At 68.2% G+C, this 55,649-nt stretch carries 46 protein-coding genes and 2 pseudogenes; 25 read left to right on the top strand and 23 right to left on the bottom strand.

From position 1 onward, the window contains the following. The 3 genes and pseudogenes from APY03_RS44610 to APY03_RS40660 all read right to left on the bottom strand — a co-directional run. Nucleotides 1-236 (bottom strand): annotated as a pseudogene (locus APY03_RS44610) (diphosphate--fructose-6-phosphate 1-phosphotransferase); the annotation flags it as partial. Between the two features lie 129 nt (nt 237-365). After that, a complete protein-coding gene (locus tag APY03_RS27285; protein ID WP_083944586.1) occupies nt 366-1,385 on the bottom strand; it encodes a Bug family tripartite tricarboxylate transporter substrate binding protein in 1,020 nt (339 codons plus the stop codon). Nucleotides 1,386-1,423: 38 nt separating this feature from the next. Next, nucleotides 1,424-2,431 (bottom strand): isopenicillin N synthase family dioxygenase, encoded by a 1,008-nt coding sequence (locus APY03_RS40660; RefSeq protein ID WP_162487134.1) that lies wholly within the window; start codon nt 2,429-2,431, stop codon nt 1,424-1,426. 126 nt (nt 2,432-2,557) lie between these two features. Here APY03_RS40660 and APY03_RS27275 point away from each other — a divergent pair, with 126 nt between their 5' ends. Then, entirely contained in the window at nt 2,558-3,517 is a 960-nt protein-coding gene (locus APY03_RS27275; protein WP_162487133.1) for a LysR family transcriptional regulator, read from the top strand. Here APY03_RS27275 and APY03_RS27270 read toward each other — a convergent pair. The 3 genes from APY03_RS27270 to APY03_RS27260 all read right to left on the bottom strand — a co-directional run bounded on the left by APY03_RS27270 (nt 3,503) and on the right by APY03_RS27260 (nt 6,296). Next, nucleotides 3,503-4,666 carry an acyl-CoA dehydrogenase family protein gene (locus tag APY03_RS27270; RefSeq protein ID WP_068681795.1) on the bottom strand — a complete coding sequence of 388 codons (1,164 nt, stop codon included), beginning with the start codon at nt 4,664-4,666 and terminating at the stop codon, nt 3,503-3,505. The two genes, APY03_RS27275 and APY03_RS27270, sit on opposite strands and share 15 nt — an antisense overlap. A gap of 13 nt (nt 4,667-4,679) precedes the next feature. Then, complete coding sequence (locus APY03_RS27265; protein WP_068681793.1) at nt 4,680-5,858, bottom strand: acetyl-CoA C-acetyltransferase; 1,179 nt, start codon at nt 5,856-5,858, stop codon at nt 4,680-4,682. A 126-nt stretch (nt 5,859-5,984) separates the two neighbouring features. Next, entirely contained in the window at nt 5,985-6,296 is a 312-nt protein-coding gene (locus APY03_RS27260; RefSeq protein ID WP_068681791.1) for a DUF2917 domain-containing protein, read from the bottom strand. Between the two features lie 83 nt (nt 6,297-6,379). Here APY03_RS27260 and APY03_RS27255 point away from each other — a divergent pair, with 83 nt between their 5' ends. Next, complete coding sequence (locus tag APY03_RS27255; RefSeq protein ID WP_068681789.1) at nt 6,380-7,312, top strand: LysR substrate-binding domain-containing protein; 933 nt, start codon at nt 6,380-6,382, stop codon at nt 7,310-7,312. A 6-nt stretch (nt 7,313-7,318) separates the two neighbouring features. Here the strand turns inward: APY03_RS27255 and APY03_RS27250 are convergent, their stop codons facing one another. Together APY03_RS27250 and APY03_RS27245 are read right to left on the bottom strand one after the other, a co-directional pair. After that, nucleotides 7,319-7,975, bottom strand: a complete 657-nt coding sequence (locus APY03_RS27250; RefSeq protein ID WP_068681846.1) for a hypothetical protein — start codon at nt 7,973-7,975, stop codon at nt 7,319-7,321. A gap of 11 nt (nt 7,976-7,986) precedes the next feature. Further along, complete coding sequence (locus APY03_RS27245; RefSeq protein ID WP_068681787.1) at nt 7,987-8,322, bottom strand: hypothetical protein; 336 nt, start codon at nt 8,320-8,322, stop codon at nt 7,987-7,989. Between the two features lie 230 nt (nt 8,323-8,552). Here APY03_RS27245 and APY03_RS27240 point away from each other — a divergent pair, with 230 nt between their 5' ends. Further along, nucleotides 8,553-9,323, top strand: coding sequence for a ProQ/FINO family protein (locus APY03_RS27240; RefSeq protein WP_068681785.1), 771 nt, complete (start codon nt 8,553-8,555; stop codon nt 9,321-9,323). Between the two features lie 52 nt (nt 9,324-9,375). On the opposite strand, the gene APY03_RS27235 is transcribed toward APY03_RS27240, so the two are convergent. Together APY03_RS27235 and APY03_RS27230 are read right to left on the bottom strand one after the other, a co-directional pair. Next, complete coding sequence (locus APY03_RS27235) at nt 9,376-9,789, bottom strand: PaaI family thioesterase (RefSeq protein ID WP_068681783.1); 414 nt, start codon at nt 9,787-9,789, stop codon at nt 9,376-9,378. Between the two features lie 5 nt (nt 9,790-9,794). Continuing rightward, the gene (locus APY03_RS27230; RefSeq protein ID WP_068681781.1) at nt 9,795-11,972 is read right to left on the bottom strand and encodes a malate synthase G; all 2,178 of its coding nucleotides are present in this window, start codon (nt 11,970-11,972) and stop codon (nt 9,795-9,797) included. 215 nt (nt 11,973-12,187) lie between these two features. Here APY03_RS27230 and hisC point away from each other — a divergent pair, with 215 nt between their 5' ends. The 3 genes from hisC to APY03_RS27215 all read left to right on the top strand — a co-directional run bounded on the left by hisC (nt 12,188) and on the right by APY03_RS27215 (nt 15,502). Further along, nucleotides 12,188-13,183: a histidinol-phosphate transaminase gene (gene hisC, locus APY03_RS27225; protein WP_068681779.1), complete on the top strand. Its 996-nt coding sequence runs from the start codon at nt 12,188-12,190 to the stop codon at nt 13,181-13,183. A 197-nt stretch (nt 13,184-13,380) separates the two neighbouring features. After that, nucleotides 13,381-14,313 carry a hydroxymethylglutaryl-CoA lyase gene (locus APY03_RS27220; RefSeq protein WP_068681777.1) on the top strand — a complete coding sequence of 311 codons (933 nt, stop codon included), beginning with the start codon at nt 13,381-13,383 and terminating at the stop codon, nt 14,311-14,313. Further along, nucleotides 14,306-15,502 carry a CaiB/BaiF CoA transferase family protein gene (locus APY03_RS27215; protein ID WP_068681774.1) on the top strand — a complete coding sequence of 399 codons (1,197 nt, stop codon included), beginning with the start codon at nt 14,306-14,308 and terminating at the stop codon, nt 15,500-15,502. Before APY03_RS27220 ends, APY03_RS27215 begins: the two co-directional genes overlap by 8 nt. Nucleotides 15,503-15,526: 24 nt before the next feature. Here the strand turns inward: APY03_RS27215 and chrA are convergent. Then, nucleotides 15,527-16,865: pseudogene (gene chrA, locus APY03_RS27210) on the bottom strand (chromate efflux transporter). Nucleotides 16,866-17,113: 248 nt separating this feature from the next. On the opposite strand from chrA, the gene APY03_RS27205 reads away from it, so the two are divergent. Both APY03_RS27205 and APY03_RS27200 read left to right on the top strand, forming a co-directional pair. Further along, entirely contained in the window at nt 17,114-17,620 is a 507-nt protein-coding gene (locus APY03_RS27205; RefSeq protein ID WP_102905647.1) for a hypothetical protein, read from the top strand. 271 nt (nt 17,621-17,891) lie between these two features. Continuing rightward, the gene (locus tag APY03_RS27200) at nt 17,892-20,198 is read left to right on the top strand and encodes a hypothetical protein (protein WP_146039430.1); all 2,307 of its coding nucleotides are present in this window, start codon (nt 17,892-17,894) and stop codon (nt 20,196-20,198) included. A gap of 195 nt (nt 20,199-20,393) precedes the next feature. Here APY03_RS27200 and APY03_RS27195 read toward each other — a convergent pair whose 3' ends face one another. The 3 genes from APY03_RS27195 to APY03_RS27185 are packed head-to-tail and all read right to left on the bottom strand — an operon-like array spanning nt 20,394 to nt 28,067. Next, on the bottom strand, nt 20,394-24,212 hold the full coding sequence (locus APY03_RS27195) for a two-partner secretion domain-containing protein (protein ID WP_083944584.1): 3,819 nt from the start codon (nt 24,210-24,212) through the stop codon (nt 20,394-20,396). A 1-nt stretch (nt 24,213) separates the two neighbouring features. After that, the gene (locus APY03_RS27190; RefSeq protein WP_068681766.1) at nt 24,214-25,938 is read right to left on the bottom strand and encodes a ShlB/FhaC/HecB family hemolysin secretion/activation protein; all 1,725 of its coding nucleotides are present in this window, start codon (nt 25,936-25,938) and stop codon (nt 24,214-24,216) included. Beyond that, nucleotides 25,935-28,067 (bottom strand): CHAT domain-containing protein, encoded by a 2,133-nt coding sequence (locus tag APY03_RS27185; protein WP_068681764.1) that lies wholly within the window; start codon nt 28,065-28,067, stop codon nt 25,935-25,937. Before APY03_RS27185 ends, APY03_RS27190 begins: the two co-directional genes overlap by 4 nt. Nucleotides 28,068-28,394: 327 nt before the next feature. On the opposite strand from APY03_RS27185, the gene APY03_RS27180 reads away from it, so the two are divergent. Together APY03_RS27180 and APY03_RS27175 are read left to right on the top strand one after the other, a co-directional pair. Further along, a complete protein-coding gene (locus tag APY03_RS27180; protein WP_068681762.1) occupies nt 28,395-28,868 on the top strand; it encodes a ferritin-like domain-containing protein in 474 nt (157 codons plus the stop codon). Between the two features lie 134 nt (nt 28,869-29,002). Beyond that, a complete protein-coding gene (locus tag APY03_RS27175) occupies nt 29,003-29,290 on the top strand; it encodes a hypothetical protein (RefSeq protein WP_068681760.1) in 288 nt (95 codons plus the stop codon). Between the two features lie 300 nt (nt 29,291-29,590). On the opposite strand, the gene APY03_RS27170 is transcribed toward APY03_RS27175, so the two are convergent. Further along, nucleotides 29,591-30,799 carry an OmpA family protein gene (locus tag APY03_RS27170; protein WP_102905644.1) on the bottom strand — a complete coding sequence of 403 codons (1,209 nt, stop codon included), beginning with the start codon at nt 30,797-30,799 and terminating at the stop codon, nt 29,591-29,593. Further along, a complete protein-coding gene (locus tag APY03_RS27165; RefSeq protein ID WP_068681756.1) occupies nt 30,799-32,655 on the bottom strand; it encodes a serine/threonine protein kinase in 1,857 nt (618 codons plus the stop codon). The genes APY03_RS27170 and APY03_RS27165 overlap by 1 nt, the downstream gene beginning before the upstream one ends. A 162-nt stretch (nt 32,656-32,817) precedes the next feature. Between APY03_RS27165 and APY03_RS27160 the strand changes: the two genes are divergently transcribed. The 5 genes from APY03_RS27160 to APY03_RS27140 all read left to right on the top strand — a co-directional run bounded on the left by APY03_RS27160 (nt 32,818) and on the right by APY03_RS27140 (nt 38,006). Further along, nucleotides 32,818-33,849 (top strand): LacI family DNA-binding transcriptional regulator, encoded by a 1,032-nt coding sequence (locus tag APY03_RS27160; protein ID WP_068681754.1) that lies wholly within the window; start codon nt 32,818-32,820, stop codon nt 33,847-33,849. Between the two features lie 140 nt (nt 33,850-33,989). Then, complete coding sequence (locus APY03_RS27155; protein WP_068681751.1) at nt 33,990-34,949, top strand: Bug family tripartite tricarboxylate transporter substrate binding protein; 960 nt, start codon at nt 33,990-33,992, stop codon at nt 34,947-34,949. 8 nt (nt 34,950-34,957) lie between these two features. Continuing rightward, nucleotides 34,958-36,292 (top strand): glucarate dehydratase, encoded by a 1,335-nt coding sequence (gudD, locus tag APY03_RS27150; RefSeq protein WP_068681749.1) that lies wholly within the window; start codon nt 34,958-34,960, stop codon nt 36,290-36,292. 19 nt (nt 36,293-36,311) lie between these two features. Beyond that, the gene (locus APY03_RS27145; RefSeq protein ID WP_068681747.1) at nt 36,312-37,109 is read left to right on the top strand and encodes an HpcH/HpaI aldolase family protein; all 798 of its coding nucleotides are present in this window, start codon (nt 36,312-36,314) and stop codon (nt 37,107-37,109) included. 12 nt (nt 37,110-37,121) lie between these two features. After that, on the top strand, nt 37,122-38,006 hold the full coding sequence (locus APY03_RS27140) for a 2-hydroxy-3-oxopropionate reductase (RefSeq protein ID WP_068681745.1): 885 nt from the start codon (nt 37,122-37,124) through the stop codon (nt 38,004-38,006). A gap of 15 nt (nt 38,007-38,021) precedes the next feature. Here APY03_RS27140 and APY03_RS45410 read toward each other — a convergent pair whose 3' ends face one another. Next, nucleotides 38,022-38,147, bottom strand: a complete 126-nt coding sequence (locus APY03_RS45410) for a hypothetical protein (RefSeq protein WP_269475632.1) — start codon at nt 38,145-38,147, stop codon at nt 38,022-38,024. A 228-nt stretch (nt 38,148-38,375) separates the two neighbouring features. On the opposite strand from APY03_RS45410, the gene APY03_RS27135 reads away from it, so the two are divergent. Both APY03_RS27135 and APY03_RS27130 read left to right on the top strand, forming a co-directional pair. Then, nucleotides 38,376-38,882, top strand: coding sequence for a hypothetical protein (locus APY03_RS27135; protein ID WP_068681743.1), 507 nt, complete (start codon nt 38,376-38,378; stop codon nt 38,880-38,882). 64 nt (nt 38,883-38,946) lie between these two features. After that, entirely contained in the window at nt 38,947-41,118 is a 2,172-nt protein-coding gene (locus APY03_RS27130; protein ID WP_146039431.1) for a hypothetical protein, read from the top strand. Here the strand turns inward: APY03_RS27130 and katE are convergent. Together katE and APY03_RS42750 are read right to left on the bottom strand one after the other, a co-directional pair. After that, nucleotides 41,115-43,295, bottom strand: coding sequence for a catalase HPII (katE, locus tag APY03_RS27125; protein WP_068681740.1), 2,181 nt, complete (start codon nt 43,293-43,295; stop codon nt 41,115-41,117). The genes APY03_RS27130 and katE overlap by 4 nt on opposite strands. Nucleotides 43,296-43,331: 36 nt before the next feature. Then, complete coding sequence (locus APY03_RS42750; RefSeq protein WP_174262771.1) at nt 43,332-43,472, bottom strand: hypothetical protein; 141 nt, start codon at nt 43,470-43,472, stop codon at nt 43,332-43,334. A gap of 309 nt (nt 43,473-43,781) precedes the next feature. Between APY03_RS42750 and APY03_RS27120 the strand changes: the two genes are divergently transcribed. Continuing rightward, on the top strand, nt 43,782-44,600 hold the full coding sequence (locus APY03_RS27120) for a transglutaminase-like domain-containing protein (protein WP_068681738.1): 819 nt from the start codon (nt 43,782-43,784) through the stop codon (nt 44,598-44,600). A gap of 3 nt (nt 44,601-44,603) precedes the next feature. Here the strand turns inward: APY03_RS27120 and ligD are convergent, their stop codons facing one another. The 3 genes from ligD to APY03_RS27105 form a co-directional block, all read right to left on the bottom strand. Next, nucleotides 44,604-47,156, bottom strand: coding sequence for a DNA ligase D (gene ligD / locus APY03_RS27115; protein WP_068681736.1), 2,553 nt, complete (start codon nt 47,154-47,156; stop codon nt 44,604-44,606). 9 nt (nt 47,157-47,165) lie between these two features. Continuing rightward, nucleotides 47,166-48,131, bottom strand: a complete 966-nt coding sequence (gene ku, locus APY03_RS27110; RefSeq protein ID WP_068681734.1) for a non-homologous end joining protein Ku — start codon at nt 48,129-48,131, stop codon at nt 47,166-47,168. Between the two features lie 71 nt (nt 48,132-48,202). Next, nucleotides 48,203-49,222, bottom strand: a complete 1,020-nt coding sequence (locus APY03_RS27105) for a succinylglutamate desuccinylase/aspartoacylase family protein (RefSeq protein ID WP_068681732.1) — start codon at nt 49,220-49,222, stop codon at nt 48,203-48,205. 94 nt (nt 49,223-49,316) lie between these two features. Between APY03_RS27105 and APY03_RS27100 the strand changes: the two genes are divergently transcribed. Continuing rightward, nucleotides 49,317-49,568, top strand: coding sequence for a hypothetical protein (locus APY03_RS27100; protein ID WP_068681730.1), 252 nt, complete (start codon nt 49,317-49,319; stop codon nt 49,566-49,568). Here APY03_RS27100 and rpe read toward each other — a convergent pair. Continuing rightward, nucleotides 49,565-50,260, bottom strand: a complete 696-nt coding sequence (rpe, locus tag APY03_RS27095) for a ribulose-phosphate 3-epimerase (RefSeq protein WP_068681728.1) — start codon at nt 50,258-50,260, stop codon at nt 49,565-49,567. The genes APY03_RS27100 and rpe overlap by 4 nt on opposite strands. 50 nt (nt 50,261-50,310) lie before the next feature. On the opposite strand from rpe, the gene apaG reads away from it, so the two are divergent. The 6 genes from apaG to APY03_RS45735 all read left to right on the top strand — a co-directional run. Further along, on the top strand, nt 50,311-50,706 hold the full coding sequence (apaG, locus tag APY03_RS27090; protein ID WP_068681727.1) for a Co2+/Mg2+ efflux protein ApaG: 396 nt from the start codon (nt 50,311-50,313) through the stop codon (nt 50,704-50,706). Nucleotides 50,707-50,803: 97 nt separating this feature from the next. Next, the gene (locus APY03_RS27085) at nt 50,804-52,072 is read left to right on the top strand and encodes a cation:proton antiporter (protein WP_068681844.1); all 1,269 of its coding nucleotides are present in this window, start codon (nt 50,804-50,806) and stop codon (nt 52,070-52,072) included. 145 nt (nt 52,073-52,217) lie between these two features. Continuing rightward, complete coding sequence (locus tag APY03_RS27080; protein WP_068681842.1) at nt 52,218-53,336, top strand: YbdK family carboxylate-amine ligase; 1,119 nt, start codon at nt 52,218-52,220, stop codon at nt 53,334-53,336. An 11-nt stretch (nt 53,337-53,347) separates the two neighbouring features. Then, a complete protein-coding gene (thiL, locus tag APY03_RS27075) occupies nt 53,348-54,310 on the top strand; it encodes a thiamine-phosphate kinase (RefSeq protein WP_068681840.1) in 963 nt (320 codons plus the stop codon). A 295-nt stretch (nt 54,311-54,605) separates the two neighbouring features. After that, the gene (locus APY03_RS41830) at nt 54,606-55,097 is read left to right on the top strand and encodes a hypothetical protein (RefSeq protein WP_146039432.1); all 492 of its coding nucleotides are present in this window, start codon (nt 54,606-54,608) and stop codon (nt 55,095-55,097) included. A 435-nt stretch (nt 55,098-55,532) separates the two neighbouring features. Next, a partial coding sequence (locus APY03_RS45735; RefSeq protein WP_157103468.1) for a prepilin-type N-terminal cleavage/methylation domain-containing protein occupies nt 55,533-55,649 on the top strand: 117 nt, incomplete at its 3' end.

The following is a 55,649-nucleotide window of genomic DNA, read 5'->3' as shown; positions in this document are numbered from 1 at the left end:
CGGCAGGAGCCGAAGGCGCCCGCCGGCGTGGTGCGCAGCGCTGCGATGGCCTCGGCCGATTCGAGGCTGGTGTCGATCAGCTCCTCGGCGAGCGCGCCGAGGATGCCGTTGCGCCCGGCATAGACGGTGCCGATGCGATTCGGGTGCTGGCGCGCAGTCTCGATCACGCCGGCCGCCGATGCGTTGATCACCGAGGTGACGCCGCCGGATTGGGCATAGAAGGCATTGAGGGGCATGGTGCGACTCCTGGAATCCAGCCATTTGCAAGGCGAGCGCCGCAGCAGGCCTGCGTGCGACGGCAATGGCATTCTCGCGCAGGCCCCGGGCTTGCGCGAGGCCGGCCGAGTCACCGGCTGCCCGGCGCCTCACTCCAGCCGGATTTGCAGTGCATCGATCGTGCGCTTCCAGTTCGCGCGATCCTCGCGGATCAGCGTGCCGAAGGCCTCCGGCGTCATGGCCATCGGCTCGGTGCCGTCGGCGGCCATGAAGGCGATGACCTCGGGCTGCGCGAGCACCTGGTTGAAGGCGCCATTGAGCCGGCGGATGACCGCGTCGGGCGTGCCGGCCGGTGCGACCAGTCCATACCAGATGGACAGGCCGAGCTCCGGAAAGCCGGCCTCCTCCACCGTGGGAATGCCCGGCACCGCGGGCACACGCTTGCGGCTGGTCACGGCGAGCCCGCGCAACTCGCCGGCGTTGACGCGCGCCACCGAGGTCGAGATGCCGTCGAAGTAGAGGTGGATGTCGCCGCGAGCCAGTGCCAGCATCGCCTGGCCGGAGCTCTGGTAGTGGATGGGCACCAGGCCCGGCGCGCGTTTCTCGAGCAGCCCGCCCAGCATGTGGTTGGAGCTGCCCACGCCCAGCGTGCCGTAGTTCACCATGCCGGGATGCGCCTGCGCATAGGCCGGCAGCTCGCGCAGCGAGGAGATCGGCGTCTGCGGATTGACGCTGAGCATGAAGGGCACGGCCTGGAGCGCGGCGACGGGCACCAGCTTGTCGGGTGCGTAGGTCAGGCTGCGCTGCAGGTTGGGATTGACTGCCAGCGTGGTGGAGGTCGCGAGCAGCAGCGTGTGCCCATCGGGCGGCGCCTTCTGCACGGCGAGCGCGCCGATGGCGGTGGCCGCGCCGGTCTTGTTCTCCACCACGATGGGCTGTCCCAGGATGTCCTTGGCCCGTTCCGCAATGCGGCGTGTGACGATGTCTGCGCCGCCGCCGGCGGGGTAGGGCACGACGATGCGGATCGGCGTCGCCGCCGCCGTTGCGGTCGCGGTCGCGGTCGCGCTCTGGGCCCACGTCGCCGTGCCCGTGGTCATCAGCACCAGGGCGAGGAGACTTCGGCACGAGGCGCGGCGGGCCGGCATGGCCGGAGAGATCGAACGTGTCATTGCGGCAACTCCAGATAGGCAGGGGGCAGGACGTGAGGCTACTTGTCGCTCGCGTAGGTCGCCGCGTAGCGGTCGGCCAGCAGCTTGCCGGAGGCGATCGGGCTGTAGCGGGCGCCGTCGCCGATGCAGCTCGGGATGCACTCGATGAGTGCGTCGTAGTTGGGCATGCAGAAGTAGGGGATCGAGAGCCGGCGCGCACGCGTGCCCATGCCTTCGGGCGGGTTCACCACGCGGTGCATCGTCGAGACGAAGCGATCGTTCGTCCACCGCATCATGATGTCGCCGATGTTGATCACGAAGGCACCGGGGATCTTCGGCACGTCGAGCCAGCCTCCGTCGGGCAGCCTCACCTGCAGGCCGCCGGGCGCGTCGTCGATCTTCAGCACCGTGATCGCCGTCGTGTCGGAATGCGCGCCCGAGCGCTCCTCGCCCTTCTCCGGGGGGCGCTCGAGTGCCGGGTAGTGGATCGTGCGCAGGATGCTGGTGTGGCGGTCGATGCGCGATGCGAAGTAGCCGGGGTCGAGGTCCAGCACCTGCGCGAAGATGCGCAGGATCTCGGCGGACAGCCGTTCCATCTCACGGTAGTAGGCCGTCATCGCCGGGCGCAATGCCGCGGGGCGCTCGGGCCAGAGGTTGGGCATGAAGTTGTTGCCGGCCTCCGGGCGCGTGTAGTAGGGGTCGTCGCTCACGTCCAGCGGGCCGATGGCGAAGCTTTCGTGCAGCGAAGGCTTGAGCGTCGGATCGATGTGCTTGCCGATCGTCTTCACGCCCATCGCGCCATAGCCCTTGTAGGCCGTGCCGGCGGGCTTGCGGATGCGGTTCTTCTCCTCCAGCGGCAGGTCGAAGAAGGCGATCGCCTCGCCGTACAAGGCGTCGGTCACGGTCTCCGGCACGCCGTGGCCGGTCACGACCAGGAAGCCGAGGCCTTCGCAGGCCTGTTGCACCGCAGCCGCCACTTCGCGCCGGCCCTCGGGGGAGCCGCGGGAGAAGGGCTGGATGTCGATCACCGGGATGGCTTGGATGCTGCTTTCCATGACGAGGCTCATGCAGAGGTCTCCTGAGTTGGATCGAGAATGGCGGCGCCTGTGCGCCTGCGCAATCGATCCTAGTGGCGCGATCCGCGCCTGGCGCACCGTGCAGGCCCCTCGGCATGAATATGGATGAAACCCAGTATGAAACCGATGAATGGCGCGCCGGCTTCGCACCAGCGCTCGCTGCGGGGCCGGCCCTTCGGCGTCGAGATCCAGCACCTGCTCGCCTTTCTCTCCATCTACGAGGAGCGCCAGGTCACGCTGGCCGCGCAGCGCCTGGGCCGCAGCCAGTCGGCGCTGAGCCATTCGTTGTCCCGCCTGCGCGAGCTGCTGCGTGACGAGCTCTTCGTGCTGCGCGGCGGCGAGATGTGGCCCACACAGGTCGCGCAGCAGCTTCATCCCACGATCCAGTCGGCCGTCGCATTGATCGACTCCCTGCACGAGGAACGCAGGCTCTTCGACCCGCTGCACGACAGCTTCGAGCTGCGCATCGGCATGACCGATTACGCCGAGCGGGTCTTCTCCCCGCGCCTGTGGATGGCCCTGGAGCGGCGCGCGCCCAGCGTGCGCCTGACCGTGCGCGCCATCGACCGCTACGCTGCCGAGGGCATGCTGCTCGGCGACGCGGTCGACATGGCGATCGTCGGCAATCCGGTCCTGGCCGATGCCGCCCTCAAGTGCGACGAGCTGCTGGCCGATCCCTACGTGGTGGCGTTTTCGCGGCGCGCGCACGGCGCCGGCATGGGCCTGCCTGCCTATCTCGCGGCACCCCACCTGCGCGTCGCAGTGGGGCAGGGCGAATACAGCGCCGTGGATGCGGTGCTCAAGGCCGCCGGACACCGGCGCGACATCCGCTGCATCGTTCCGAGCTTCCTGCGCGTGCCCGCGATGCTGGAGGGTTCGGGCCTGGTGGCCACGCTCGCGCGAGGCGTGTTTTCCGACCTCGAAGGGAGTGCGGGCGGCGCCATCGTGCTGCAGCCGCCGCCCTTCGAGATCGATCCCGTGCGAATCGTGCTGCTGTCGCCCGGCCCCGAGCGGGTCTCGAGCGCGCAGCGCTGGTTGCGCGACCTGATCCTCGGGCTGTTTTCAGCGCCCGGGTAGACCCATCGCCCGCGTGATCACTTCCTTCATGATCTCGTTGGTCCCGCCATAGATGCGCTGCACCCGCGCATCGGCGTACGCGCGCGTCACCGGGTACTCCCACATGAAGCCATAGCCGCCGTGCAATTGCACGCATTCGTCCATCACCTTGCACTGCAGGTCGGTGGTCCAGTACTTGGCCATGCTGGCGGTGGCCGTGTCCAGCTTCTGCTGCAGCAGAAGCTCGATGCACTTGTCGACGAAGACCTGCGCCACCTGCACCTCGGTCTGCAGCTCGGCCAGGGTGTAGCGCGTGTTCTGGTAGGCGCCGACCGCCTGGCCGAAGACCTTGCGGTCCTTCACGTAGGCGACGGTGTGGTCGATCGCCGCCTGCGAAGCCGCCACCGCGCTGATCGCGATCTGCAGCCGTTCCCAGGGCAGCTGCTCCATCAGGCAGACGAAGCCGCGGTTCTCCTGCGCTTGCCCGCCGAGCAGAGCCTCTGCCGGCAGGTGCACGTCGTTGAAGAACAGCTCCGAGGTGTCCTGCGCCTTCAGGCCCAGCTTCTTCAGCCGCTGGCCCTTCTCGAAGCCCGGCATGCCGCGCTCCACCAGGAAGAGGCTGGTGCCCTTGGCGCCGCCTGCCGGGTCGGTCTTGGCGACCACGATCACCAGGTCGGCATGCCAGCCGTTGGTGATGAAGGTCTTGCTGCCCGAGAGCCGCCAGCTGCCGTCGGTCTGCTTGAGTGCCGCGGTGCGCACGGCCTGCAGGTCGCTGCCCGCGCCGGGCTCGCTCATCGCGATGGCGCCGACCATCTCGCCGCTGGCCAGCTTCGGCAAGTAGTTCTTCTTCTGCGCCTCGGTGCCGTAATGAAGGAGGTAGGGCGCCACGATCTCGCTGTGCAGCCCGAAACCGACGCCGGTGAAGCCGCGCGCCCACAGCTCCTCGAACTGGATCACCGAATAGAGCAGGTCGGCGCCCGCGCCGCCGTGCTCCTCGGGCAGCGACATGCACAGGAAGCCGTTCTCGCCCGCCTTGTTCCAGAGCTGGCGGTCGACATAGCCCTGCGCTTCCCAGTCCTCGTGGAAGGGCGCGATCTCCTTGTCCATGAAGCGGCGGAAGCTGTCGCGAAACGCCTCGTGGTCGGCGGTGAAGAGGGTGCGTTCGATCATGGTGTTCTCGCCATCAGAGCCTCTCGACGATCGTCACGTTGGCCATCCCGCCGCCTTCGCACATGGTCTGCAGCCCGAAGCGCTTGCCGCGCTGGCCCAGCGCGTGGACCAGCGTGGTCATCAGCCTGGTGCCGGAGGCGCCCAGCGGGTGGCCCAGCGCGATCGCGCCGCCGTTGACGTTGAGCCGGGCCGGGTCGGCGCCCAGCGCCTTCAGCCAGGCAATGGGCACCGGCGCGAAGGCCTCGTTGATCTCGTAGAGGTCGATGTCCTCGATCTTCATGCCGGCCTTCTGCAGCGCGTGCTGCGTGGCGGGAATGGGTGCCTCCAGCATCACCACCGGGTCATGGCCCAGCACGCTCATGTGGTGGATGCGCGCCAGCGGCTTCATGCCCAGCGCCTTGAGCCCGCGCTCGTTGACCACCAGCACGCCGCTGGCGCCGTCGCAGATCTGGCTGGCCGTGGCGGCGGTGCAGCGGCCGCCCTCGGCGATCAGCTTCACGCCGGCGATGCCTTCCAGAGTGACGTCGAAGCGGATGCCTTCGTCCACCTGGTGCATCTCGCCCGAGGCACTGCCATCGGCGAGCCGCAGCGCGACGGGAAGGATCTCCCCGGCGAAGGCGCCCTCGCGGGTGGCGGCAATCGCGCGCCGGTGGGTCTCGAAGGCGTAGCGGTCCAGCGCCTCCTTCGCGATCCCGTAGTTCTTCGCGATCATCTCGGCGCCGGTGAACTGGCTGAATTCCACCCCCGGGTAGCGGCGCTGCATGGCAGGGCTCATGTAGTTGCCGAGACCGGCCTTGGCCGGCAGCACGTTGGGCGTGAACATGGGCACGCGCGTCATGCTCTCGACGCCGCCCGCGATCACCGCGTCCATGCTGCCCGCCATCACGGCCTGCGCCGCGAAATGCAGCGCCTGCTGCGAGGAGCCGCATTGCCGGTCGACCGAGGTGCCCGGTACCGATTCGGGCAGGCCCGAGGCCAGCACGGCGTTGCGTGCGACGTTGCTGGCCTGCTCGCCGACCTGGCTGACGCACCCGAGGATCACGTCCTCCACCGCGGCCGGGTCGATGCCGCTTGTCGCGACCAGTGCGTCGATGACCTGTGCCGCCAGGTCGGCCGGATGCCAACCCGCCAGCCTGCCGCCGCGACGGCCGCCGGCGGTGCGCGTCGCGGCCACGATGTATGCCTCTGCCATCTGGTGTCCTTGTTCGGGAGGAAAAAGCCATGGCCGAGCACCAAGGAAAGACGCCGTCACCTGGGTGACGGCGTCGCTGCGTCCAGGGCCACGAGCGTCGATGGTTCAACGCCCGGGCACCGGAGGTCAAGCCGGGGACATCCCGTGGAGCCGGAGTCGCCAAGGCGACGGCGCGGGCTCCTTGCGCATCGGCAGCGCCGCAGGCTGCGAGCCCGAGACGGTGATGCACGAGGGCTCCAGCGCCGACACCAGCACGCGCCGGTGCTGGTCGCCTTCGAACCGCTCCCCCGGCGCCAGCACGATGTCGCGCGGATCGTGATCCAGCGTGACCCAAACGCTGCCGCTGCGGCATTCGATGCCCACGCCGGCGGCGTCGGGCAAGGTGAAGATGGTGCGCTTGGCCAGGCTCAGGTGGAAACGGTTGGGCGCGGTGTTCATGGCGGACTCCTTTTGCATTCGGCTGTCGAATGAATATAGTGAGCCGGAGGTCAGTGGTCACACGGTCATACGGAACTCGTTGCATGCGCGTAGAGAATGCCAAATCCCTTCCGGCAGACGCCGAGCTGCCGCCCCTCGAGCTGTTGCGCAGCTTCGAGGCCGCGGCACGAATGCTGAGCTTCACGCAGGCGGCGGCCGAACTCTTCCTGACCCAGTCCGCCGTCAGCCGGCAGATCCAGCAGCTCGAGGCCAGCCTCGGCGTGCTGTTGTTCGAGCGCCGCCATCGCGCACTGGCGCTGACCGAGGCCGGCGGCGTGCTGCAGCGCGCCGTCGTCGAAAGCCTGGAGCGGCTGCGCGACGCCACCGCGCGGCTGCGCGCGACGCCGATGTTGCGTCAGGTCGCGATCACCTGCACGCCGGGCTTCGCCTCCTTCTGGCTGATCCCGCGGCTCGCGCGCTTCACCGCGGACCGTCCGCGGGTCGACGTGCGGCTCTCGGCCACGTTGGAGGTGCTGGACCTGGAACGCAGCCGCATCGACGTGGCGGTCCGCTTCGTGCCTCTGGAGCGCGGCACTGGCCCTGCGCTCTTCGAGGAATCCGTCATACCGCTGTGCGCACCCCAGGTCGCCGAGCAACTGCGTTCGCCCGACGATCTGGTCGACCACACCCTGCTGACCATCGACGTGCCCAAGCACAACGACGCCCCCACGGTCGACTGGGAGCCTTGGCTCCAGGTGATGGGGCTGACCGACCTGCGCATGAAGAACTCCCTGCGCTTCACCCTGTACACCGACGCCGTTGCCGCGGCCGTGGCCGGCCAGGGTGTGGTGATCGGACGCTTGCCGTTGCTGCGCGAACTGGTGGAGAAAGGCAGTCTCGTGGCGCCGTTCGGCACGGATGTGGCCTCGCGCCGCGCCTACTTCATCGACAGCGCACGCCGCGCCGCACAGAACGCGGATGCCCAGGACTTCATCCGGTGGCTGCGTTCCGAGGCCGAGGCGGCGCAGCGCGCCTGATCGGTTTCAGCGCTGCGCAGCCGGCGTCGCGGCGACCCGCGTGCCCAGGCCGAACACCGCTGCGAGCGGCCTCGTCTCCGGCAGCACGTAGACGACGCCGCGATGGGCGCCGAGCGTGGGCTTCACGTGCGCATCGTAGAAGGCCGCCGGCACATTGATGCACCCGTAAGAAATTCGGTTGTCCTCGACGCCGGGTGTGGCGAGCCGCTCCAGGCGGCGCTCCGCCGGGTTGGTGGCACGCACGCGATGCATCGAGACCGCTGCGTCGTAGTCGACCCACACGATGTCCTCGCCCTTCAGGTTGCGGCCAGGCTCGCTGGCGAACCGACCGGCTGGCGTCGTGCGTTCCTCGGGCCGGATCTGGGCCATGGGGCGCTCGCCGATCCCGGGTACGGAATCGTCGCCGCGCGCCAAGCCGATAAGAATGGGCGCAGAAGCCCGCTCCTTGCCACCCGCATCGAAGAGGTGAACGCGCGCGCCCTTCTTGTCGACGACGGCGAAGGCCGCGCCCTGGTTGTCGCCGGTCGCTCGCACCCACTGGACCAGGCTCTCGATCTCGCCCTGCGCCCGCGCCGGCACGGGGAGCGCCAGCGCGGCAGCGACCAGGACCAGCCCGAGAAAGCCGGGCGCTGCGCCCGGCAGGGTCGGCAAGGTCGGCGACATGCGGCGCACGATCAGTTGCGGTCAGCGCGCGCCACGCGCATGTTGTCGGACCTCGGTGTCGTCGTATCGGTCGAAGACATCGTCCCGCTGCCCGAGGTGCTGCCGCTGGCCGCGGGGCCGGAACTCATCGTCCCGGAGCCCTGTGCGGCAGGCGTGCCGGTCGTGCCCATGGGAGTACTGCCCTGAGTACCCTGCGTGCCTTGCGCCTGCTGGCCCGCGCCAGTTGCAGGATTGGGCGAGCTGGTGGTCGGCGGGTTGCCCTGCGCGACTGCGAGACCTGCAGCCCCGGCAATGGCGAAGGCGGCGGCGGTGACTTTCAGCACTTTGGGAAACGAGGTGGACGTCATGAGTTATCTCCTTGAAGGGTGGAATGGTTGTGACTGGGATCCGGATTCCAGTGCTTGCAACGTAAACACATGGTTCCCGGTCCGGGTCGGTATGGCGCGCGCATGGCTGTAGGACGAGGAGGCGGCACGCGGCAGGCCATGGCGGCCGTGTGGCGAAGCATCTCCCCGCGGCATTACAGTTCGGGTCCGCGCCGTTTCATGCGCCATGGGCCTGGGAGGGCCCGACATCCATGACCTCGAACACATCAGATACCGCTACCGCCCCTTCGCCGCAGCCCTCGCAGCCGAAGAACGAACCCAACGCGCCGGCCGGCCGCAAGAAGCACCGGCGCGCCGGCGCTGCGCAGCAGAGGGCGCAGGCGCAGCAGCCGCCGCAGGGCAAGCAGCCCGCGCATCCGCGCAAGACCCATCCCGTGCTCGAGCGCCTTTTCGAGCTCTACCCCGGCCTGTTCGGCGCCCGCTTCCTTCCGCTGAAGCTCGGCGTGTTCGAGGACCTCCTTGCGGCGCACGCCGATGAGTTCAAGCGCGAGGACCTGAAGGTCGCGCTGGGCCTGCATGCGCGCTCCACCCGCTACCTGGAGGCCGTGGCTTCGGGCAAGCAGCGTCACGACCTGAGCGGCGTGCCCGTGGAGCCTGTCGCACCCGAGCATGTGCATCACGCCATCCTCGAAGTGTTCCGCAGGCGCAAGGCGCGCAGCGGCGAGGACCTGCGCGCGCAGTTGCGCACGCGCTTGATGGCCGCCATCGAGGCCTCGGGCCTCTCGCGCGAAGACTACATGCTCGTCGTGCGCAGCAACGACGAGACCGCCAACGCGGTGCTCGACGAGGCCTTCGCCGAACTGGGCGCGCGCAATGCCAAGCGCGAGGCGCTGCGCCGGGCCTTCGAGGCCAGCGGGCGCAGCCTCGCCGAGTTCGCGGAGATGTACGGGATGGATCCGGGGGAAGTGAAGCGAACGCTGGCCGCTGGGCGGGCGCGCACCGAGCCTTCGGACCCCACCTGACGCCCTCTCCCTTCGAGAGGGGGCATGGGGCACCGGCTCTTGGATCCCGGGGCTATGCTGCCTGCCGCGGGATCGAATACGTCCCCACGGCATGCGCAACGACTTCGCTGCGCCCCTCCGAGTAAAGGCTGACCTCGCCGACCGCCAGTGAGCGACCCAGCTTGATGAGCTTGCAGATGCCGATGACGCGCGCCCCTGCCTCCGGCTTGCGAAGGAAGTTGATGTTCAGGCTGGTGGTCACCGTCAAGGGAACGATGCCGATTTCACCGAGGATCGCCACGTAGAGCGCCACATCGGCCGTGGCCATGAGGACGGGCCCGGAGACCGTGCCGCCGGGCCGCAGTTCGGCGGGCCCCACCTCGTGCGCGACAGTCGCGCCGGCATTGCCGGCTTCCAGGACGGCGCACTTCGTCTGCGGAAACTCGCGTGCAATGAATGCTGCGATTTCTTCCTTGGAGGCTGGCATGTCGTTCAGGCCTGCCCCGCCTTCACCTTCAGCCGCCACGCATGCAGCAGCGGCTCGGTGTACCCGCTCGGCTGCTCCACGCCCTTGAACACCAGGTCCTGCGCAGCCTTGTACGCTGCCGAGGTGCCGAAGTTGCCCGCCATCTTCTGGTAGAGCGGATCGCCGGCGTTCTGCTCGTCGACCACCGCGGCCATGCGCTGGAAGGTGGCGTCGACTTCTTCCTTCGTCACCACCCCATGCAGCAGCCAGTTGGCGATGTGCTGGCTCGAGATGCGCAGGGTCGCGCGGTCTTCCATCAACCCCACGTTGTGGATGTCGGGCACCTTGGAGCAGCCCACGCCCTGGTCGATCCAGCGCACCACGTAGCCGAGGATGCCCTGCACGTTGTTGTCCAGCTCCTGCTGGCGTTCGGCCGCCGACCACTTCGCCTCTGGCGCGACCGGCACCTTCAGCAGGTCGGCCAGGATGTTGTCGCGCTCGGCATCGGCGTCGATCTTCTCGAGTTCCTTCTGGACCTCGGCCACGTTCACGCGGTGGTAGTGCAGCGCATGCAGCGTGGCGGCGGTGGGCGAGGGAACCCAGGCGGTGTTGGCGCCGGCCTTGGGGTGGCCGATCTTCTGCTCCAGCATCGCGGCCATCAGGTCGGGCATGGCCCACATGCCCTTGCCGATCTGCGCCTTGCCGCGCAGGCCGCACGAGAGGCCCACCAGCACGTTGTTCTTCTCGTAGGCCTGGATCCAGGGCGTGGTCTTCATGTCGCCCTTGCGCAGCATCGGGCCGGCGCGCATCGCGGTGTGCATCTCGTCACCGGTGCGGTCCAGGAAGCCGGTGTTGATGAAGGCCACCCGGCCCGCCGCCTCGGCAATGCAGGCCTTCAGGTTGACGCTGGTGCGGCGCTCCTCGTCCATGATGCCCAGCTTCACCGTGTTGGCAGGCAGGCCCAGCATCTGCTCGACGCGGCCGAACAGCTCGCTCGCGAAGGCCACCTCGGCGGGGCCGTGCATCTTGGGCTTCACGATGTAGACGCTGCCGGTGCGCGAGTTGCCCTTGCGCTTCAGGTCGATGGTGGCGATGGTGGTGGTGATCACCGCGTCCATGATCCCCTCGGGGATCTCCTTGCCCTCGCCATAGAGGATCGCCGGGTTGGTCATCAGGTGGCCGACGTTGCGCACGAACATCAGCGAGCGGCCGTGCAGCCTGACCGGCTTGCCGTCGGCCCCGGCGTACTCGCGGTCCGGGTTCAGGCCGCGGGTGAAGGTCTTGCCGCCCTTCTCGACTTCCTCGGTCAGCGTGCCCTGGAGGATGCCGAGCCAGTTCGAATAGGCGAGCACCTTGTCCTCGGCATCGACCACCGCCACGGAGTCCTCGAGGTCGAGGATGGTGGACAGCGCCGCCTCGAGCACCACGTCGCTGATGCCGGCCGGGTCGGTCTTGCCGATCGGCGTGTTGCGGTCGATCCGGATGTCGAGGTGGATGCCGTTGTGCTTGAGCAGCACCGAGCCCGGCGCCGCCGCATCGCCCTGGTAGCCCACGAACTGCGAGGGGTCCGCCAGCGGCGTGCTGCTGCTTTGCAGCGCGACCATCAGCTGGCCGTCCTTGACCGCGTAGCCGGTCGCGTTCTTGTGCGAGCCGTTGGCCAGCGGCGCGGCCTGGTCCAGCACTTCGCGCGCGAAGGCGATCACCTTCGCGCCGCGCACCGGGTTGTAGCCCTGGCCCTTCTCCGCGCCGTCGGTCTCGGGAATGGCGTCGGTGCCGTAGAGCGCGTCGTAGAGCGAGCCCCAGCGCGCGTTCGCGGCGTTCAGCGCATAGCGGGCGTTGAGGATCGGCACCACCAGCTGCGGGCCGGCCTGCAGCGCGAGCTCGGCGTCGACGTTGGTGGTGGTGGCCTTCGCACCCTTGGGCTGCGGCAGCAAATAGCCGATCTTCTCGAGGAAGGCGCGGTAAGCCGGCATGTCGGCGATCGGGCCGGGATGGGCCTGGTGCCAGGCGTCCATCTCGGACTGCAGGCGGTCGCGCTCGGCCAGGAGCGCGATGTTCTTGGGCGCGAGATCGCCGACGATGGCGTCGAAGCCCTTCCAGAAAACCTCGCTGGCGACGCCGGTGGCCGGCAGCACCCGGTCTTCGATGAAGCGATGGAGTTCGGTGGCGACCTGGAGGCCGTGGACGGTCGTGCGGGCGGTCATGGTGAGCTACTCCTTGAATCAAGACGGAAAAATGCAGTCGACGACTTTATTCGATACCTGGTTGGCGAGTAAGAGCCGCAAGTGTGATTGATCAATGACCAAAGTGAAGGTAATCGCGCGCCGAGGTGGGCCAACCACATGCAGAGGGTAGGCCCTGATAGGCAGGCTGCAAAGGGTCCATACATTCACCTCTCAAACAGGTACCGGCCCTCGCGATGATCCTCCTGGCCTCCAATGAAAACCCGCTCGGCATGCCCGAGTCCGCCCGGCGCGCCGCCGCGGCAGCACTCCAGGGCGCAGGCCACTACCCCGACAGCAACGGCACCGCGCTCAAGCATGCGCTGTCGGCGCGGCTCGACGTGCCGGCCGACTGGCTGGTGCTGGGCAGCGGCTCCAGCGAGATCCTCGAACTCGCGGCCCAGGTCTGCGTCAAGCCGGGCGAGCATGTCGTCTATTCGCAGTACGGCTTCGTGGTCTACGGGCAGGCTGCCGCGCACGCCCACGCGCGCAGCACCGTGGTACCGGCGCGGGACTTCGGCCACGACCTTGACGCCATGCGCGCCGCCATCGGCGAGGACACGCGGCTGGTCTTCGTCGCCAATCCCAACAACCCCACCGGCAGCTTCATCGAGGCCGGGCCGCTGCTCGCCTTCCTGGAATCGGTGCCATCGCAAGCGACGGTGCTGCTCGACGAGGCTTACGGGGAGTACCTCGCGCCGGCGCAGCGCTACGACAGCATCGCCTGGGTGCGGCGCTTCCCGAACCTCATCGTCGCGCGCACCTTCTCCAAGGCCTACGGGCTGGCGGGCCTGCGCATCGGCTATGGCGTCGCGCAGCACGCGCTGGCGGCGCGCCTGACTGCGCAGCGGCCGCGCTTCAACGTCAGCACGCCGGCGCAGGCTGCGGCGGTGGCGGCGCTGGCCGACGAGGCCTTCCTGGCGCGCAGCTACCAACTCAACGCCGCCGGTCGGATGCGGCTCGAGGCAGGGCTGCACGAGCTGCGGCTCGGCTCGCTCCCCTCCGCGGGCAACTTCGTGATGGTGCACGTCGGAGAGGGGCGCACCGTGCATGCGCGCCTGCTTGCCGCCGGTGTCGATGTGGCGCTGCTCGACGGCTACGGCCTGCCGCAGTGGCTGCGCATTACCGTGGGGCTGCCGGAGCAGAACGAGGCGGTGTTGGTTGCGCTAAGGGATCAGGCGCCGGCGCGGTGAACTGCCTGGAGGTCGACCTGCGTGCACGCAAGCCGATGTGTCGCGTGCAGCGGCCTGCATGGCGTCATGGATCCTCCTCTCGCGTGAAGGACGAGGGGACGCAGGCGGCGCCGCCCGCGCGGCCTGGTTCTGTACGATAGGCCTGTCAAGCAAGGCCCATAGGGCTTGCAAATGCCGCTCCAGGAGACAAGCCCCCGATGACAAGTCCCGATGTGCTGATCAGCGAGGTCGGCCCGCGCGACGGACTGCAGTCCGTCAAGGCGACGATGCCGACCGCGGACAAGCTGCGGTGGATCGACGCGCTCCACGCGGCCGGCGTGCGCGAGATCGAGGTTGCCTCCTTCGTCCCGGCCCGCCTGCTGCCGCAGATGGCCGATGCCGCCGAGGTGGTGCGCCACGCGATCACGCTGCCCGGGCTCACCGTCATGGCGCTGGTGCCCAACCGCAAGGGCGCGGAGGCCGCGCTCGCGGCCGGCGTCCACAAGCTCACCATGCCGGTGTCGGCCAGCGCTGCGCATTCGCTGGCCAACGTGCGCAAGACGCGCGAGGAAATGGTCGAGGAGGTCCGCGCCATCGCCGCGCTGCGCCGCGAGATCGCGCCCCACGTGAAGCTCGAGGCCGGCATCTCCACCGCCTTCGGCTGCACGCTGCAGGGCGAGGTGCCGGAAGACGAGGTCATCCGCCTCGCGGTGCAGTGCGTGGCAGCGGGTGCAGACGAATCGGGCCTGTCCGACACCGTCGGCTACGCCAATCCGGCCCAGGTCCGCCGCCTCTTCAGGCGCCTGCGCGCCGAGCTCGGCGGCAAGGCCGGCGCGGCCCACATGCACAACACCCGCGGGCTGGGCCTGGCCAACTGCCTCGCGGCCTTCGAGGAGGGCGTGCGCACCTTCGATGCCTCGCTCGGCGGCCTGGGCGGCTGCCCCTATGCGCCTGGCGCGTCGGGCAACGTGGTGACCGAGGACCTGGTCTTCATGTTCGAGGCCATGGGCGTCGCCACCGGCATCGACATCGGCAAGCTCATCGCGGCGCGCGCGCCACTCGTCGCCGGCCTGCCGGGCGAGCCGGTCTACGGCATGACGCCCGAGGCCGGCCTGCCCAAGGGCTTCGTCCAGGGAACCGAACATGCCTGACAACACAGAGAAGCAACTGCCCTACGCAGGCGTCCGCGTCGTCGAGTTCACCCACATGGTGATGGGCCCTACCTGCGGCATGATGATGGGCGACCTCGGTGCCGAGGTCATCAAGGTCGAGCCCGTCGAGGGCGACTCCACGCGGCGCCTGCTGGGCTCCGGCGCCGGCTTCTTCCCGACCTTCAACCGCAACAAGAAGAGCATCGCGCTCGACCTCAAGAAGCCCGAGGGCATCGAGGCCGCGCTGCGCCTGATCGCCAGCGCCGATATCGTGAGCGAGAACTTCAAGCCCGGCACCATGAAGAAGCTGGGCCTGGACTACGAGAGCCTGAAGAAGCTCCACCCGCGCCTCATCTACGTGAGCCACAAGGGCTTCCTGCCCGGCCCCTACGACCATCGCACCGCGCTCGACGAAGTGGTGCAGATGATGGGCGGCCTGGCCTACATGACAGGCCGCATCGGTGACCCGTTGCGCGCAGGCACCAGCGTCAACGACATCATGGGCGGCATGTTCGGCGCCATCGGCGCGATGGCGGCGCTGCGCCAGCGCGAGCAGACCGGCGAGGGCTGCGAGGTGCAGTCGGCGCTGTTCGAGAACAACATCTTCCTCGTCGCGCAGCACATGATGCAGTTCGCGGCCACCGGCAAGCCAGCCGATCCGATGCCCAGCCGCATCTCGGCCTGGGGCGTGTACGACGTCTTCACCGTGAAGGACGGCGAACAGATCTTCCTGGCGGCGGTCAGCGACAAGCAGTGGGGCATCTTCTGCAAGGCCTTCGGCCTGGAGGACATGCTGGCCGATCCGCGCCTGAAGACCAACAACGACCGCGTGCTCGCGCGCGACTGGATGATGCCCCTCCTGCGCTCGCACCTCGCCGGCTACAGCGCGGCCGAGCTCAGCGCCGTGTTCGAGAAGAACGAGCTGCCCTTCGCCCCCATCGTCAAGCCGCACGAGCTCTTCGACGACCCGCACCTCAATGCCACCGGTGGGCTGGCGCCGGTGCGCATGAACGACGGCAGCGAGTCGAAGGTGCCGCTGATGCCCTTCACTCTGGGCAGCGAGCGGCCGGGCATCCGGCTGCAGCCGCCGCTGCTCGGCGAGCACACGGATGCGCTGCTGCGCGAGGTCGGGTACAGCGACGCCGACATCGCGGCACTCAAGCAGCGGGGCATTGCTGCGGGCGACTGAGCAGAGCGGACATCCTTAGCGCGTTCAGCCCCTTCCCAGCGCGACGGCGAGTCCGACGAGTGCACAGGCGCCGAGGAGCGGCATCACGCCAATCTTGAAGCGGAAGAGGGCGAAGGCCGCGGCGACTGCGATGATTGCCGACATCCAGTCGAAGCGGCCGGTGAAGCCCTCCGGCCAGAGCACGTGGTAGGCGAAGAACAGCGCCAGGTTGAGGATCACGCCCACCACCGCCGCGGTGATCGCCGACAGCGGCGCGGTGAAGCCGAGCTTGCCGTGCGTGGCCTCGACGAGGGGTCCGCCAGCCAGGATGAAGACGAAGGAAGGCAGGAAGGTGAAGAAGGTGACCACCGTGGCCGCCAGCGCCCCGCCGAGAAAGAGCGCCTCCGGGCCGAGCACCTGCCGCAGCCAGCCGCCGACGAAGCCCACGAAGGCCACCACCATGATCAGCGGGCCCGGTGTCGTCTCGCCCAGGGCCAGGCCGTCGATCATCTGCGCGCCCGATAGCCAGTGGTGCTGCTCGACTGCGCCCTGGTAGACATAGGGCAGCACCGCGTAGGCGCCGCCGAAAGTCAGCAGCGCCGCCTTCGTGAAGAACCAGCCCATCTGCGTCAGCGTGCCGTGCAGGCCTTGCGTGGCGACCAGGGCGCCCATCGCCAGTGTCCAGATGCCCAGCCCGACAGCCAGCAGCCTCGCCAGCCGGCCGCGCGAGAAGCGCGCGTGCGGCGGCGTCGGCGTGTCGTCGTCGATCAGCGCCGGACCGTAGCGGTGCTGCGCGCCACCATGGCCGCCGCCGAGCGCGAACACCGCCGGTGCGCGGCGCGCCCCGAAGTGGCCGATCAGCCCGGCCCCGAGGACGATGGCCGGAAAGGGCGTGTCGAAGGCAAAGATGGCGACGAAGGCCGCTGCCGCAATGCCCCACATCCAAGGGTTGCGCAGCGCCCGCGTGCCGATGCGGTGTGCCGCGTGCAGCACCAGCGCGGTGACGGCCGGCTTGATGCCGTAGAAGAGACCGGCCACCGCCGGCACGTCTCCGAAGCGCAGGTAGATCCATGACAGCGCGATCAGGATGAACAGCGAGGGCAGCACGAACAGGGCGCCTGCGACGATGCCGCCCCACGTCCGGTGCATCAACCAGCCGATGTAGGTGGCCAGCTGCTGCGCCTCGGGGCCGGGCAGGAGCATGCAGTAGTTCAGCGCGTGGAGGAAGCGCTTCTCGCTGATCCAGCGGCGCCGCTCGACAAGCTCGGTGCATGATCGCGATCTGCCCGGCTGGCCCGCCGAAGCTGATGAAGCCGAGCTTGAGCCAGAAGCGGAAGGCCTCGGCGAAGCTGGCGAGGGCGGGCGCGGCGACCGCTTCGCCCATCTTGTCGGGGGCGGCTCTCACCAGGAGCCCTCCGCCAAGGGAGCTACGGCCTCGCCGGGGCCGGGGCGGCAGTTCATCCATGGGAGGCATCGACGTTTCATTGCTTTCCGATTTCAGGCCGGGTAAGGGTACGCACCACGAAGGCGGCGTCCTTCGCCGAGTCACGTCATCCTCCACGGTGATGGAACCAAGGCGAGAGATCCGCCACTCAGCGGGTAACCATCTACCCCCAAAGGAGCGACACCAGGATGACCGCTCAATTAGGTCACAGCCTCGATCAGTATCTTGCCTCGATGGAGCTGGCGCCCACCTGGGTCAGCGCCGATGGCAGCCTCATGTTCGAGGCCGACGAGCGCCTGCAGGTCCACGCCGCCATGCTGCCGGATGGCCGGGTCGAGCTGTTTGCGGGTGCAGGCTACGTGCGCGCCGAGCTGCTGCAGGCCATCGTGGAAGCAGACGAGGATCGCGACTTCGACGAAGACGAGCCGCGCCACGTGGCGGACATCGTGGCGCGATGGACGGGAGAGGGAGCGCACTGGGCTGTCGACGTTCATCGAGAGACGGGCTTGCTGACCTTGTCCATGTTCGTCCCTGCCCTTCCCGGTGATCCGGGCGAATGGACCGGCGTGCTGGATGCATTCAGACGAACCGGCGCGTCGTGGACCGCCCGCCTCGATCCCGAGCCGCCCGATCCGCTGCCGCACCCCGGCGTCGGGCTGGCCGAGATCGGCTCAGGAACATTCATGCGCTGCTGAGCTCAGCAGAAGACGGCTTGAAGCAATGGAACGCATTCTGGCGTCGCGCCACTGAAAGATCATGCGTCCCAAGACCTCCAGCCTTCCATACAAGTCCACAACATTGCGCACAGTCCCGCGGCGGGAGTCCCACCGCGATGGGCCGGGAAATCCGGACTTGCGGGGCGAATCCGTTGCGCTGGCCCCTGATCGAAGCGGCATTGGTGGAACGAAGAGGTCCTCCCGCCTTCTCTTGCTAAAGGAGCAAGACTGCCCCGATCGATGGGGAGTGTTGACGGCCTGCCTTGAGAACATCAAAGGCCTGCAAATCCAGGGCGGAAACACAATCCTCGCAGTTTCCAAGCTGGACGCGGAAGACCTCGGCGCGGTCACCGAGGCCATTGCGATCCTCGTGGATGCAAATTGCCTCAGGGCGGCATGCACCCTGATGGGCATGTGCAAGCCGTCGATCCTGACCGTGCTGTTGGAGTCGCGCTCCGGCCCGGTCAACGAAATGAAGACCAGCGGCGACCCGACGGTCCGCAAAGCCTTGGACCGGCTTTCGAGAGCAGCGGCCCGCAGCGCGTGGAACCACGGCGAGTTTCTCCAATGCCGCAATCTTGTGCAGTTCTGTTCGCCCAGGGCCAAGGCTGGCTTCATTCACCGGTCTCTCTCGCTCGTCATGGAGATGGCCAAGCTCCCAGTGGATGACCACACTCTCGTCGAGGCGCTGCGCTCGGCCGTTGGTTGGGTCCCGGAGCTCGGCATGGACGCCTGCCTGACCGCACTCGGCAGCCTGCTGCAGATCAGCAACGATCTCGGGGCTCACGAACTCGCGCGGTCAGTGACGATGAAATGCATCATCTGGCCTGCCTTGGACCAGATCGCTGGTCCGGTCGAGACCCGCAGGATGGACAAGCTGGAAGCCATGGCCTGGTTTCCGAAGCTGACACCCGAACTGCTCGACGCCGTGCCTGTCAGCCTGCAGAGCGAGGTATTGCGCGTCGCTGTGGAGCAGGCAGTGAATTCGCGGAACAACCAGGAGTGCCTGGATCGCCTGCAGGACCTTGCTTCGCTGTCCGGAAAGATTGGCGAACCATTGGCAAAGGAGCTGAAATCGCACGTCAAGAGCGCCGTAACCCAGTTGTCCCTGAAATGGGATGACGACCTATACGAGAGCCACAAGAACTCACTGCAGAAGGTCGAGAAAAAGGCACATCGCGTCCAGCCGGGCAGCGTCATGGAGTCATTGAAAGCCAGGGCCATCCGCTTTCTCGGCAATGATTCAACCGATGCCCGTACGCTTGTCCACCTGGCCGACGACTTCCGGCTCGCCATTCAAAGCGGCAATCTGCACGGGGCCGCACTTCTGATTCGTGACTCCCCTTACCCGGAGTTTGGCGATGCTGCACGAGAAGAGCTGTTCAATGCCGTCGTCGCCAGGTTTGCAGAGGTAGAGCTCGAGCTTCGGCAGTGGCCCTTCATGCTCATCAAGAGCGAATCGAATCATCCCGAACTTGCGGCGAAGCAGGATTCGGTTGCGCTGGAGATGGCTGCCGTGCTTATCGTGACCGGCGAGTCGTATGACTCGATGTTGGCCGCCAGCATTCTTTCGGCGCACTTCGCGACGCAGCAACGCCAGCAAGCGGCTATCCAGCGGCTGATAGAGGGGCTCGGGATTGGGCGGCACGCTCTGACCATCGTGGACGTCCTGGACGGCGACCTGGTTCATGCGCTGCCGGAGCTTTGCAGCGCGGACCATGCCGCATCGCTCGAGGTCATCCTGGCGATGGAGGAAGGCAGAAGTCTTGTTGCGATAGCTGTCGTGGACTGCCTGTTGCAGGACGATTGCAGCGATGCCACGATAGCCTTGCTATTCAAGGCATTTGCGCATCGCATCGACCTGCGGGCCGCTCTCCCACCGATCGTTACCGGAACTCTACAGGTGGATGAGCGCATCGTGATGATGCCAATGGAGTCGCCGCAACTCAAGATGATGAAGATCTTCGGGCTATTGCGGATGGCAAAGTTCGCTGACGACTATGCGGCGAATTGTGATCAATGGGCCCCGGGCTGGAGGCTGCTGGCGTGCATGCATGATCAGCCTGAGGTGTTCAACCAGGCTGCAACTGTGCTGCTTGCAGTTCAAGCAATCGATGCTGCGGCCGCAGACGGCCAGCACGGTGGAGCGAAGGAGCTGTTGGACAGATTGCATGATTCGTCGGTCGACTTCGCCCTGTGTGCCATGCTGGAGCCCCAAGTGACCGGCAGGCGCTTGTTGTCAGACGACGCCTTTGTCAATGTCATGCGCGCCTTTATCAGCAACGGCAGACTGGCAGAGAATATGTTCGAGTGGAGGATTTCGAGGTCGGAGGATGTAAGGCTGCACGTTGCAGCAGCGCGCGCGCTCATCAGCCTCCTGGATGATGTCACTCCGTGCCGGTTCGATTCGACGCGGCCCGCCAATCATGCCGTGGCCCGCGTGGCGAATCGGTTCCTGTTCAGTCTCTCCCGTTTCTATAGCCTGTTCAGAGACGAAGTAGTAAGAGAGATCGGCACAGAGGCGTTGGAAAAGATCAAACAGGCCAATTACTCATAGCGGTGGCTCTGCCCATTCAGCGAAGACGGCAATACTAGTGGGCCGTAACAGCCGATTCGGAAGCGCCTGCCACGCCAACGACGCGCATGGCGGCGTTGCAAATGCTCGCAATAGCTTCGGCTATTGCTGCGCTTTGCGTCTTGCCCTGCACGCCGTTGACGCGGCCTTCGCTCCCGAATCGACTGTTACGGCCCACTAGAAGTCCGCGCACCCATTGCGCCGCTCCGTGTCGACGCAGTTCGTGAGGTTGGGCCGTGAGCGTATGCGCGACCATTCGCGCGCGAGCACGTCGCCTTCCTGCGCGGCGCGGTCGCCGTCCAGCGGCCCGGTCGCCAGGCAGATGGGTGCCGGCCCGATGTTGCGGTCGTAGAGCCAGGTGCTCGGGGTGTCGCGCACCAAGTCCGGCTTGATCAGCTCCGGCAGCGCCCCCACGGTCAGCACGCCCGGTATCACGTTGACCGCGTAGCCTTCGGCCGACGTGAAGCTGCCGTTGATCGGATAGCTGCCCGGGAGACTGAAGAGAGTTGCCGGACTGCTGAGGGTGCCGGCGAAGCCCGCCCCGGTGTCGCCGAGGATCAGGCCCGTGATGCTGTAGGTGAACGGCGGGTTGAGCCGGCCGCCCGCTCTCGCGGCATTGTTGACCAGCACCGTCGCGCTCGGTTGCTGCGCGTAGATGAAATGATTGTCGGCAGCCGATACCGTCACCGTGCAGAGGCCCAGGTAGGCGCAGTGGTAGAGGTTGGGCAGCAGGCCCGAGCCGAACAGCCCGCCGCGCGTCTCGCCGACCCAGGTGTCGGCCCACACGCGCCAGGGCGCGCCGGCGATCGTGTACGGGCCCAGATTCTGGAAACGCGCCGCCGCCACCAGGTCGGTGCTGGTGGTGCTCGTGACGTTGGTGCCGAGCGAGAGATCACCGCTCAGCGTGCGCACCAGCACCCGGTCGGCGCTCACGGCCGTGCCCGCCACGGTCTGCGGCAGGTTGCTCGCGGCATCGAAGCTGGTCACCGAAGGCGCGCTCAGCGCCAGCGCGTCGGCGTCGGTGTACTCGAAGCGGCCGGCCGCGCCGCCGCCCACGGCCGCGACGTTGTTGCCCGGCTCGGTGAGCAGCACGCTGCCGCCACCGGAGCGCGCCAGCAGCGCGCCGGCGGAGATGGTCGCGCCCGCGGCCTGCGTGATGTCGCCCGCGCTCAGCAGGCCCAGCTGCGGCGTGGACACGGGCGCGGCGAGCCGGATGCTGCCGCCGCCGCCGTTGTGCAGCGTGAGCGCCGAGGCCAGTGCCAATGGTCCCGCCACCGTGATGTCGGCCGCATGCGTATTGCTGCCGGCTACGAGCGTCGGCGTCGTGATCAGCCCGAGCTCCGCGGCGGAGACCGCGAAGCCGGTGGCGACGGTGCTGCCGATCGCGATCGGTACGTCGGTGCGGTCCAGTGCGTTGCCTGCAAGGTCGACGCCGCCGGGCCGCAGGTCGAGCGCGTTTCCGGCACGCACCGGGCCGCCGATCACCAGCGCATCGGTGCTGCCGTCGTTGACCGCGCGCAGCACCACGTTGCGGTTGCCGTCGATCTGGCCGGGCGCCCCGCCCGTCGGCGCGGACGAGGGCGCGATGTTGACGCCGGCGCCATTGCCGTCGGACTGCCCGGTCACGCGGATATCGCCGCTGCCGGTGGTCTGCAGCAGTGCGCCGTTGATCAGCAGCACGCCCGAGCCGGCCACCGGGCCACCGGCCAGGCGCCGGCCGGTGATCGTGATGTTGCCGTCGGCGGTGCGCAGCGTCTCGCTGTCGATCAGCACGCCATGCCCCGGCGTCTGTGCGGCGAAGGTGCCGATGCCGGTGACCGAGATGTCGCCGCTGGTGGTGCTGAGCGTGCCGGCGCTCACGAAGTTCTCGAGTTGCACGCCGTTGCCCGCGCTGTGGCTGCCGAAGATCGAGATGTCGCCGGTGGCCGTGCTGATGACGCTGTTCTGGACGAAGACGGCGCCGACGCTGTCCGCGGCCGGATCGCCGAAGGTGCTGATGCCGCGCAACTGGACCGCGCCGCCCAGGCCCGCGTCGCTGCCGCCGGTGTACGCGCCGGGTACGCCAAGGGTCACTTGCTGATTGCCGGTGCGCGTGTCGATGAGCGCCGTCGTCAGGCAGATGCTGCACATGCCGTTGCTGGCGTTCGCCCAGGTACCGTTCATCGCGACGTTGCCGCCGTTGGTGTAGATCGCACCGCTGTAGCTGACCTGGCCGCCGCCCACCGCGGCGCCCGCGCCGTTGGCATCGGCGTTGAAGATCACATTCAGCGGATCCCCGACCGAGGCGATCACCGATGCGGTGTTGCCGCGCACGCTGCGGTGCGCATCCAGCTGCAGCGTGAGCGGGCCCTTGCTGGCGCTGTACTCGATCTGCACGTCGTCCATGAAGATGTCGCCGACGTCCGGCGCTCCCGCCGCAGGATTGCCGGTGGTGATGCGCACGCTGGTGCCGCTGTTGAGTGCCGCGTTGATGTCGCCGTCCTGGATGGTCGAATCGGCGATCGGCACGAAGGGTGTGCCGGTGAGGGTGCCGGCGGCGTTGCCGTTGACGATCGTGACGTCGTAGGGATCGACCAGCCACTGGCCAGCCGTTCCGTTCGGTGCCGAGGCATCGGTGCGCAGGCCCGCGAGGTCGATGCCGCCATTGTTGTCGCCCGCGGGCACCGCAAAGCCGCCCGAGGTCTCGACGAGGCCGCCGTTGCCGCCGGCAGGCCCGCCCTTCGCCGTGATCGTGCCGTACGCGCGCAACGTGCGCTCGCCCAGCACGCGGACCTCGCCCCCGTTGCCGGCCGCCGTGGCGTCGGCATGGATGCGGGTGCCGGCCGCGACGGCGATAGCGCCCGTCAGCGGCGCGGCGCCGACCGCCGTGGCGTGCAGCCGGATGCGCCCGCCGCCGGCGGCGCCGCTCGCATCGACGATGCCGCTGTCGTTCGGCGCCGGAACCACCACGGTCGCCGTTGGCGGGACGAAGGGCTGCAGCAGGACGGTGCGCCCGGTGACATCGATCGTCCCGCCCTGCAGGCCCGCCTCGTTGCCGGCCGCCGAGAGCAGGCCGCCGTTGAGGGTGACGCCGGCCGCCGTGCTGCCGCTGTCGAGCACGATCTCCCCGTTGCGCGATGAGAGCGTGTCGGCGCGCAGCACGCCGCGGTTGTTGACCACGCCTTGCCCCACTTCGCTGCCGCCGGTGGTCATCAGCACCACGCGCCCGCCGTCGGCCTGCACCAGGCCGTTGTTGATCGCGTTGCCGTAGAGGCCCGGCGAGACCTTGAAGGTGGTGAGCCCGTCGCCCACGAAGTCGACCGTCACCGTGTTCGCGGACACCAGTGCGGCCGTGCCGCCTTGCGCGACCATGCTGCCGGTATTGGTGGCCCTTGCGCCGACCAGCGCGACCGTGCCGCCGCCTGCCGCGGCGATGCTTCCGCGGTTCTCGACCACGCCGAGCGCACCGCCCACTTGCTGGAACACCAGCCGCTCGCTGCCGCCCATGAAGTCCGCGTCGCTGGTCCCCATCTGGAGCGTCGAGGCGACCAGGCCGCCGACATTCACCGTGGAACCATTCGCGAACAGGACGCCGTTGGGATTGACGAGGAAGACCCGTCCGTTGGCGGTCATCGAGCCCGCGATGGTCGAGAGCTCGTTGCCGGTCACGCGGTTGAGCAGCACGCTGCGCGGGCCTGCCTGCTGCGTGATGTTGACCGCGTTCCCGGGCCCGATCGAGAAGCCCTGCCAGTCGATGATGGCGCGCGGCGTGGCCTGCGTGATCGGCAGGATCGTGCCCGCGGGCGAAGGCACCCCGGCGGCAGTGATCGGCAGGCTGCCCGGACCGCTGCCCACCGCCACGCTGCCGCCGCGCACGACGAAGCTGCCCCAGGTCGGCAACTGCGCCAGGGCCGGCGCCGCGACGCTCATGCACGCGAGGGCCAGCGTCACGGGGCGCAATGGGAAACGGCCAGGCCGTGTGCGTCCAGCGCGCCGTGGCTTCGGTTGGGAGTTCATGTCAGAAGGCCTTTTGCGCTTGCACGTAGAGACGCGGGTTGCGCCCGCCCCCGTCGGTCTGCGCCGGCCGGGTGCCGTCGCGCCAGGCGAGCGTCGCGTTGATGGCGAAGTTGCCGGGCCGCGACCACGACAGGCCGATGCCGTAGCCGCGCAGGCTCAGCCGGTTGACGCCGTCGAAGGGCGTGGGGTCGTGCGCAAGCTTGCCGCGGGCTGCGTCGTAGAACACGAAGGGCGTGAGTTCCTCGTTGTAGGACCAGCGCCACTCGACGGTGCCGATCCAGCCCTGGTCGGCCAGCACCTCGCCCGAGGGGTAGGCGCGCACGGCGCGCGCGCCACCGAGCGCCAGTTTCTCGGACGCATCGAGGTTCTTGCTGGCCCACTGGCCCCCCAGCGAAAGAAACAGCGAGTGCCGCGGAATGACCGACTGCAGCCGCGAGACCAGGAAGCTCAGCTTGGTGAAGTTGCCGTCGGTGCGGTGGCCGCCGATGCCCTGGTCGAAGGCCAGCGTCAGCGGGTCGCGGATGTCGAGCTTGCCGTGGTAGAGCGTGCCGGAGCTCGCCCAGTAGCCGCCGCCCAGCACCTCGTCGCGCCGCTCCCAGGCCCAGCCCAGGCCGAGGCCTTGAATGCGCTTGTCGGAGGTGAAGCCCACGGCGCCCAGTTCGTCCTCGAGCTTCTTGGTGTCGGCCGAGAGGCGCAGGAACAGGTTCTGCCGGCGCTGGCGGATCACCGGATAACTGAGCGAGAGGTCGAACACGTCGGCCCGGCCACGCGCGTCCAGGTCGGCGAACTGGCCGCCCAGCTCGTAGCGCACCCGCGCCAGGCCGATGCCCGCGCGCAGCCCGCTCGCGCCGATGGGTGCCTCGTAGGCCGCACGCCCGAACCACAGTCCGTCATCCGACACCATTGCGCGCAGGTCGAGGTTGTCGCCGATGCCGGCCGGACTGAGCCAGCGCGCCGTGCCCCCCACGCGATAGCGGCCCGACTCCTTGGTGCCGTGGTTGTCGGCTTCCGCGGTAAAGGCCCAGCGCGGCCCTGCAGTGACCTCGACGGTGAGATCGGTGGTGCCGGGGTGGATGCCTTCCTGCAGGGCGGAGGACACGCGCACGCCGGGCTGGTCCGACAGCAGCAGCATCGCGCGCTCGTAGCGGTCGCCGCTGAGGGCCTCGCCCGACTGCAGCGGCGCAAGGAAGGCGCGCACGCGCTGCTCGCCGATCGGCGCATCCGGCGCCACGGCCACGTCGACCTTGCCGAGCCGGCCCTCGATCACGCTGATCTCGACGATGCCGCCCTGCACCGTCTGCACCGGCACGACGGCCTGCGCCAGGAAGTAGCCGCGCTCGCGGTATCGGGCGGTGATGGCCTGCGCCAGCGCCTCGAGGTCGGCCAGCGTGACGTCGCGGCCGATATAGGGGCGGGTGATGGCCTGCAGCTCCTCGCTGCCGAGCGCCTGCGCGCCGTTGAGCCGCAGGTCGTTGAGCCGGAAGCTGGCCACGGGCGCGGGGGCGGGTGTTGCCGGCAGGCTCTGCGGCGCGGCGGGTGCCTGGGCCACGGGGCGGTCGCAGCTGCCGCACGGGTCCTGGGTGGGCGCGAGGGTCACGGCCTCTTCGCCGGCCGCGTGGACGCGCGAGGCCGCCAGCGCCAGCACCAGCACCACAACCGAGGCGGCGGCGAGCGCGACGGGACGGCGGATCTGCGAGGGCTTCGACAGCACGCGCGCCCCCTTCATGCCGGGCTCCCCACCTTGAGCCGCCAGTTGCCGATCAGGTTGAACGGGGCCCAGAAGAAGGGATGCGACATGCGAGGTTCTTTCAGCACGGCGAGCTGGCCGGCCTGCATGGCCTGCTGGATGTCGCGACCCTTGGCCAGCTCGGCGTAGAGGGTGCCCATCAGCACGGCGGTGGCGTCGTCCGAGACCGGCCACAACGAGGAGATCAGGCTGCCGGTGCCCGCTGAGAGAAAGGAGCGGGTGAAGCCCAGCACCTCGTCGCCCTGCGCGATGCGGCCCAGGCCCGACTCGCAGGCCGAGAGCGTGACCAGCGCGCTGCCCTGCATGGGCAGGCCGAGGATCTCGTGCGCCTCCAGGAAGCTCTGCTTGCCACCCTCGTTGGCCAGCAGGATGCGCGAATAGAGCGGGTCGACCTGGTCAGCCTCGGCATGGGCGGCCACGTGCATCAGCGGCGCGCGTGCGGCGACGTCGCGGAACTGCGTCTTGGTCGCCGCGGCGCCCATGTAGACGCTGTTGCGCGGGAACAGCTGGGCCAGCTGCTTGACCTCGACCTCGGCGCCCGGCAGGTCGTACTTGTCCTCGATGCGCGGATTGCCGAAGGCGGTGAGCACCGCATCGGCGCGCGGCGAGCGCTGCGCCAGCTGTACCGCGATGCTCATCGATGGCGCGACCGAGACCGGATGGGTCTCGATCAGGTAGCGGCCGTCGACGCGCAAGGCCTGGAAGGGCAGGTAGTGCAGCGGGCCGTGCGGCACGATCACCAGGCGCTCGCCGGCCTTCAGGCCCAGCGGTGCGATCAGCGCGGTGCCCAGCTTGTCGGCATTGGCGATGGCGGCGCGTCGCCCGCGCACCACCGAGTTGCGGAAGGTCTCGACCAGCTCGTTGAGGTCGTCGCGCTTGATTTCGAAGCTCCTGGCCTCGATGCCGGCCGGGCTCACGATCCAGGCCTGCAGGCGGTCGGGCAGGGCATGGAACTGCAGCACGCGCTCATCGGGCGCCAGCGTGCGCTGCAGCGTCGCCAGGTCGATGGTCGCGGCGGCCTCGCTGTTCAGCTGCGCCCGGCCGCGCACCGCGTCGAGCAGCGCGCGCGAGCGGCTGCGCTCGCTGAGCTCGAAGGCCTGGCGCGCATCGCCGACCTCGCTGTAGAGGCCGACCCCGCGCTCGAACACCGATTGAAGGTCCGAGAACAGGCCCATCTTGAATTCCTCGCTGCGGAACTTGGCGCGTACCGCATCGATGCTGCCGAGCGCGCGGCCCACCGCATCGGCCGCGGCCTGCTTCTGCCCGAGCGCGAGTTCGCTGCGCGCCACGCCGTCCCAGGCCCACAGCCGGTAGTAGCCGCTGTCGGTGCCGACTTGCCGCGTGGTGAGCTGCAGGTACAAGTCGCGCGCCTCGGCCGGCTTGTTCTCGGCGAGCAGCAGGCGTGCCCGCGTGCGCTCCAGCTGCGCGGCCAGCGGCGCCTCGCGCGGCGCCGGAAGGGTGCCGAGCAGCTGGCGCGCGCGTGGCGCGTCGCCCGATTCGATCAGGGCGTTGACCAGCGAGGACTGCACCAGCGGCGCGTAGCGCTGCGAGCTGTTGGCGAGCGCGGTCTCGTAGCTGGCGACCGCGCCGGCGTAGTCGCCGCGCCGCGTCTGCACGTCGCCGATGACCTTGTTCACCGGGCCCACGACCAGCTTGGGGTCGCGCGCCGGATGCTTGAGCGCCTCTCGTGCGAACTCCTCGGCCTTTTCCAGCTGGCCCGAGTAGCTGTAGACGATGGCGAGGTCGCGGTTCGCCATCGCGAGCAGGTTGGGATCGCGCGTCGTGTTGGCCAGGTGCAGCGCCTTGCTGGCCGCGCGCACGCTCTGGCGGAACTCGCCGGCCTCGGCCAGCGCCACCGCCTGGCTGCAGTACTGGTAGCCCGAGAGCTTGGGACTGTCCTGTGCGTAGAGCACCGCGCCGTCGCTGGTGAGTGCCAGCAGCGTGTCGGTGTCGGCGAGCCGCGCCTGCTCCTGCTTGCTGGCCGCCGCCTCGGCATCGGGTGCCTGGGCCAGCGCCCCATGTCCACCGACCAGCGCCGCGAGACCGAGGGCGCCTGCGCCGACCCACCTGCGCGCATGCGCTCGTCCGAACTCCGAAAGACTTTGCATTCGACCCCCGCGCGCGGCCTCTGCGGCTGAGCTTGCGTGCCGCCGGCACGCGGAGTGCGTGCCCCTCAGACCTCGTCGGGGGCGAGTCTAGGAGGGGGGTCGGGGAGGGGCTATTCGCAATACGGTCTAGCGCGAAGGGCGTAGGCGGCAAATGGCTCGGGCCAGCAAGCCCAGGCGCTTCGGTGGCCGCTTGAAACGGTCTGTGAGGGCGGCACCGCCCTACAGGTGCCGTCAGGTGAGGCTGACGTGGCCCGCGAGCCGGTGGCCAATCATGAAGGCTCCAGCAAGCGTCCCGCACGGGACCGCTGAAACACAAGGAGTACTTTCATGGCAGTGGATACCGAAGTTCTGGCCGCCGACGACGTGGTGGACATCCTGAACGACCTGCTCGAGAACTCGCGCGACGGCGAGTACGGCTTTCGAACATGCGCCGACGAAGTGAAGTCGGCCGAGATGAAGCGCGTGTTCAGCGACCGCGCCGCAGGCTGCGCGCAGGCGGCGAGCGAACTTTCGCAGCTGATCCTGGCGCTTGGTGGCAAGCCTGCCGAAGGCGGCACCGCCACCGGTGCGATGCACCGTGGCTGGGTACATGTGAAGGGCGCGGTGGGCGCCAACAGCGACCTCTCGATGCTCGAGGAATGCGAGCGCGGCGAGGACGCAGCCGTGGCGCGCTACCGCAAGGCCCTGAAGCAGAACCTCCCGGCCGACGTGCGCAGCGTGGTCGAACGCCAGGCCGAAGGCGCGCAGCGCAATCACGACCAGATCAAGGTGCTGCGCGACCAGGCGCGCGCCCGCGGTTGAGCGGCGAGGAGGCCGCGCAGGCCGGGCGGCCTCCTCAAGTTGAAGGATGCTGAGCGGCCAATTCGACCAATGGCCAGTTCCGCCGGGCCCGGGTGCTCGCGAGAATCTCCCCAGCGAACCCTGGGAGAACAGCGATGCAACCGGCAGTTGAAATCACCAAGCGCGGCGACCGCAACTTCAATTCCTACGTCGGCATCGGCGACGGCACCTGGCGCTATGCGCGCGAGGGCCTGGCGTCGGTGGCCCAGTGCCTGCAAGACGCCGCCGCGGCCCTGGGCCGCGAGTTCAGCTATGCAACCGTGAGCGTCGACAGCATCGTGGTCGGCAGCTATCCGGTCGCGGTGATGGAGCATCGCGCGGTCGAGGTGGCCGACGAGTTGCTGGTGAAGCTGTCGAACCGGCGCGGGCGCTATCTCGCATGAGCGCGGCAAGGGCCTCGCTGTTGCGCCCCAGGGCGGCAAGGCACTCGCCGGCTCGGAACAGGGGCCCGGGCGTAGGGGCTTCATCCTCCAGTTGCATGCAATGGACGAAGACGCTCAGGGCCACTGCGTTCTGGCCGAGGCGCTGCAAACAAGACGCCAACAGAAAAGCGACACGCGGGGCACGGTGTCGCCGGACGAACAGCTGCGAGGCGATGGGAAGGGCATTGCGCCAGTCCTCCTGCTCGCACAACCGCTCGACGCCCGGCGTAATGGCGCGGCTGGCCGTTATGACCGCGGCGCTCAGCCGCAGTCCACGATCCTGAATTCCACCCGCCGATCGAGCGCGTCGACCGCGTCGTCGGTCCCGCTGCCGATGATGTTCTCGCGAAAGCCCTTGCCGCTCGGCTTGGTGCGTTCGCCGAGCACGCTGGCTTCGACGATCAGCCGCTGGCGGATGTAGCGGGCCCGCTGCACCGACAACGTGTCGTTGAAGGCGACCGAGCCGGTGCGGCTGGTGTGGCCGACGACGTCCATGCAAACCTTGGCGTCCGCGCTGGCCCTGGCGATCTCGCGCAGCCACATGGGGTACGGGCCGCTCACCTTGGCGTCGGGCCAGAACGCGGTGCTGCCCGGATTGAACAGGAACTTCACGCCCAGCTGCTGCTGCGCAATGCCGTAGGCCACGATCTTGCCGAAGGCCTGCTCGGCCTCGGCGGTGCGGCCCAGCTTGGCCGAGCTCAGGTAGATGCCGTTGAGCACGCGCAGCTGGGCGTTGCCGGCCGTTCCGCCGGCGGCGCTGTTGTACTGCGCCAGCGCGTCCTGGTAGCGCTCGGCGTTGTAGTGCGTGGTGGCGTCCTTGATCGCCGGGGCCACCGCGACGCGCTCCAGGTAGTAGGTGTCGGCGCGCTGGCCGGCAGGCGTGGCCGTGGTGCGCACGTAGCTGTCGACGACCTGGTCCTTGAGGGGCACCGGCGTGTCCCGGTAGTAGGGCAGCGGCGTGTGGTCGAGGCCGTCGTCGCGCGCCACCACGGAGGATTGGGCCACCACCATGCCCGTGGCCAGCTCAGTGAGCGCCAGGTCGATGCGCAGCGGGCTGCGCGCCTGCTCGACCGACAGCCGCGTCATGGTGCCGGTCAGCAGGTAGCGGGCCTTGGCGAGGTTCGCGCTCTGGAAGGGCAGCAGCTCGATCGTGTCGTGCCTGGCGCCCATGCGCTCGCTGACCCGCTCCTGCAGCAATTGCGTGGCCACGGTCTGCTGGGCGCTGCCGGCGTCGATCATCGGGTCGAGCACGACGCCGCGCTTGGCGCTCATGCGCGCGATCAGGGGCGCCTGCTTCTGCGTTTGCATGAGCAGGCTGTCGGTGGCCTGGGCGATGGCCTGATCGAAGGGGAGCTCGGCCTGGGCGGGCGGCGGCGGCGCGGGCGTTGCGCAGCCGGCGAGGCCGGCCAGCACCAGCAGGGCGCCGGACAGGGACACGGCCAGGCGGCTGCCGACGAAGGTCGTGGTCATCATTCACATCCCCTTTTCAGACTGGCCGCCTCCACGGCGCCCAGGGGTTCGAGCGAGGCGCGCAGCAGCAGCTCGCTGCAGCGGCCTTCACGTGAAGGCGCGGCGCCGGCCAGCAGGCGGGCCGGCGGCTCGGCGGCAAGCGCGGGCGCCTCGCGCCGGGCCGGGCGGGCCTGAACGGGTGGGCGCGACACGGTGCCGAACAAGGGGTCGGCGCGCGCCGCTGCGGGTGCGCCGGCAGGCCGCGGCGTGCGGCGCGGCGATGGCGCTGCCTCGGCCGACCGGGCGGGCCGTGGTGCGTCGGGGGCCATCGATGGCACGGCGACGACGCGCAGCGGCTGGACGTCGGCCGCCCCGGGTACCGGCGCCGGACGCGTGCGCTCGCGCATCGCAGCGACAGGCCGCGGATCTTGAGTCGGCGTTGAAGCGGCCGCAGCTGGCAGGGCCGATGGCATCGGCATCGTCGGCGCGGTGGATGCGACCGGTGCTGCCGTTGCCACCGATGCCACCGGTGCCACCGATGCCGTGGGTGTCAGAGGCACCGCAGGCGTCGCGGGCAAGGCGGCCAGCACGGCCAGCGGCGGGTCCGTACGGACCCGATCCCCGATGCGGTAGTGCCCGGCGGTCACCAGGCCGATCAGCACTGCCGCCGTTCCTGCAAGCGCCGGTAGCTTGAAGCGATTGCGTTGCACCGGCGCCGGCTTGGAACGTGGGCGCGGCGCCATCGCCGCGAGCGGCTCGACCCGCCGCGCCGACGGTGCGGCGATCGAAGGCAAGAAGCTCCGGACCGCCGCGTGCAACGCCGGCGTCTCGGCAGCATCCGAAGCCGGCGGCCGGCCGGGCGCGGAGTCCGCGGCGCCGCCGTCCGTTTCGCACGCCGCGCCATCGTCGTCGCCCAACCGCGCCCGGAACTCGGCCGCGCTCTGCGGCCGGTCCTGAGGAAGCACCGACAGCGCCGCGTCGACGGCCGCCAGAAAGGGATCGCTGTAGCGGCCGCGCGCGAGTGCGCGAAGGGGCTGCAGGGGATCGTCGGGCATCCGTTCGATCGACGAGATGGGTGGCTGCCCGGTGATTGCCGTGTACACCACCGCTGCCAGCGCATAGAGATCGGTCCACGGCCCCTGCCGCATCGACGCGAGCTCGCCGTACTGCTCGACGGGTGTAAAGCCGGGCTTGAACACCACCGCCGGCGACTGCCCTGCACCGTCGATCACACGCCGCGCAGCGCCGAAGTCCAGCAGCACGGGGCCGCTGTCGGTGAGCAGGATGTTGTCGGGTGCGACATCGCGGTGGAAGCAGCTCAGCGCGTGCATCGTGCCGAGCGCGTCGAGCAGCGGCCGCAGCCAGGCGCGCAGCTCGGCCTCCTCGGGGGGGCGGCCCAGTCCAGCCAGGGCGCGCGCCAGCGTCGGGCCCTGGTAGTAGGGCATCGCCATGTAGGCCGTGCCGTTGTCTTCCCAGTGGTGCAGCACGCGCACCAGCGCAGGATGGTCGAAGCGCGCCAGGATGCGCGCCTCGTTGACGAAGCTGCGCAGGCCGATGCGGAAGCTGTCCTGGTGCTGCGGCGATCGCACGACCACCGCGGTGGAGGCGCGGTCGCGCACGGCCAGCACCGCCGGCAGGTATTCCTTGATCGCGACATGGTGCTGCTGCGCGTGATCCCAGGCGAGGTACACCACCCCCAAGCCGCCCTCGCCGATCGGGCCGACGATCTCGTAGTCGCGCAGGTGCAGGCCTTCGGGCAGTGCGCGCGCGCCGTCGCGTTCGAACTCGGCCCAGTCGGGCTGCTGCGCCGGCCAGTCGCTGCTCTCGGTCGCTGGGCCGGGCACGACGGGCAGGCTGAGGGCGGCGAGGCTGTCCATGGCGTCCAATCCCCTATGTGAGCATTGACTCTACTGCGCGATGCAAACAGAAGCATTCACCAGAAGCACTAGGCGAAAAGGAGATTCCGAGGCGCCTGACGTCGTCATGGGGCGAGCCAAGCAGGCTACGGTAGCGCTATCGTGCCGGCTAGAATCGCCGCCATGAACGCCGAGGCTTCCTCCCCACGCCGCAGCCGCCGCGGCAGCGGCGCCGTCACGCTTCATGACGTGGCCAAGCTGGCCGGCGTCGCGCCCATTACCGCGTCGCGGGCGCTCAACACCCCGGCCCAGGTCTCTCCCGAAGTGCTCAGGAAGGTGAGCGAGGCGGTCGCCCGTACCGGCTACGTGCGCAACGTCCTGGCCGGCGGCCTGGCGTCGACGCGCAGCCGGCTGGTCGCCGCGGTGGTGCCGACGATTGCGGGTCCGGTGTTCCTGCAGACCGTGCAGTCGCTCACCGAGGCCTTGGCCGAACAGGGCTATCAGCTGATGCTGGGCCAGAGCGGCTACACGGAGTCCCGAGAGGACGCGCTGCTCGATGCCATCATCGGCCGCCGCCCCGACGGGATCGTGCTCACCGGCATCCTGCATTCGACCGAGCGCCGGCGGCGCCTGCTGGCCGCCGGCATCCCGGTCGTCGAGACCTGGGACCTCACGCCGACGCCGCTGGACATGCTGGTCGGCTTCTCCCACGCCGAGGTGGGGCGCGCGGTGGCGGATTTCCTGCGCGCCAGGGGGCGCCGCCGCTTGGCGGTCGTGGCCGGCGACGACGAGCGCTCGCGGCGCCGGCACCAGGCCTTTTGCGACGCGGCCCGCGACGCCGGCCTGCCCGAGGTGCCCCTGATCTATGTGCCGGCGCCGACCACGCTCGGAAGCGGGCGCCGTGCGCTGGCCGAGCTGATCGCATCGTCGCCCGGCATCGATGCCGTGTTCTGCAGCTCCGACCTGCTGGCCCTGGGCGTGATGACCGAAGCCCAGGCCCGGGGCATTCCAGTGCCGCAGCGGCTGGCGGTGGTCGGCTTCGGCGACCTGGAGTTCGCGGCCGACCTGCATCCGGCACTCACCACCGTCCGCATCGACAGCGCGGCCATCGGCCGGCAGGCGGCGCGCTTCATCGTCGACCGGGCCGAGGGCCGTGAGGTGGCCGAGCGGGTGGTGGACATCGGCTTCTCGATCGTCGACCGCGCCACCGCCTGACAGGGAAACCCCTTATTGATCGCCCTTGACGCCAAAAACGGTAGCGCTACCATTTGCGCTGTTCACGGTAGCGCTACCAAATCGATGTAGCGGTTCAAAGTCGCAATCCCTCCACTTTCCTTTTTCCGGAGACAAGCCCCATGAAGAAACTGCTCGGCGCCCTGGCCATCGGCCTGTCAGCCTGCCTCGCCCAGGCCCAGGAATGGCCTCAGAAACCCGTGACGCTGGTCGTCCCCTTCCCGGCCGGCGGCTCGACCGACATGGTGGCGCGCGCCATCACCCCCAAGCTCTCCGAGAAGCTCGGCCAGCCCTTCCTGGTGGACAACAAGGCCGGTGCGACCGGCACCATCGGCGCGACCCAGGTCAAGCGCGCGGCTGCGGACGGCTCCAGCTTCCTGGTCACCTCGCTCGGTCCGCTGGTGATCGCGCCGCATCTGATCAAAGGGTTGCAGTACGACGCACTGAAGGATTTCGACCTGATCACCGTGGCAGTGCAGGCGCCCAACGTGCTGGTGGTGCCCGCCGCCTCGCCGCACAAGACGGTGGCCGACGTGATCGCCCATGAAAAGAAAAACCCCGGCAAGACGACCTTCGCTTCCTCCGGCAACGGCTCGAGCGATCACCTCACGGCCGAGCTGTTCTGGCAGGAGACCGGCACCACCGGCCTGCATGTGCCTTACAAGGGCGGCGCGCCGGCCATCACCGACCTGCTCGGCGGCCAGGTCGACGCGTCCTTCCAGAACGTCAATGCGGTGGTGCCGCACATCAAGAGCGGCAAGCTGAAGGCGCTGGCGGTCACCGGGGCGAAGCGCTCGCCGGTGCTGCCCGACGTGCCCACGATGGCCGAGGCCGGCGTGAAGAACGTGGAGGTCTACTCCTGGCAGGCCATCGTCGCGCCGAAGGGGCTGCCGCCGGCGGTGCGCACCAGGGCCGGCGAGGCGATGGTGGCGGCGCTGAACGACCCCGCGGTCAAGCAGCAGTTCACCGCCATCGGCCTCGAAGTGGTCGGGAACACGCCCGCGCAGTTCGCAACCTTTCAGAAGCAGGAGTTCGACCGCTGGAAGAAAGTGATCGAGACCGGCAAGATCACGACCGATTGAGGCGCCGCATGTCCAGCAACACCACCCCCGTCATCACCGAACTGCGCGCGATCCCGGTCGCCGGCCGCGACAGCATGCTGCTCAACCTGAGCGGCGCCCATGGCCCCTTCTTCACCCGCAACCTGCTGGTGCTGACCGACAGCGCCGGCCGCACCGGCGTCGGCGAGGTGCCCGGCGGCGAGAAGATTCGCCAGACGCTGGAAGACGCCCGCGAGCTGGTGGTCGGCCAGCCCATCGGCGCGCACCAGCGGGTGTTGCAGCAGGTGCAGCAGAAGTTCGCCGATCGCGACAGCGGTGGCCGTGGCCTGCAAACCTTCGACCTGCGCACCACGATCCATGCGGCGACGGCCATCGAGTCCGCGCTGCTCGACCTCCTGGGCCAGCACCTCGACGTGCCGGTCGCCGCGCTGCTCGGCGAAGGCCAGCAGCGGGATGCGGTGGAGATGCTGGGCTACCTGTTCTACGTCGGCGACCGCGACAAGACCGACCTGCCCTACGCGCGCGAGCCCGATGCCGCGGACGACTGGTCGCGCCTGCGCCACGAGAAGGCGATGACGCCCGAGGCGATCGTGCGCCTGGCCGAGGCCGCGCAGGCGCGCTACGGCTTCAACGACTTCAAGCTCAAGGGCGGCGTGCTGCGCGGCGACGAGGAAGTCGATGCCGTGGTCGCGCTGCACGAGCGCTTCCCCGGGGCGCGGGTGACGCTCGACCCCAACGGCGGCTGGCTCCTGAAGGATGCGGTCCGCCTCGGGCAACGCATGCGCGGCGTGGTCGCCTATGCCGAAGACCCCTGCGGTGCCGAGGAAGGCTTCTCGGGCCGCGAGGTGATGGCCGAGTTCCGCCGCGCCACCGGCCTGCCCACCGCGACCAACATGATCGCCACCGACTGGCGCCAGCTGAGCCACGCGCTGGCGCTGCAGTCGGTCGATATCCCGCTGGCCGATCCGCATTTCTGGACGATGGCCGGCTCGGTGCGTGTGGCCCAGACCTGCCGCGACTGGGGCCTGACCTGGGGCTCGCATTCCAACAACCATTTCGACGTCTCGCTCGCCATGTTCACGCAGGTCGGCGCCGCCGCGCCAGGCCGCGTGACCGCGATCGACACGCACTGGATCTGGCAGGACGGCCAGCGCCTCACGAAGGAGCCGCTGAAGATCGAAGGCGGCCTGGTGCAGGTGCCGAAGAAGCCCGGGCTGGGCGTCGAGCTGGACATGGCCGAGGTCGAAAAGGCGAATCAGCTCTACAAGCAGCATGGCCTGGGCGCACGCGACGATGCGATTGCGATGCAATATCTGGTCCCCGGCTGGCGCTTCGACCCGAAGCGCCCCGCCTTCGTCCGCTGAACCTCCTGAAGGAAGCCCCATGAGAGAGAACCGCCTGCGCACGCTGTGGAAATCCGGTGGGGCCGCCGTCAACGGCTGGCTCGCCATTCCCAACGGCTTCTCGGCCGAGACCATGGCCCACCAGGGCTGGGACTCGCTGACCATCGACCTGCAGCACGGCGTGGTCGACTACCAGGCCATGGTCACGATGCTGCAGGCCATCTCCACCACCGACACCGTGCCCGTGGTGCGCGTGCCCTGGCTGGAGCCGGGTGCGCTGATGAAGGCGCTCGACGCGGGCGCCTACGGCGTCATCTGCCCTATGGTCAACACGCGCGAGGAGGCCCAGCGCCTTGTCGCCTACACCCACTACGCGCCGCGCGGCACGCGCAGCTTCGGCCCGGTGCGCGCCTTGCTCTACGGCGGCGCCGACTACCCGCAGCACGCCAACGACACGATCGTCACCTTCGCGATGATCGAGACCGCGCAGGCGCTGGACAACCTCGACGACATCCTCTCGGTCGAGGGCCTGGACGCGGTCTACATCGGACCCTCGGACCTCTCGCTGGCGCTCGGATGCCGGCCCGTCTTCGACGACGTGGACCCGCCGGTGGCGCAGGCCATCGACCACATCCTCGCGCGCGCCAAGGTGCACGGCCTGGTCGCGGGCATCCACAACGGCACGCCCGAGGGCGCGCTGGCGCGCATCGCCAAGGGCTTCCAGTTTGTCACGGTGAGCTCGGATGCGCGCCTGATCGCCGCCGGCTCGCAACAGGTGCTGGCCACGATGCGGGCCACACCGCCGAGCACGACACCCTCCAACTCCTCCACCTACTGAAAGGACATCGACATGAAGATCGGATTCATCGGCCTGGGCATCATGGGCGCGCCGATGGCGCATAACCTGATGCAGGCCGGCCACGAGATGATCGTGCGCACCCGCAGCAAGGTGCCGGATGCGCTGAAGGGCGCCACCGTATGCAAGACCAACGCCGAGGTGGCCCGCGCGGCCGAGGTGGTGATCCTCATGCTGCCGGACACGCCCGACGTCGAGCAGGTGCTGTTCGGCGAGGAGGGCGTGGCCGCCGGCCTGGCCAAGGGCAAGCTGGTGATCGACATGAGCTCGATCTCGCCCATCGACACCAAGCGCTTCGCCGCGAAGATCAACGAGCTCGGCTGCGACTACCTGGACGCGCCGGTCTCGGGCGGCGAGGTGGGCGCCAAGGCGGCCAGCCTGACCATCATGGTCGGCGGACCGGAGGCGGCGTTCGAGCGTGCGAAGCCGCTGTTCGAGAAGATGGGCAAGAACATCACGCTGGTGGGCGGCAACGGCGACGGCCAGACCACCAAGGTGGCGAACCAGATCATCGTGGCGCTCAACATCGCCGCCGTGGGCGAGGCGCTGGTGTTCGCGAGCAAGGCGGGCGCCGATCCGGCCAAGGTGCGGCAGGCGCTGATGGGCGGCTTCGCGGCCAGCCGCATCCTGGAGGTGCATGGGGAGCGCATGATCAAGCGCACCTTCAACCCGGGCTTCCGCATTGCGCTGCACCAGAAGGACCTGAGCCTGGCGCTGGCCGGCGCGCGTTCGATGGGGGTTTCGTTGCCGCAGACCGCCTCGGCGGCGCAGCTGATGCAGTCCTGCGCCGCGCACGGCTGGGACCAACTGGATCACTCGGCCCTGGTCAAGGCGCTCGAGCAGATGGCGGCGCACACGGTGGCGCCCGACGGCGAGTAGACGCGGCGGGCCGCGTCAGCCGCGCAGGTACGACAGCGCGAAGAGGATGGCGGCGAGCGCGATGCCGGCACGGGTGACGTAGATCCCGAGCTTGGCGGCGACCGGGTCTTGCGGCTGCAGGATGGCGGGCTTGGTGTCCATGTGGGTGGCTCCGAAGAGAGAGAGGGTCGAGGTCATCGTAGGCACGAAGTGCGCGCTTGCCTATCGGCCGAACGATCCAGCGGCCGTTTGGCCGGGCGCCAACCGTGCATTGCGTCACCGTTGTGCAACGAACCTTCTCCTGGGCCGTGAATGCATCGCGGCGAGGGAACCGAAGCGAGAGGGCAGCCACGTACAGGGGTCTGGACTCTCACGCGAAGGAGCTTCACGGTGAATGCTGAGTTGCGCCACGGCCTCGATCTGTACCTGGCCTCTGTCTCGCACCCGCCGGCCAGTGTCGATGGCGATGGCAGCGTCATGTTCGACGCATCGGAGGAATTGGAAGCCTGCGCCGCCATGCTCCCGGACGGCCGAGTCGAACTGTTCGCCGCCGCCGGCTATGTGAGCGCCGAGTTGCTGCAGACCATCCTAAGGGCCGACGAATACGACGACTTCGACGAGGAACTTCCGCGCCACGAGGCGGATGTCATGGCTCGCTGGACGGGTGACGGCGCGCATTGGGCCGTCGACGTCGATCGGGGCACGGGTTTGCTCACGTTGTCGATGTTCGTTCCGGCGATTCCGGGCGATACGGCCACGTGGGCGGCTGTCCTGGACGCGTTCGGGCGCAGCGCCGTGTCATGGAGCGCGCGCCTTCAACGCGAGGCGCCGGATGTGTTGCCGATTCCGGGTGCCGGGTTGGATGACATCGATTCCAGTGCGCTTCTGCGCTGCTGAACGCAGCGGTCGCGTTGCTGGTCGACGGTCGAAAATTTTCAATTCGCTTCAGAGGACACACTCCATGGAATCTCGATCTCTTTCTCGTTCAAGCAGTAAGTCTGACCTCGGACTGCCGCGCAACAACTCGACGCAGCGGGCGCCGAGTTCGCCTCAGGAGCGATGGGGCAAACTCAAAACGGCGCGCCCCGAATTGCCCAAACCCAATCGAGGCAAATTTCGCGAACGAAGGCCTGCCAAACCACCCGAGCCCTTGTCGCGCCAAGACTGCGGCGACGAATGGAGAATGGTGAACTTCTACCTTGATGATGTCTCTGGCCTGACCCTTCAGGACAAATACACGAAATTTGTCGCGGCTTCGAGGCTGGGAGAGGAGGCGACCAAGCCCCTTGCCAATGCCATCGGCCACCTGATGCAAAAGGGCCTCGTTCAAGCGGCGCGCAAGCTGATGGACATGTGCAAGGCATCTGCGCTGCCCTCCTTGCTGAGCCTGTGCTCGCCCGATCACGTCGAAAAGTTGACCGGCAACACTGGAAAAGTCGGCGAAGGCAGCGAAGACGCCATGAGGGTCAAGGTGCTCACCGCCATGCGCAGCGGGAACCTATCCGGGGCCTACAGGCTTCTGTCGCTTTGCTCGGCCGACACATCAGCGAACTTGAGTACGCTGTTGCCGCCGCTGGATGAAAAGATGGTACGGGCCCTGGACATCGATGCGCTGGTCGATGCCTTGCACGTGACGCTGGTGCGAATCCGGCCGGCAGACGAGGCTGCGCGCCAGAACGAGCTGACCTCACTCTTGTCGATTGCCGACCGTGTCGACCCCGCGCGAATGGTCGCGATGCAATGCGTTATCGGCTTGAGCGATGGTCCGCAAGAGCTGCGAGACCTGGCTCTCCTGCCACAGCTAAGCTTGGAATTGCTCCAAGCACTACCGAAGAGCCTGCAAGCCGATGTCTTGCATCTCGCCGTGCAGCAAGCAATGAATTCACCAGAACAAAGGGAGAGCCTGCTAGAACTGGCATTGACGTCCGGCAACCTGACTACGGCCGCAAGTCTGATGCATGACTCGCCGGATCCGGAGTTTCCTCAAAAACTTTTCGGGGCTGTCCTCAAAAGGCTTGAGTTGGCCGGCTTCAAGGTCGGACAAAAGCCTTTCACCTTCGACATCAAGGATCTCGGGCCGGCGAATTCCGAGACCGAAGCCGCGAAGAAGGAGCAGCGGACGCTGACGGCGCAGAAGATGGCCATCGTGCTCCTCATGACGGGGGAGCCGTATCACGCCGAGGCCGCTCGGAGGATCATCTCGACGATCAATGCAGAGCCGGTGCAGCAACAGGCATTCATTGGGGAGCTGATCGACCGACTCGGGTTTGGACGTGGAACCTTGAGCGAGACAATGGCCAATGCGCTGCCAACGCTCTGCAGCGACGATCACGCCCTCATACTCGACATCGTCCTGGCGACGGAGGAAGGTGAAAAGTTGGTCGCGCAAGCCGCGGTGAAGTGCCTTTTGGGAGATGACTGCAGCGGCGACACTGCCGCCTCGCTATTCGACAAGCTCGCACATCGCGTTCCCATTCTGCACGTCTTGCCAAATATCCAGTCCACACTGAACTGGGATGTGGATGGGAGTTTCATTGGTGTTGCGGCAGGTCCGATGCTGACGGACATGATTGCCGTGGCAAAGAATCTGAAGATAGACAGACTTGTCACGTTTGAACCCGCGCCTGGTTGGGTCTCCGGCTGGAGGTCACTGGGGTCGATCGTTCTGGATCATCGCCAAAACAGGCCTGATGACCTTATTCATGATTCCTATCGACTGCTCGCAGCCAGACTCATCGATGCTGCAGCAACCCAGTCCGACGATGTCTTGAAGCTGATGGAGCTCATGGATTTCAAGCCTCAGGAGAGGCTGGCAGACATGATTGCCAATGGCCTGTTGTCCGGTGACGCGTTGCGAAATGTCATGCTCGCCATGATGAGTAATCCGGAGTTGCTCTCACGCACGCTCGCCGCGATAGACGGACTTGGGACGGCGGACCTGCAGCGCTTGGCATTCACAGAAATTGTGCGAGCGCTCATCGCCCTTCCAAAGGAGCGCTCTGACGATGCCGGGGCAAAGTCCGCAGCTCAAGCGGTCTATAAAAGCGCAGTTTTCGACCAAGTGAGGAAAGAGATCCACGCCATCGACAACGAAGCCTGGCCCCAATTCCTGTCGAGATTCCCCAGCACCTAAGCCGGCACCCCGTCGATGCCGGGCCGGTCCCAATGCCGGTGCTTGGCGATCGCCGCGACGAAGTCGTGCGCGATCTTCACCGCAGCCGTGTTGTCGCCGAGATTGGTGGTCGGCGTCGCGGCCACCACGACACCGGGCGGGAACGCATTGGCGTCGGTGCCGATGCCGAGCATCGACAGCAACTGCACGCCCTCGCCCACGGTGCAGATGGCCTTGCAGTGCTTGTAGGCTTCGAGCACGAAGTGCACCGCGTCGCCGTTGCGCGCCATGGCCTCGGCACCCGGCGCGCCGGCCGGCACCAGCACCGCGTCGAACATCACGGAGGGCATGGCGAGGAAGGTGGCGTCCACCTCGAGCTGGCGCTTCGACGCGCTGGTGACCGTGCCCAGCCGCGGCCCCACCACCTTGCACTGCGCTCCGGCCTGTTCGATGGCCTCGCGGATCGGCTTGAGCGAGGCCGAGTCGATGCCGTCCATCGCGAGGATCGCGACCTGGCGGGTCTTGATCGAGCCGTCGCCGGTGTCGACCATGCGCAGCGCCGGCGACTCCTCGATCGGCAGCTTCATCCTGTGCTCGCGATACCCGGCGCGGCCGGCGGCCGCCTTGGGATCGGGGGCGCCGATGCCCAGCGGCTCGGCCACCCGGCGTGCCAGCTTCTCGTCGACGAGCGCAAGGTTGTCGACCATGCGCTGGCGGATGATCGGCGCCGCGACCTTCGAGAGCTCGAAGCGGAAGGCCGCGATGATGTGTTCCTTCTCGGGCACGCTCTGGCTATTGAAGAACAGCCGCGCCTGGGTGAAGTGGTCGTCGAAGCTGGGGCTGCGGCGGCGCACCTTCGGCGTCTCGATCTCCTCGGGGAAGGACTGGAAGCCCGCGCTGCCGCCGTCGATGCGGAACTCCTTGCCGTCGTTCAGCGAGTGCGGCTCGTAGGCCACGTGGCCGCGCGCGATGGCCTGGCGGTGCATGCCGTCGCGCTGGAAGTTGTGGAAGGGGCAGACGCTCTTGTTGATCGGCAACTCGTGGAAGTTGGGCCCGCCCAGCCGCGAGAGCTGGGTGTCGGTGTACGAGAACAGGCGCCCCTGCAGCAGCGGGTCGTTGGTGAAGTCGATGCCGGGCACCAGATGCCCCGGATGGAAGGCGACCTGCTCCGTCTCGGCGAAGAAGTTGTCCGGATTGCGGTTGAGCACCAGCCTTCCGATGCGCTGCACCGGCACCATCTCCTCGGGAATGAGCTTGGTCGGGTCCAGCAGGTCGAAGGGCAGCGAATGCTCCTTGTCCTGGGGGATCATCTGCACGCCCAGCTCCCATTCGGGGAAGTCGCCGCGCTCGATCGCCTCCCACAGGTCGCGGCGATGAAAGTCCGGGTCCTTGCCGGAGATCTTCTGCGCTTCGTCCCAGGCCAGGCCGTGGATACCCAGCTTGGGCTTCCAGTGGAACTTGACGAAGTGGCTTTCGCCGCGCGCGTTGACGAAGCGGAAGCTGTGGACGCCGAAGCCCTCCATCATGCGCAGGCTGCGCGGGATCGCGCGGTCCGACATGATCCACATCAGCATGTGGGTGGTCTCGGGCATCAGCGAGGCGAAGTCCCAGAAGGTGTCGTGCGCGCTCGCGGCCTGCGGCATCTCGTGGTGTGGCTCGGGCTTGACCGCATGGATCAGGTCCGGGAACTTGATCGCATCCTGGATGAAGAAGACCGGGATGTTGTTGCCCACCAGGTCGTAGTTGCCCTCGCGCGTGTAGAACTTGACGGCGAAGCCGCGCACGTCGCGCACCGTGTCCGCCGAGCCGCGCGAGCCAGCCACCGTGGAGAAGCGCACGAAGACCGGCGTCTTGACCGAGGGGTCCTGCAGGAAGTCGGCCGAGGTGAACTGCGACATCGACTTGTAGACCTCGAAGTAGCCGTGGGCCGCCTCGCCACGCGCATGCACCACGCGCTCGGGGATGCGCTCGTGGTCGAAGTGCGTGATCTTCTCGCGCAGGATGAAGTCTTCCAGCAGCGAGGGCCCCCGCACGCCCGCGCGCAGCGAGTTGTGGTTGTCGGGGATCTGGACGCCCTGGTTGGTGGTGATGCGCGGGGTGTTCTCGGCGATCGATTCGGCCAGCTGTTCCAGCTTGTCGTTGCTGCCGTTCGTCGGCTTGGGGCGGCGGCTGCCGGAGGGCTTCTTCGCAGGTGTCATCGGGCGTTCCTTCGGTTGTTCCGGAGCGCCGCGGCATCAGCCGGCATCAAAGAAGACGTCCAGGGCGTTGACCACGACCGCGAGGCCGGCGATGCCGGCCACTGCCACCACGGACCAAAGGATGACGTCGTCGATCCAGGCCCCATCAAGTCCGCTGAACAGCGAGGAAAGCTCCATGATTCGCTCCGAGTCATTGTGGTGGGTATGGTGGGAATGCGTGGGGGCACGGCCGACAGGCAAGCAGGAAATCAAAGCGGCCGCGTACAGATACGGAGCTTAGGCTGCGCGGGGGCAGACCTCCGTAGTGGCCGCGCACTCGTGTCTGTGGGAAGGGCCAGCGCATCGCGGTAGGACCCAACTGACGGATTCGAAGTCCGGCCTACGCGCAGTCGCGCTGCACGGTACGCACGGATCTTGCGTCGCCTCTTAGGATGCGTGCTCGCTTCGCCTCTCTTCCATCTTGACCCCCGCCCACCCCATACAGCCATGCTCATCCGAATCGGCTTCGACATCGAACTCGGCGTGAGCGCGCCGACTGCCTTGATCTACATGTTGCAGGTGCATCCTTCGCGGGCCGGCGACATCGTCGGGAGCGAGAACATCACCATCAGTCCGCCGCTCGCGACCGACTTCTACCGCGACGGCTTCGACAACCAGTGCGCACGGGTTCGCGTGCCCGCGGGCGTCACGCGGGTGCGCCTGCGCAACGAGGCACAGGTCTTTGACAACGGCTGGCCCGACCCGGTGGACCTCGGCGCGGTCGAGCACATGCCCGACCAGCTGCCGGTGGAAACCCTGCGCTTCCTGCTGCCGAGCCGCTACTGCGAGGTGGACGGCGAGCTTCTGGCCTTCGCCTGGAGCCGCTTTGGCCAGTTGCCCAAGGGCTGGTCGCTGGTGCAGGCGATCTGCGACTACGTGCACCAGCACCTGGTCTTCGACTACCCGAGCGCGCGTCCCACGCGAACCGCGCTGGAGGCGTGGCGCGAACGCGTAGGCGTCTGTCGCGACTTCACTCACCTCGCGATCACGCTGTGCCGCTGCATGAACGTGCCGGCCCGCTACGTCACCGGCTACCTCGGCGACATCGGCATTCCTCCAGTGCCGTACCCGATGGACTTCAGCGCCTGGTTCGAGGTCTACCTCGGCGACCGCTGGTGGACCTTCGATGCCCGGCACAACACGCCGCGCATCGGCCGCATCATGATCGCGCACGGCCGCGACGCGGCCGATGTACCGATCACCATGGTGTTCGGCGAGCACACGCTGGAGCGCTTCGAGGTGGTGACCGAGGAAGTGTTGGGCTGACGGTCAGGGCGCGTCCGGCGGCGCGTAGCCGAGCGTCTTCATGGCCGCAGCCAGCCCCTTGCGGCTTTTCTCGATCGCTGCCCAGGGCTTGTTGCCGACGACCAGGCGCTCGCCGATGGTGCGCACGTTCCAGTGCGCGGCGCTCTGCAGCATCGGCAGCTCGTCCCATTCGACCGGCACGGAAACGCCAAGGCCCGGCCGCGAGCGCGCCGACCAGGCGCTGACGGTGGTCGCGCCGAAGCCGTTGCGCAGGTAGTCGACGAAGATCCGGCCGACCCGGTTGCGCGGCCCGCTCTTGGCGACGAAACGCTGGGGAATGGTCTCGGCCAGGTGGATCACCAGCGCCTGCGCGAAGCCCTTGACCGCATCCCAGCCGTAGTGTCGCCGTATCGGCACCATCACGTGCATGCCCTTGCCGCCGCTGGTCTTCAGGAAGGCCGGCAGCGCCAGCTCGTCGAGCAGGGTGCGCACCAGCAGGGTCGCCTCCTGCATCGCGGCCCAGTCGACCCCTTCGCCGGGGTCGAGGTCCAGCGTGATGCGATCCGGCCGGTCGATGGCGTTGGACGTGGCATTCCAGGTGTGCAGCTCCACCACATTCATCTGCGCGGCGGAGAGCAGGCCTTGCACGCTGTCGATCTGCAGCAGCGGTTCGTGCTCGGGGTCGAGCGCGGGGTCCAGCAGCTTCACGCCCGGCATCTCGTTCCTGCTCGCATGCTTCTGGAAGAAGAGCTCGCCGCCCACGCCCTCCGGGGCGCGCACCAGCGCAACGGGGCGGCCCTTCAGGTGCGGGATCATGAGTGCTCCCACCTGGTCGTAGAAGGCGACCAGCTCGCCCTTGGTGACGCCGCTGGTCTTGTCGATCACACGCTCGGCATGGGTGATGTGCAATGCCTTCATCGATGGGCTCGCTTCATGGTCGGGAGGGTTGTTGGCCGGGGCTTGCGCGAGTTCGCGCCGGATCTGCGAGGCGGGCTTGTCGCTGCGCAGGCCCTGGAACACGGCCTGGCGCACCCTCCCGTCGCGGGTCCATTCGCCGAACGCGACCTCGGCCACCAGGCTCGGCTTGACCCAGTGCGCCTTGACGCCCGCCGGCCGCTTCTCGAAGGGACATTCGTCGCTCGCCAGCCGGTCGAGCCTGGCCTTGATGTCGGTCAGCCGGCCGGCGTCGAAGCCGGTGCCGACATTGCCGCAGTACTGCAGCTGGCCCTGGTCGCCGTACACGCCCAGCAGAAGCGAGCCGAAGCCCGTTCGCGAGCCCTGGGGCGCCGTGTAGCCGCCGATCACGAATTCCTGCCGCCGCTGGTTCTTGAGCTTGATCCAGTCCGCCGAGCGGCGCGACACATAGGGCGAGCCCTTGCGCTTGGCGATGATCCCCTCGAAGCCCAGCTCCGCCGAGGACGCCAGCAGCTCGCGCGGCGCGGCCTCGAAGGCCTGGGACAGCCGCAGGCCGGCCGGCGGCTTCGTGCCCAGCAGCTTCGCGAGCCGGGCCCGGCGCTCTCCCACGGGCAAGGCGCGAAGGTCTTCGCCATCAAGGAAGGGTGCATCGAAAAGCCAGTACACGATGTCGGCCGTCGAGCGGCGATCGAAGGCGTTCTGCAGCGCCTGGAAGTCCGGCGCGCCGCTCTTGCCGGCCACCACGATCTCGCCGTCGAGCCAGGCCGATCGCGTGGGCAGCTTCGCCAATGCCTTCGCCAGGGTCGGCAGCTTCGATGTCCAGTCGTTGCCGTTGCGCGTGATGCACCGCACCTGGTCGCCCTCGATGCGGGCCAGCAGGCGGTAGCCGTCGAACTTGAGCTCGTAGAGCCAGTCATCGGGCACTGCGGGCGGCGCCGACGCCAGCGTGGCGAGCTCCGGCTCGAGGCGCTCGGGCAGCGCGGCCGTGGGGCGCTTCGGCGCTGTGGCCTTGCGGGGCGCGCGGGCAGGCCCGGGCTCGGGGCCGGGCTCGGCGTCGGCCTGCCGGCCGTAGGTCACCGCCGGCGGGTGGTCGACATCGCTGCCGCTCAGCACGCTGTCGGGCTCGGCCTCGACGATGTCGTAGTCCGCGAGCGGGCGCGCCTCCCCGTCCTGTTCCTTGATCAGCAGCCAGGGCTCCTGCTTCTCGCCCTTGCCGCGCATGCGAACCAGCGTCCAGCGGCCGCGCAGCTTGTCGCCGCGCAGCTCGAACTTGAGCTTGCCCTCGGCCAGGCCGCGCGCCGCATCGCCCTCGGCCTCCCACTGGCCGCGGTCCCAGACGATCACGGTGCCGGCGCCGTACTGGTGCGGCGGGATGGTGCCTTCGAAATCGGCATAGGACACCGGATGGTCCTCGACATGCACCGCCATGCGCTTGACTGACGGATCGAGGCAGGGTCCCTTGGGCACGGCCCAGCTCTTGAGCGTGCCGTCGAGTTCGAGCCGGAAGTCGTAGTGGAGCTGGCGGGCATGGTGCTTCTGCACCACGAAGGCATGGCCGCCCCGGCTGGCGCGGCCGACCTGGTGCGGCTCCGGGGTCTTCGCGAAATCGCGCTTGCTGCGGTAGGGCGCCAGCGCCTTGTCTGCACGAGGGCTTTTCGCCACGGCGGCGCCTCAGGCTGCCTTGCGGCGCGTGGCCGCCTTGCGTGCGGGGGCGCGCTTGCGGGCCGCGCGCTTGGCGGCCGGCTTGCGGGCCTTGGACGGCGCGGGCTCGTCGCCGGCTTCCGGGCTTGTCTCGGCCGTCTTGCCGCCCTTGCGCAGGCTGCGCTGCAGCAGCTCGGTCAGGTCCAGGATCTTCGCGCTCGGGCGGGCGCCGTCCTGCTCCTCCATGGGACCGAGCTTCGTCACCGATTCGGTCTTGCCCGCTTCGACCTTGCGGTCGACCAGGCGCAGGATCTCGTCCTTGAAGGAGTCCTTGAAGGCTTCGGGGTCCCAGTCGGAGCTCATGTCCTCCACCAGCTCGGCAGCCATCTTCAGCTCCCGTTCGGCGAGGCCGGCCTGCCTGGCGTTCTCGGCGGGCAGCGGCAGGTCTTTCCAGGGGCGGATGTCGGCACCCCAGCGCAGCAGGTTCAGCACCAGGCCAGGCCCGACGGGCACCAGGGCCGCGAGGTGCTGCTTGGTCTGGATCACCACCCGCGCCACGCCGATCCGGCCGGTGCGCCGCAGGGTCTCGCGCAGCAGCGCGTAGACCTTGCCGCCGCGGTTGATCGGCGCCAGGTAGTAGGGCCGCTCCAGGTAGACGAACGGGATGCTGTCGGCCGGCACGAAGGTCTCGATCTCGATCGTCTGCGTGGTGCGTGGATAGGCGTCGGTGATCTCCTGGTCGCTCAGCACCACGTACTGGCCGTCGTCGACCTCGACGCCCTTCACGATCTGCTCGCGCGCGATCTCCTTGCCGGTCTTCTTGTTGATGCGCTTGTAGCCCACCGGGTCCATGCTGCGCTTGTCGAGCCAGTCGAAGTCGATGCTGTGGTCGACAGTCGCCGAATAGAGGGCGACCGGGACGTGGACCAGGCCGAAGCTGATCGCGCCTTTCCACAGGACGCGGGGCGCGGGAGTCTTGGTCTTGGCTGCAGGCATGGCGATTCTCCGGAAAGCTACCGTAGGGCGGCCATGCCGGCGCGCATGTAGGAACGCGGCGGTGCCCCGCGTCAGGGCTGGACGCTCTGCGCGGCGGCTCGGGCGGCTGGCCGCCGCAGGTCGCGCTCGCTCTCGACTGCGAAGTAGAACCACTCGGTCCCGGGCAGCGCCTGCGCGTTCGGGAACACGATGTAGCCGTCGCGCTCGGCCGCCAGCACGCTGCCGTCGGCCCGCACGCCGATGGGCTCGCCCTTTGCCACCGGGTCGAAGGTCGCCCATTCGCGTACGAACTGGTCGTCCTCGCTGTCGCGGTCGGTCACGCTGATCAAGCGCAGCAGCACGGGCGCCGCCGGCGGCTCGGCGCGCGGATCGGCCGCGATCATGCCCAACAGGCGCAGTGCCGCATGGATGGCGCGGTGCGCGACCTCGGGCGCCGCCGGGTCCTGATGCTGGCCGCATTCGAGCGTGACGCCGTAGCCGCCGCGGCTGCGCATGTATTCGTTGGTGCCCCAGCCGAATGCCAACGCGGCCTCGTCCGCCGCCTTCCCGCCGGCGCGCTGCGCCAGGCCGGCCGCATAGATGTCGAGCCAGCCCTCGACCACGCGCCGCGTGCCCATGTGAAGCGCGAGCCGCCCCTCCTCGAAGGCGCGGGCGAAGGGCTCCAGCGTGCCGGCGTTGTCGCGCGGGCCGATCATCGCGAAGGCCTCGCCCTCGCTCTGGAAGGAATGCAGGTCCAGCAGCACGTCGTGGCGCTCGAGCAGTGGGCACAGCAGGTCGGTGATGCGGGCCTCGTAGTCGGACGGGGCCTGGCCCGTGGGCGTTGGCTTGAACAGGCGGTTGAGGTTGCGCTCGCCTTCGCGCCGCATCAGCCTGCGCGCCAGCGGGTTGGCCACGGGCACCAGGGTGAGCTGGCCCCGCAGCAGCTGCAGGGCGCCGCTGTCGAGCTCGGCCAGGGCACGCTCGATGCCCACGGTGCCGCAGGTTTCGTCGCCGTGCACGCCGCCCAGGACGATCAGCCTCGGCCCGGGCTCGAGGGAGGTGAAGCCGTGGATGCGAAGGAGGTCGGGTGCGGGTGGCTGCTGCTCGCTCATCTCGCCGCTGATCCTACAGGGCGGCGCATGGGGGTCCTACCGGGCTTTCCGCGATGGCGTGCCACAAGGCGGAATGACTAAGGAGAGCAAAGCCATGGCCAGCAAGAAGGCGCCCGCGAGGACCGATCCGCTCAAGGACGCGGGCGGCGGCAAGACCAAGACCGAGCAGGGCGGCGAGTCGGCTCCGCGCCTGCCACACGAGCGAGACGAGTCTTCCGACAGCCAGCAGAACCAGGACGGCTCCGAGATCGGCCGCAAGGCGATGGAAGACGTGGAACGCGGCGTGGTCGATACCGATCGCGGTCCCGAGGCCGACCGCGTCTACAACGAAAAGGTGAGGCGCTAGGAGCTGGATTCGAGGCGTGTGCGCATCTCGGCGATCACGCCCGCGTAATCCTTGGCATTGAAGATCGCGCTGCCGGCGACGAAAGTGTCGGCGCCGGCATTGGCCACGCGGGCGATGTTGTCGGTCTTGATGCCGCCATCGACCTCCAGGCGGATGTCGCGCCCGCTGGCCTCGATGCGCTTGCGCGCCAGTTCGATCTTGCGCAGCGCCGAGTCGATGAAGCTCTGGCCGCCGAAGCCCGGGTTCACGCTCATGATCAGGATCAGGTCGATGTCGTCGATGGCCCAGTCCAGCGGCTCCAGCCCCGCGCCCGGATTGAACACCAGCCCCGCCTTGCAGCCTGCCGCCTTGATGGCCTGGATGCTGCGGTGCGTGTGGGGTGATGCATCGGGATGAAAGCTGATGTAGTCGGCTCCGGCCTGGGCAAAGGCAGCGGCCAGCGCATCTACCGGCTCGATCATCAGGTGCACGTCGATCGGCACCGGCGTGCCGCCGGCCGTCTTCGCATGGGGCTTGAGCGCCTGGCAGACCATGGGGCCGAAGGTGAGGTTCGGCACGTAGTGGTTGTCCATGACGTCGAAATGGATCCAGTCGGCGCCGGCGGCGATCACATCGCTCACTTCGGCGCCGAGGCGCGCGAAGTCGGCCGAAAGGATGGAAGGGGCGATCCGGAAGGTGCGGCTGCTGCTCATGGGCGTGGATTGTCGCAGGCTGTCTTTCATCCGTTGTTAACATCGCCCCGATGTCCAGCCAACCGATCAACGTCCAGGTCGACCCGCGCTACCTGCCGGACCAGTCTTCGCCCGAAGACCGGGTCTACACCTTTGCCTACACGATCACCGTGACCAACACGGGTCGCGTGGCGGCGCAGCTGATCTCCCGGCACTGGCTCATCAACGACGCGACAGGAAAGACGCAGGAGGTCAAGGGCCTCGGCGTGATCGGCCAGCAGCCGCTCCTGGCGCCGGGGCAGTCCTTCCGCTATACCAGCGGATGCCGGCTGCAGGCGCCCAGCGGTACCATGCATGGGAGCTATTTCTTCGTGACCGAGCACGGCGAGCGCTTCGACGTCGCGATTCCCGTGTTCGTGCTGGAAGCCGACACGGGCGGCCCGCCCGTCTCGCGCGTGCTGCACTGAACGCAACCTTCTTCCTCGAGCATGAACGCCCCGTGCGCTCTGCTCGATGCGCGGCCCCTGCCCGGCGCCCGCGCCCTTGTTTGAACAGATTGGCCTGATGAGTTCTTTCATTCCCCACGACCTGCTGGGTTTCTGGTCCGAGTGGGTGCGGCCCTCGGCGGGCCTGCCCACGGTGCTGTGGTCGCTGCTGCTGGCCGCGGCCGCCGCGGCCGGCCACCTGGTGCAGCGCTATACGGGCATGCCCAAGGTGGTCGGCTACTCGGTGGTCGGCACGGTGGTCGGCCTGGCGGGCTTCGAGGGCGCGATGTGGCCGCTGCAGGGCATCAGCCTGTTCCTGCTCGAACTCGGCGTGGCGATCGTGCTGTTCGAGGCCGGTGGCCGGCTGCCGTTGCGCTGGTTCCGCCACAACCCGATGGTGCTGGTGCAGAGCCTGCTCGAAGCCACGCTGACCTACTTCGGCGTGTTCTGGGTGCTCCACTGGATGGACGTGCCCGACCCGGTGGCCAACCCGATCGCGCTGATGGCGATCGTGGCGTCGCCGGCGGTGCTGAGCCGGGTGGTGATGGACACCCGCGGCTCCGGCCCGGTGACCGAGCGCGCGCTGACGCTGGCGACGCTCAACACCTTCTACGCGCTGGCGCTGGGCTATGCGCAGGCCGGGCTGATCGAGCACGCGCCGCTGGGCCTGTTCCAGAAGCTCTACCCCGTGGCGGTGGTGCTGGGCCTGTCCTTCGTGGTGGGCGCGCTGATGGCGTTGTCGCTGCGCTCCGCGCTGCGCGTGATGAGCCCGGCCAGCGAGAACACCTCGATCCTGCTGCTTGCGATCATCGCGGCCGGCGCCGCGCTGGCCGCGCATTTCGGTGGCTCGGCCCCGCTGGCGGCGCTGATCGGCGGCGTGCTGCTCAAGGCGCTGCATCCCAAGCCCTGGGTCTGGCCGCGCCAACTTGGCACCGCGGCCTCGCTGCTCACCATGCTGATGTTCGTGCTGGTGTCGGTGGTGGCGGCGCAGGCCGACTGGAGCCTGCCCGTCGCCAGCGTGGTGCTGGCGGTGATCAGCGTGCGCACGATCGCCAAGGTCGCGGGCGTGGCCATCGCCAACCCCGGCAGCGGCGCGAGCTGGCGCCAGGCCCTGTGGGTGGGCTGCGCAATGTCGCCGCTGTCGTCCATCGCACTCCTGATCACCTCGGCCTTCGTCACCGCCTCGCCGCTGCTGGGTGCGATGATCACGCAGATCGCGCTGCCTGCCATCCTGCTGATGGAGGTGCTCGGCGCGGTGCTTGCCACCGTCGCCATCCACGGCGCAGGCGAAAGCTCCAGGCCCTGGTTGCCCGAGGCCTTCAGCGTCACGGAGGACACGCAGCGATGAGTGCAGCGCCCAAGCAAGCTCGCGGCCTCTCCGGGGGCAGCCATGACACCAAGTGCAAAGCGTGGGGGTCGACATGAGCGTCTTCGAAACCGCCCGGCCGGCCGATGGAACGCCGCCGATCCCCGGCTCTCCGGAGAGCCGCGTGGTGCCGCTGGAGCCCTTCAACAAGTCGGTGGCGCTGTCGCTGGGCGTCGAGCTCGAGCTGCAGCTGGTCAACACCCACGACTACGACCTCGCGCCCTATGCCGAGGACATGCTGCGCCTGATGGCGCAGACCCCGCTGCCCGGCAGCGTGGTGCCCGAGATGACCTCGAGCATGATCGAGATCTCGACCGATATCTGCCACTCGGCCAAGGACGTGGCGGCGCAGCTCACGCCCATCCGCGACGCGCTGGTGAAGAATGCCGACAAGCTCAACATCGCGGTGGTGGGCGGCGGCACCCACGCCTTCCAGCAGTGGCACGAGCGGCGCATCTACGACAAGCCGCGCTTTCGCGAGCTGTCGGAGCTCTACGGCTACCTCTCGAAGCAGTTCACCATCTTCGGCCAGCACGTGCACATCGGCTGCCCCGATGCCGACGGCGCCCTGCTGATGCTGCACCGCATGTCGCGCTACATCCCGCACTTCATCGCGCTGTCGGCGTCCTCGCCCTTCGTGCAGGGGCAGGACACCCAGTTCGACTCGGCGCGGCTCAACTCGGTCTTTGCCTTCCCCCTGTCGGGCCGCGCGCCCTTCACCCTCAGCTGGCGCGAGTTCGGCAACTACTTCGAGCGCATGACCCGCACCGGCGTCGTGCGCAGCATGAAGGACTTCTACTGGGACATCCGGCCCAAGCCCGAGTTCGGCACCATCGAGATCCGCGTCTTCGACACCCCGCTCACGGTCGAGCGCGCCGCGGCGCTGGCCGGCTACGTGCAGTCGCTGGCCGCGTGGTTCCTGCAGGAGCAGCCCTTCACGCCGACCGAGGACGACTACCTGGTCTACACCTACAACCGCTTCCAGGCCTGCCGCTTCGGGCTCGACGCGGTTTACGTCGACCCGGCCACCGGCAGCCACATGCCGCTGCGCGACCACATTCTCATGACCATGACCCAGCTCGAATGGCACAGCGAGGCGCTGGATGCCACCGAGGCCCTGGGCCAGCTGCGCACCAGCGTGGAGGCCAACCGCAACGACGCGCGCTGGCTGCGCGAGCGCCAGGCCAAGGAGCGGCTGCTGGCGGAGGTCGTGCGGCAGGCGGCGAAGCGCTTCCGGCACGGATGAGGGCGATGACGGTGGGCGAGTTCGACCTCATCGACCGGTACTTCAAGCGTTCGGCCGCGCGTTCTCCTCTGGGTATAGGGGACGACTGCGCGCTGCTCGCGCCGGCACCCGGCATGCAGCTCGCGGTGTCCACCGACATGCTGGTCGAGGGCCGCCATTTCCTCTCGACCGTGGACCCCGTGCACCTGGGTCACAAGGCGCTGGCGGTCAACCTGAGCGACCTGGCGGCCTGCGGCGCGAAGCCGCTGGCCTTCACCCTCGCGCTGGCGCTGCCCGCGGTGGACGAGGCCTGGCTCGAGGCCTTCTCGCGCGGCCTGTTCGCGCTGGCCGACGCGCACGGCTGCGAGCTGGTCGGCGGCGACACCACGCGGGGGCCGCTGAATCTCTGCATCACCGTCTTCGGCGAGGTGCCGGCCGGCGCAGCGCTGCTGCGTTCAGGCGCCAAGCCGGGGGACGAGCTCTGGGCCAGCGGCACGCTGGGCGACGCACGGCTCGCGCTGGAGGTCTTTCGCGGCACGCTGGCGCTGCCGGCCGAGGCCTTCGAACAGGCGCGCAGGCGCATGGAGGAGCCCGAGCCGCGCGTCGCGCTGGGCCAGGCGCTGCGCGGCATCGCCAGTGCCGCCATTGATCTGAGCGATGGGCTTGTTGGCGATCTCGGCCATATCCTTGCCGCCAGCGGCGTGGGCGCCACGGTGGATGCGGATGTCGCCTGCGGGCTCATCGGCATCCCTGCCGCGGCCACGCTGGACCCGGCGCTGCGCCGCAGTTGCGCGCTCGCAGGCGGCGACGACTACGAGCTGCTTTTCGCCGCGCCGGCCTCTGCTGCCGCCGCCGTGCTCGAGGCCGCACGGCAGAGCGCCACCCCGGTCGCGCGCGTCGGCCGCATCGAGGCGGCGCCCGGCTTGCGCATCGTCGATGCACAGGGCACGCCGCTCTCGCAGAAGTTTGCGGCGTTCGATCATTTCCGGGCTTAGCTCGAACTGGTTGGCGTGGGTCCAGCGCCGACCGGATCGGATTTGAGCAAACTGGCCAGCGCACCCAAAGCCGGAGAGACAAAGCTGTTGGCGAAGCGAGAGGTCAATCCGCCAGGGGATTTCACCAGATTCGCGCGACAAAAAGCGAGTATGTTTTTGCGAGAGGCTCGACTAGAGTCCGCGGCACCAAAAATAATCGAGCTTCCCCAATGAACAAGAAGACCGCTGCATTGCCAGCGCATGCATCGAGATCGCTCGCATCGATGCCATGCGATCGCCATGTGCTGGCGCGTACGTGGGGAACAATCCCGCGAACCGGACGGATCCATCCGGGCTGAAAGCCAGCGAGGCAGCAGCGCTCGCTGCTGGCGTTGGCGGTGCGTCCGCGTTTCCTGTTGCTCCGCAGTCGAACGTGCAAGGCACGCCCCTTGGAAACTGGATCGACAATTCGCCAATCCACGATCCGCCGCTTGAGGGCGTCTATCGCGAGCAGTTTCTCATCGGTGGCGGACTGGGAGTACTAAGAGGGGCAGCACAGGCGGCTGCGAAGGGAATGGGTAGTGCTGCGGCAAAGGGGAGCAAGAATTACATCGACGCGTATCGCGCAGTTTCGAAGGCAGAGGCTGACGACATCGCGACGCATGGCTTCCGACCCCACCCAGAAGGGCGTTCAATGGGAGACAAGTGGTTCTCGGAAACTCGGCAGGGTGCCGAGCAGTTCCGCCAGACTTATCCTGAGTTGCAGGACGTTGTCACAACGAGAGTTCCGCGGAATGTCTACGACTGAAGTTTTAGGCATCCCAACATCGACAACACTGGTCCCGGATTCTGCGTTCAATGCGCGGACCTCGGACTTCTTCCGAAGCCTTGAATGACAGGTGCGATGAAAACCGATCTAATTGTTGACTTTATATGGGTTCCGCCAGATCTGGGCGGACATAGCGCAGACCCGTACTCGGGAATGCGCCTGTCCATCCGCTGGCAACGGTATATCGACGCATACCTTCAGTGCATCCGAGATGTCGAGTGTCAAATGATCGCTTTTGACTCAATTACCTCAAGGGGCAAAGCCGTATGTTCTTTATCTTCCGAAGCGGAAGTACAGGCAGAGTGGCTCCAAGAAGGGCAATTGGTCGAGTTGCTCAATGGATTCCGAGTCTTGGCAGTGGGAAAAATTACATCAAGATAGCCCACAACGCCGGGCGGCGCTTGGGCATCCTTGATGCGTGGTCTTTCTCAAGCAATGACTTCAAAATTCCTCAGTAAAGGGCTGGCGAGCCCTATCAATCGGTTGTGCTGCGGCTTCACCCTGCTCGAACTCCTGGTCGTCCTCGTCATC

Source organism: Variovorax sp. WDL1 (genome assembly GCF_001541225.1).
GTDB lineage: Bacteria > Pseudomonadota > Gammaproteobacteria > Burkholderiales > Burkholderiaceae_C > Variovorax.
This window is presented reverse-complemented; position numbering and strand designations above follow the sequence as displayed.

Excerpts from the sequence above, each read along its gene's own strand:
- APY03_RS27285 (WP_083944586.1), bottom strand. The coding sequence starts at position 1,385 with ATGACACGTTCGATCTCTCCGGCCATGCCGGCCCGCCGCGCCTCGTGC.
- APY03_RS40660 (WP_162487134.1), bottom strand. The coding sequence starts at position 2,431 with ATGAGCCTCGTCATGGAAAGCAGCATCCAAGCCATCCCGGTGATCGAC.
- APY03_RS27275 (WP_162487133.1), top strand. The coding sequence starts at position 2,558 with ATGAAACCGATGAATGGCGCGCCGGCTTCGCACCAGCGCTCGCTGCGG.
- APY03_RS27270 (WP_068681795.1), bottom strand. The coding sequence starts at position 4,666 with ATGATCGAACGCACCCTCTTCACCGCCGACCACGAGGCGTTTCGCGAC.
- APY03_RS27265 (WP_068681793.1), bottom strand. The coding sequence starts at position 5,858 with ATGGCAGAGGCATACATCGTGGCCGCGACGCGCACCGCCGGCGGCCGT.
- APY03_RS27260 (WP_068681791.1), bottom strand. The coding sequence starts at position 6,296 with ATGAACACCGCGCCCAACCGTTTCCACCTGAGCCTGGCCAAGCGCACC.
- APY03_RS27255 (WP_068681789.1), top strand. The coding sequence starts at position 6,380 with ATGCGCGTAGAGAATGCCAAATCCCTTCCGGCAGACGCCGAGCTGCCG.
- APY03_RS27250 (WP_068681846.1), bottom strand. The coding sequence starts at position 7,975 with ATGTCGCCGACCTTGCCGACCCTGCCGGGCGCAGCGCCCGGCTTTCTC.
- APY03_RS27245 (WP_068681787.1), bottom strand. The coding sequence starts at position 8,322 with ATGACGTCCACCTCGTTTCCCAAAGTGCTGAAAGTCACCGCCGCCGCC.
- APY03_RS27240 (WP_068681785.1), top strand. The coding sequence starts at position 8,553 with ATGACCTCGAACACATCAGATACCGCTACCGCCCCTTCGCCGCAGCCC.
- APY03_RS27235 (WP_068681783.1), bottom strand. The coding sequence starts at position 9,789 with ATGCCAGCCTCCAAGGAAGAAATCGCAGCATTCATTGCACGCGAGTTT.
- APY03_RS27230 (WP_068681781.1), bottom strand. The coding sequence starts at position 11,972 with ATGACCGCCCGCACGACCGTCCACGGCCTCCAGGTCGCCACCGAACTC.
- hisC (WP_068681779.1), top strand. The coding sequence starts at position 12,188 with ATGATCCTCCTGGCCTCCAATGAAAACCCGCTCGGCATGCCCGAGTCC.
- APY03_RS27220 (WP_068681777.1), top strand. The coding sequence starts at position 13,381 with ATGACAAGTCCCGATGTGCTGATCAGCGAGGTCGGCCCGCGCGACGGA.
- APY03_RS27215 (WP_068681774.1), top strand. The coding sequence starts at position 14,306 with ATGCCTGACAACACAGAGAAGCAACTGCCCTACGCAGGCGTCCGCGTC.
- APY03_RS27205 (WP_102905647.1), top strand. The coding sequence starts at position 17,114 with ATGACCGCTCAATTAGGTCACAGCCTCGATCAGTATCTTGCCTCGATG.
- APY03_RS27195 (WP_083944584.1), bottom strand. The coding sequence starts at position 24,212 with ATGAACTCCCAACCGAAGCCACGGCGCGCTGGACGCACACGGCCTGGC.
- APY03_RS27190 (WP_068681766.1), bottom strand. The coding sequence starts at position 25,938 with ATGAAGGGGGCGCGCGTGCTGTCGAAGCCCTCGCAGATCCGCCGTCCC.
- APY03_RS27185 (WP_068681764.1), bottom strand. The coding sequence starts at position 28,067 with ATGCAAAGTCTTTCGGAGTTCGGACGAGCGCATGCGCGCAGGTGGGTC.
- APY03_RS27180 (WP_068681762.1), top strand. The coding sequence starts at position 28,395 with ATGGCAGTGGATACCGAAGTTCTGGCCGCCGACGACGTGGTGGACATC.
- APY03_RS27175 (WP_068681760.1), top strand. The coding sequence starts at position 29,003 with ATGCAACCGGCAGTTGAAATCACCAAGCGCGGCGACCGCAACTTCAAT.
- APY03_RS27170 (WP_102905644.1), bottom strand. The coding sequence starts at position 30,799 with ATGACCACGACCTTCGTCGGCAGCCGCCTGGCCGTGTCCCTGTCCGGC.
- APY03_RS27165 (WP_068681756.1), bottom strand. The coding sequence starts at position 32,655 with ATGGACAGCCTCGCCGCCCTCAGCCTGCCCGTCGTGCCCGGCCCAGCG.
- APY03_RS27160 (WP_068681754.1), top strand. The coding sequence starts at position 32,818 with ATGAACGCCGAGGCTTCCTCCCCACGCCGCAGCCGCCGCGGCAGCGGC.
- APY03_RS27155 (WP_068681751.1), top strand. The coding sequence starts at position 33,990 with ATGAAGAAACTGCTCGGCGCCCTGGCCATCGGCCTGTCAGCCTGCCTC.
- gudD (WP_068681749.1), top strand. The coding sequence starts at position 34,958 with ATGTCCAGCAACACCACCCCCGTCATCACCGAACTGCGCGCGATCCCG.
- APY03_RS27145 (WP_068681747.1), top strand. The coding sequence starts at position 36,312 with ATGAGAGAGAACCGCCTGCGCACGCTGTGGAAATCCGGTGGGGCCGCC.
- APY03_RS27140 (WP_068681745.1), top strand. The coding sequence starts at position 37,122 with ATGAAGATCGGATTCATCGGCCTGGGCATCATGGGCGCGCCGATGGCG.
- APY03_RS45410 (WP_269475632.1), bottom strand. The coding sequence starts at position 38,147 with ATGGACACCAAGCCCGCCATCCTGCAGCCGCAAGACCCGGTCGCCGCC.
- APY03_RS27130 (WP_146039431.1), top strand. The coding sequence starts at position 38,947 with ATGGAATCTCGATCTCTTTCTCGTTCAAGCAGTAAGTCTGACCTCGGA.
- katE (WP_068681740.1), bottom strand. The coding sequence starts at position 43,295 with ATGACACCTGCGAAGAAGCCCTCCGGCAGCCGCCGCCCCAAGCCGACG.
- APY03_RS42750 (WP_174262771.1), bottom strand. The coding sequence starts at position 43,472 with ATGGAGCTTTCCTCGCTGTTCAGCGGACTTGATGGGGCCTGGATCGAC.
- APY03_RS27120 (WP_068681738.1), top strand. The coding sequence starts at position 43,782 with ATGCTCATCCGAATCGGCTTCGACATCGAACTCGGCGTGAGCGCGCCG.
- ku (WP_068681734.1), bottom strand. The coding sequence starts at position 48,131 with ATGCCTGCAGCCAAGACCAAGACTCCCGCGCCCCGCGTCCTGTGGAAA.
- APY03_RS27105 (WP_068681732.1), bottom strand. The coding sequence starts at position 49,222 with ATGAGCGAGCAGCAGCCACCCGCACCCGACCTCCTTCGCATCCACGGC.
- APY03_RS27100 (WP_068681730.1), top strand. The coding sequence starts at position 49,317 with ATGGCCAGCAAGAAGGCGCCCGCGAGGACCGATCCGCTCAAGGACGCG.
- rpe (WP_068681728.1), bottom strand. The coding sequence starts at position 50,260 with ATGAGCAGCAGCCGCACCTTCCGGATCGCCCCTTCCATCCTTTCGGCC.
- apaG (WP_068681727.1), top strand. The coding sequence starts at position 50,311 with ATGTCCAGCCAACCGATCAACGTCCAGGTCGACCCGCGCTACCTGCCG.
- APY03_RS27085 (WP_068681844.1), top strand. The coding sequence starts at position 50,804 with ATGAGTTCTTTCATTCCCCACGACCTGCTGGGTTTCTGGTCCGAGTGG.